Source organism: Rhodococcus sp. NCIMB 12038 (assembly GCF_002165735.1).
Taxonomy (GTDB): Bacteria; Actinomycetota; Actinomycetes; order Mycobacteriales; family Mycobacteriaceae; genus Rhodococcus_F.
In genome coordinates this window covers 115,031-172,701 of the sequence record NZ_NHML01000006.1, presented here as the reverse complement: position 1 = coordinate 172,701, position 57,671 = coordinate 115,031, and the positions used below count along the sequence as shown (strand labels likewise).

General features: G+C 69.4%; 50 protein-coding genes and 1 pseudogene (2 of these 51 running past the window's edge). 28 read left to right on the top strand and 23 right to left on the bottom strand.

What is annotated here, in order from left to right; translation table 11 throughout:
- Positions 1-1,897, bottom strand: the 5' portion of a protein-coding gene (locus CA951_RS11030) for a BTAD domain-containing putative transcriptional regulator (protein ID WP_087556882.1). Its footprint begins 1,388 nt before the window's first position; the window shows 1,897 of its 3,285 coding nt (coding positions 1-1,897); the start codon lies at positions 1,895-1,897; the stop codon falls past the left edge of the window.
- 66 nt (positions 1,898-1,963) lie between these two features.
- On the opposite strand from CA951_RS11030, the gene CA951_RS11025 reads away from it, so the two are divergent.
- Positions 1,964-2,638: a hemerythrin domain-containing protein gene (locus CA951_RS11025; protein WP_087556881.1), complete on the top strand. Its 675-nt coding sequence runs from the start codon at positions 1,964-1,966 to the stop codon at positions 2,636-2,638.
- Here CA951_RS11025 and CA951_RS11020 read toward each other — a convergent pair.
- Entirely contained in the window at positions 2,611-4,104 is a 1,494-nt protein-coding gene (locus CA951_RS11020) for a phospholipase D-like domain-containing protein (protein WP_087556880.1), read from the bottom strand. The two genes, CA951_RS11025 and CA951_RS11020, sit on opposite strands and share 28 nt — an antisense overlap.
- A 114-nt stretch (positions 4,105-4,218) precedes the next feature.
- On the opposite strand from CA951_RS11020, the gene CA951_RS11015 reads away from it, so the two are divergent.
- The gene (locus CA951_RS11015) at positions 4,219-5,319 is read left to right on the top strand and encodes a lipase family protein (protein WP_087556879.1); all 1,101 of its coding nucleotides are present in this window, start codon (positions 4,219-4,221) and stop codon (positions 5,317-5,319) included.
- Here the strand turns inward: CA951_RS11015 and CA951_RS11010 are convergent.
- Positions 5,312-6,409: an NAD(P)-binding domain-containing protein gene (locus CA951_RS11010; RefSeq protein ID WP_087557032.1), complete on the bottom strand. Its 1,098-nt coding sequence runs from the start codon at positions 6,407-6,409 to the stop codon at positions 5,312-5,314. The genes CA951_RS11015 and CA951_RS11010 overlap by 8 nt on opposite strands.
- 144 nt (positions 6,410-6,553) lie before the next feature.
- On the opposite strand from CA951_RS11010, the gene CA951_RS11005 reads away from it, so the two are divergent.
- The 13 genes from CA951_RS11005 to CA951_RS10945 all read left to right on the top strand — a co-directional run bounded on the left by CA951_RS11005 (position 6,554) and on the right by CA951_RS10945 (position 21,175).
- Positions 6,554-7,285, top strand: a complete 732-nt coding sequence (locus tag CA951_RS11005; protein ID WP_005244016.1) for an enoyl-CoA hydratase — start codon at positions 6,554-6,556, stop codon at positions 7,283-7,285.
- Positions 7,286-7,329: 44 nt separating this feature from the next.
- Entirely contained in the window at positions 7,330-8,445 is a 1,116-nt protein-coding gene (locus tag CA951_RS11000) for an MBL fold metallo-hydrolase (RefSeq protein ID WP_256973475.1), read from the top strand.
- A gap of 50 nt (positions 8,446-8,495) precedes the next feature.
- Positions 8,496-10,946 carry an HAD-IC family P-type ATPase gene (locus CA951_RS10995; protein WP_087556878.1) on the top strand — a complete coding sequence of 817 codons (2,451 nt, stop codon included), beginning with the start codon at positions 8,496-8,498 and terminating at the stop codon, positions 10,944-10,946.
- A 126-nt stretch (positions 10,947-11,072) separates the two neighbouring features.
- Positions 11,073-11,264 carry an antitoxin gene (locus CA951_RS10990; RefSeq protein WP_087556877.1) on the top strand — a complete coding sequence of 64 codons (192 nt, stop codon included), beginning with the start codon at positions 11,073-11,075 and terminating at the stop codon, positions 11,262-11,264.
- Between the two features lie 106 nt (positions 11,265-11,370).
- The gene (locus CA951_RS10985) at positions 11,371-12,987 is read left to right on the top strand and encodes a Na+/H+ antiporter (RefSeq protein WP_087557030.1); all 1,617 of its coding nucleotides are present in this window, start codon (positions 11,371-11,373) and stop codon (positions 12,985-12,987) included.
- Positions 12,984-14,249 (top strand): lipase family protein, encoded by a 1,266-nt coding sequence (locus CA951_RS10980; RefSeq protein WP_087556876.1) that lies wholly within the window; start codon positions 12,984-12,986, stop codon positions 14,247-14,249. Before CA951_RS10985 ends, CA951_RS10980 begins: the two co-directional genes overlap by 4 nt.
- Positions 14,250-14,334: 85 nt before the next feature.
- Positions 14,335-15,543 carry a histidine kinase gene (locus CA951_RS10975; protein ID WP_087556875.1) on the top strand — a complete coding sequence of 403 codons (1,209 nt, stop codon included), beginning with the start codon at positions 14,335-14,337 and terminating at the stop codon, positions 15,541-15,543.
- Positions 15,544-15,576: 33 nt separating this feature from the next.
- Positions 15,577-16,371: a LytTR family DNA-binding domain-containing protein gene (locus tag CA951_RS10970; RefSeq protein WP_087556874.1), complete on the top strand. Its 795-nt coding sequence runs from the start codon at positions 15,577-15,579 to the stop codon at positions 16,369-16,371.
- On the top strand, positions 16,368-16,727 hold the full coding sequence (locus CA951_RS10965; protein WP_087557029.1) for a hypothetical protein: 360 nt from the start codon (positions 16,368-16,370) through the stop codon (positions 16,725-16,727). Before CA951_RS10970 ends, CA951_RS10965 begins: the two co-directional genes overlap by 4 nt.
- A 7-nt stretch (positions 16,728-16,734) precedes the next feature.
- Positions 16,735-18,492 (top strand): cation acetate symporter, encoded by a 1,758-nt coding sequence (locus CA951_RS10960; RefSeq protein WP_087556873.1) that lies wholly within the window; start codon positions 16,735-16,737, stop codon positions 18,490-18,492.
- A gap of 184 nt (positions 18,493-18,676) precedes the next feature.
- Positions 18,677-19,039 (top strand): DUF485 domain-containing protein, encoded by a 363-nt coding sequence (locus tag CA951_RS10955; protein ID WP_087556872.1) that lies wholly within the window; start codon positions 18,677-18,679, stop codon positions 19,037-19,039.
- Entirely contained in the window at positions 19,036-20,670 is a 1,635-nt protein-coding gene (locus tag CA951_RS10950; RefSeq protein WP_087556871.1) for a cation acetate symporter, read from the top strand. The genes CA951_RS10955 and CA951_RS10950 overlap by 4 nt, the downstream gene beginning before the upstream one ends.
- 73 nt (positions 20,671-20,743) lie before the next feature.
- Positions 20,744-21,175, top strand: a complete 432-nt coding sequence (locus CA951_RS10945) for an SRPBCC family protein (RefSeq protein WP_087556870.1) — start codon at positions 20,744-20,746, stop codon at positions 21,173-21,175.
- Here the strand turns inward: CA951_RS10945 and CA951_RS10940 are convergent, their stop codons facing one another.
- A complete protein-coding gene (locus CA951_RS10940) occupies positions 21,176-22,090 on the bottom strand; it encodes a transporter substrate-binding domain-containing protein (protein WP_087556869.1) in 915 nt (304 codons plus the stop codon).
- 64 nt (positions 22,091-22,154) lie between these two features.
- Here CA951_RS10940 and CA951_RS10935 point away from each other — a divergent pair, with 64 nt between their 5' ends.
- Positions 22,155-24,452, top strand: a complete 2,298-nt coding sequence (locus CA951_RS10935; RefSeq protein WP_087556868.1) for an ATP-dependent DNA ligase — start codon at positions 22,155-22,157, stop codon at positions 24,450-24,452.
- Here CA951_RS10935 and CA951_RS10930 read toward each other — a convergent pair.
- Positions 24,449-24,718 (bottom strand): hypothetical protein, encoded by a 270-nt coding sequence (locus CA951_RS10930; RefSeq protein WP_087556867.1) that lies wholly within the window; start codon positions 24,716-24,718, stop codon positions 24,449-24,451. The genes CA951_RS10935 and CA951_RS10930 overlap by 4 nt on opposite strands.
- Positions 24,719-24,739: 21 nt before the next feature.
- Positions 24,740-25,423, bottom strand: coding sequence for a hypothetical protein (locus CA951_RS10925; RefSeq protein WP_256973474.1), 684 nt, complete (start codon positions 25,421-25,423; stop codon positions 24,740-24,742).
- Between the two features lie 138 nt (positions 25,424-25,561).
- Between CA951_RS10925 and CA951_RS10920 the strand changes: the two genes are divergently transcribed.
- From CA951_RS10920 to CA951_RS10910, 3 genes and pseudogenes are all read left to right on the top strand, one after another.
- Positions 25,562-26,248 carry a response regulator transcription factor gene (locus CA951_RS10920; RefSeq protein WP_087556866.1) on the top strand — a complete coding sequence of 229 codons (687 nt, stop codon included), beginning with the start codon at positions 25,562-25,564 and terminating at the stop codon, positions 26,246-26,248.
- 23 nt (positions 26,249-26,271) lie between these two features.
- Positions 26,272-27,245 (top strand): annotated as a pseudogene (locus CA951_RS10915) (ATP-binding protein).
- 78 nt (positions 27,246-27,323) lie between these two features.
- On the top strand, positions 27,324-28,664 hold the full coding sequence (locus CA951_RS10910; protein WP_087556865.1) for a DUF4153 domain-containing protein: 1,341 nt from the start codon (positions 27,324-27,326) through the stop codon (positions 28,662-28,664).
- A 107-nt stretch (positions 28,665-28,771) separates the two neighbouring features.
- Here CA951_RS10910 and CA951_RS10905 read toward each other — a convergent pair whose 3' ends face one another.
- On the bottom strand, positions 28,772-29,578 hold the full coding sequence (locus CA951_RS10905; RefSeq protein ID WP_087556864.1) for an ABC transporter ATP-binding protein: 807 nt from the start codon (positions 29,576-29,578) through the stop codon (positions 28,772-28,774).
- The gene (locus CA951_RS10900; RefSeq protein WP_087556863.1) at positions 29,575-30,267 is read right to left on the bottom strand and encodes a FadR/GntR family transcriptional regulator; all 693 of its coding nucleotides are present in this window, start codon (positions 30,265-30,267) and stop codon (positions 29,575-29,577) included. The genes CA951_RS10905 and CA951_RS10900 overlap by 4 nt, the downstream gene beginning before the upstream one ends.
- Positions 30,268-30,362: 95 nt before the next feature.
- Here CA951_RS10900 and CA951_RS10895 point away from each other — a divergent pair, with 95 nt between their 5' ends.
- Positions 30,363-30,824 carry a PPOX class F420-dependent oxidoreductase gene (locus CA951_RS10895; protein ID WP_087556862.1) on the top strand — a complete coding sequence of 154 codons (462 nt, stop codon included), beginning with the start codon at positions 30,363-30,365 and terminating at the stop codon, positions 30,822-30,824.
- Positions 30,825-30,836: 12 nt separating this feature from the next.
- Here CA951_RS10895 and CA951_RS10890 read toward each other — a convergent pair whose 3' ends face one another.
- Genes CA951_RS10890 through CA951_RS10865 form a run of 6 tightly spaced genes read right to left on the bottom strand, consistent with a single transcriptional unit; the run spans position 30,837 to position 37,627 of the window.
- Entirely contained in the window at positions 30,837-31,979 is a 1,143-nt protein-coding gene (locus CA951_RS10890; protein WP_087556861.1) for a CaiB/BaiF CoA-transferase family protein, read from the bottom strand.
- Positions 31,976-34,189, bottom strand: a complete 2,214-nt coding sequence (locus CA951_RS10885) for an acyl-CoA dehydrogenase (protein ID WP_087557027.1) — start codon at positions 34,187-34,189, stop codon at positions 31,976-31,978. Before CA951_RS10885 ends, CA951_RS10890 begins: the two co-directional genes overlap by 4 nt.
- Positions 34,190-34,200: 11 nt before the next feature.
- Complete coding sequence (locus CA951_RS10880; protein WP_087556860.1) at positions 34,201-35,070, bottom strand: SDR family oxidoreductase; 870 nt, start codon at positions 35,068-35,070, stop codon at positions 34,201-34,203.
- Between the two features lie 10 nt (positions 35,071-35,080).
- The gene (locus CA951_RS10875) at positions 35,081-35,956 is read right to left on the bottom strand and encodes a MaoC/PaaZ C-terminal domain-containing protein (RefSeq protein ID WP_087556859.1); all 876 of its coding nucleotides are present in this window, start codon (positions 35,954-35,956) and stop codon (positions 35,081-35,083) included.
- A gap of 7 nt (positions 35,957-35,963) precedes the next feature.
- Positions 35,964-36,395: an SRPBCC family protein gene (locus CA951_RS10870; protein ID WP_087556858.1), complete on the bottom strand. Its 432-nt coding sequence runs from the start codon at positions 36,393-36,395 to the stop codon at positions 35,964-35,966.
- A 47-nt stretch (positions 36,396-36,442) separates the two neighbouring features.
- A complete protein-coding gene (locus tag CA951_RS10865) occupies positions 36,443-37,627 on the bottom strand; it encodes a lipid-transfer protein (RefSeq protein WP_087556857.1) in 1,185 nt (394 codons plus the stop codon).
- 103 nt (positions 37,628-37,730) lie between these two features.
- On the opposite strand from CA951_RS10865, the gene CA951_RS10860 reads away from it, so the two are divergent.
- Positions 37,731-38,426 (top strand): TetR/AcrR family transcriptional regulator, encoded by a 696-nt coding sequence (locus CA951_RS10860; protein ID WP_087556856.1) that lies wholly within the window; start codon positions 37,731-37,733, stop codon positions 38,424-38,426.
- Between the two features lie 23 nt (positions 38,427-38,449).
- A complete protein-coding gene (locus CA951_RS10855) occupies positions 38,450-40,759 on the top strand; it encodes a serine/threonine-protein kinase (protein WP_256973472.1) in 2,310 nt (769 codons plus the stop codon).
- Here the strand turns inward: CA951_RS10855 and CA951_RS10850 are convergent.
- The gene (locus CA951_RS10850; RefSeq protein ID WP_087557026.1) at positions 40,749-42,005 is read right to left on the bottom strand and encodes an Nramp family divalent metal transporter; all 1,257 of its coding nucleotides are present in this window, start codon (positions 42,003-42,005) and stop codon (positions 40,749-40,751) included. The genes CA951_RS10855 and CA951_RS10850 overlap by 11 nt on opposite strands.
- A gap of 182 nt (positions 42,006-42,187) precedes the next feature.
- On the opposite strand from CA951_RS10850, the gene CA951_RS10845 reads away from it, so the two are divergent.
- Positions 42,188-43,366: a hydroxylase gene (locus CA951_RS10845; RefSeq protein ID WP_087556854.1), complete on the top strand. Its 1,179-nt coding sequence runs from the start codon at positions 42,188-42,190 to the stop codon at positions 43,364-43,366.
- Between the two features lie 37 nt (positions 43,367-43,403).
- Here CA951_RS10845 and CA951_RS10840 read toward each other — a convergent pair whose 3' ends face one another.
- The 3 genes from CA951_RS10840 to CA951_RS10830 form a co-directional block, all read right to left on the bottom strand.
- The gene (locus CA951_RS10840) at positions 43,404-44,705 is read right to left on the bottom strand and encodes a bifunctional o-acetylhomoserine/o-acetylserine sulfhydrylase (protein ID WP_087556853.1); all 1,302 of its coding nucleotides are present in this window, start codon (positions 44,703-44,705) and stop codon (positions 43,404-43,406) included.
- A gap of 40 nt (positions 44,706-44,745) precedes the next feature.
- Entirely contained in the window at positions 44,746-45,273 is a 528-nt protein-coding gene (locus tag CA951_RS10835) for an OsmC family protein (RefSeq protein WP_087556852.1), read from the bottom strand.
- 232 nt (positions 45,274-45,505) lie between these two features.
- Positions 45,506-46,915: a PLP-dependent aminotransferase family protein gene (locus CA951_RS10830; protein WP_087556851.1), complete on the bottom strand. Its 1,410-nt coding sequence runs from the start codon at positions 46,913-46,915 to the stop codon at positions 45,506-45,508.
- Positions 46,916-46,964: 49 nt separating this feature from the next.
- Between CA951_RS10830 and CA951_RS10825 the strand changes: the two genes are divergently transcribed.
- Complete coding sequence (locus CA951_RS10825; protein WP_087556850.1) at positions 46,965-47,438, top strand: carboxymuconolactone decarboxylase family protein; 474 nt, start codon at positions 46,965-46,967, stop codon at positions 47,436-47,438.
- Positions 47,439-47,459: 21 nt separating this feature from the next.
- Here CA951_RS10825 and CA951_RS10820 read toward each other — a convergent pair whose 3' ends face one another.
- Positions 47,460-48,002 carry a gamma carbonic anhydrase family protein gene (locus CA951_RS10820; RefSeq protein ID WP_087556849.1) on the bottom strand — a complete coding sequence of 181 codons (543 nt, stop codon included), beginning with the start codon at positions 48,000-48,002 and terminating at the stop codon, positions 47,460-47,462.
- Between the two features lie 397 nt (positions 48,003-48,399).
- Between CA951_RS10820 and CA951_RS10815 the strand changes: the two genes are divergently transcribed.
- On the top strand, positions 48,400-50,676 hold the full coding sequence (locus tag CA951_RS10815) for a bifunctional SulP family inorganic anion transporter/carbonic anhydrase (RefSeq protein WP_087556848.1): 2,277 nt from the start codon (positions 48,400-48,402) through the stop codon (positions 50,674-50,676).
- 1 nt (position 50,677) lies between these two features.
- Here the strand turns inward: CA951_RS10815 and CA951_RS10810 are convergent, their stop codons facing one another.
- Positions 50,678-51,574, bottom strand: coding sequence for a diiron oxygenase (locus tag CA951_RS10810; protein ID WP_087556847.1), 897 nt, complete (start codon positions 51,572-51,574; stop codon positions 50,678-50,680).
- Between the two features lie 115 nt (positions 51,575-51,689).
- The gene (locus CA951_RS10805; RefSeq protein WP_256973507.1) at positions 51,690-53,195 is read right to left on the bottom strand and encodes an MFS transporter; all 1,506 of its coding nucleotides are present in this window, start codon (positions 53,193-53,195) and stop codon (positions 51,690-51,692) included.
- Between the two features lie 164 nt (positions 53,196-53,359).
- Between CA951_RS10805 and CA951_RS10800 the strand changes: the two genes are divergently transcribed.
- Entirely contained in the window at positions 53,360-54,031 is a 672-nt protein-coding gene (locus tag CA951_RS10800) for a TetR/AcrR family transcriptional regulator (protein WP_087556845.1), read from the top strand.
- Between the two features lie 203 nt (positions 54,032-54,234).
- On the opposite strand, the gene CA951_RS10795 is transcribed toward CA951_RS10800, so the two are convergent.
- Positions 54,235-55,290, bottom strand: a complete 1,056-nt coding sequence (locus tag CA951_RS10795) for an adenylate/guanylate cyclase domain-containing protein (protein ID WP_087556844.1) — start codon at positions 55,288-55,290, stop codon at positions 54,235-54,237.
- Positions 55,291-55,391: 101 nt separating this feature from the next.
- Between CA951_RS10795 and CA951_RS10790 the strand changes: the two genes are divergently transcribed.
- Entirely contained in the window at positions 55,392-56,108 is a 717-nt protein-coding gene (locus CA951_RS10790; protein ID WP_087556843.1) for a DUF6319 family protein, read from the top strand.
- Between the two features lie 123 nt (positions 56,109-56,231).
- Positions 56,232-56,885, top strand: coding sequence for a S1 family peptidase (locus CA951_RS10785; protein ID WP_087556842.1), 654 nt, complete (start codon positions 56,232-56,234; stop codon positions 56,883-56,885).
- Between the two features lie 66 nt (positions 56,886-56,951).
- Here the strand turns inward: CA951_RS10785 and ilvD are convergent, their stop codons facing one another.
- Positions 56,952-57,671: the end of a dihydroxy-acid dehydratase gene (ilvD, locus tag CA951_RS10780; protein WP_087556841.1), read on the bottom strand. It continues 975 nt past the right edge of the window; only the last 720 of its 1,695 coding nucleotides appear in the window; the start codon falls outside the window, past its right edge; the stop codon is at positions 56,952-56,954.

Sequence of the window (57,671 nt, the reverse complement as noted above, 5' to 3'; positions counted from 1 at the left end):
CGGCGGACAGCGCCTCGGTGAAATGGTGCGCGAGCGCCGCGACGTCGTGCGGCCGCAACGCCTCGAGCGCCGACCCGACCCGGGCGTGCCAGCGGCTCCTGCGCAGCCGGGTGAGGTCGGAATAGAGGGTGTCGCGGACGAGGGCGTGCGTGAAGCGGACGGTCCCGGAGCGCGGCTCGCCGAGCAGTCCGGCGATCACCCCCGATTCGAGTGCGTCGAACACGGCGTCCTCGTCGACTTCGGCGGCCCGGCTGAGGACGTCGATGTCGGATTCGCGACCCACGACCGCGGCCAGTCGCAGGACGGACACGGTCAGTTCGGGGAGGCGGGCGATCCGCCTGCGGAGAACGTCCCGGACCCCCTCGGGCACTTCCGACGTGGCCACCAGTTCGCCCTCACTGTCCAGGAGCCGGGCACTCTCCTGCAGGTAGAACGGATTTCCACCGGTCCGGTCGGCAAGCGCGCGGAGGATGCCGGGGTCGGGGTCGCGGCCCGACACGTGCCGGATCAGCTCCGCCGAGTCCTCGGGTCCGAGTCCGCCGAGGCGGATGCGCGTCGGTTGCAGCGACGCGAGATCGGCGAAACAGTTCTCCAGGTTCGCGTCGACCTCGTCCGGGCGGAACGCGAGGATCAGCAGGATCGGCGACCGCTGCTGGGCGAGCCGCACGAGGATCGACAGGGTGTCCTCGTCGGCGCGGTGGACGTCGTCGAGGACGACGGCGAGCGGGCCGTGATCGCGGACGGTCCCGAGGTAGTCGGCGACCGCACGGTGCAGCAGGAACCGTCCGCTCGGGTCGTCCGGCCGCGCCGCGTGTGAACGGTCGTCGGCGAGCAGGGGTGCCAGCGCGTCCGCCTCGGCGCCGGGGTCGACGGTCTCGCGCAGTGTCCGCAGGATCTCCACCCACGCCCAGGCGGGAGGGGCGCCGTCCACCTCGGGGCAGCGGCCCACCGCCACCTGCCATCCCGCGGCGTGCAGGGTTCGACGGAACCGGCGCAGCAGGGACGACTTCCCCGATCCGGCGTCGCCGCCCAGGAGGACCACCGGGGTGCCGGGATCGCTCATCAGCTCGGTCAGGGTCGCCAATTCCGCGGTGCGGCCGAGGAACCAGGGGGCCGGGGCGGTGTCGACGGGCACCGGGGCGGGGGCGGCGACGGGTGCGGACGGGACGGTGCCCGTGAGGATCCCGTGTTCGAGTTCGGTCAGACCGGGACCGGGGTCGAGGCCGAGTTCGTCCGCCAGCCGGGCACGGGCCTCCCGCAATGCGGCGAGGGCGTCGGCCTGTCGCCCGCTGCGGTGCAACGCCAGGGCGAGCAACCGCCACCCCTCTTCCCGGAGCGGATGGTCCCGGGTGAGGGACTGCGCGTCGAGTACCGCGCCCGCGGCGTCGCCGGACGCGACGGCGGCGGCCACCGCCCGCTCGCGCGCTACCACCCGGAGTTCCTCGAGCCGGGCGATCTCGGCGAGTGCCCAGTGCTCACCGGCCACCTCGGCGAACGCAGGCCCCCGCCACAGGCCGAGCGCCCGCTCCAGGTCGGCCCGCCCGGTGCCCGCGGCAGAGCGGACCAGGTTTTCGAATTCCCACGCATCGACAGCGGACGGTGGGAGGGTGAGCGCGTAACCGGGGGCGCGGCTCACCAGGACGGTGGAGTCCGCCCGTGGCGCACGGCGCGGCTCGAGTGCCCGCCGCAGATTGGAAATGTATGCCTGAAGTGCACCGACGGCCCGCGCCGGGGGAGTGCCATGCCAGAGGTCGTCGACGAGCCGATCCACCGGAACCACCTCGCCGCGCGCGACGAGCAGCAAGGCGAGCACGGCCCGCTGGCGGGGGCCGCCGAGGTCCACCGCCCCCGATTCGTCCTCCGCCTCGAGCGTCCCGAGTACTCGAATCCGCACCATCGTGCCAAGCGTAGGCACTAGTGGCCTCCAAGTGCTCTCCAAGACGCCGAACCGACCCTTGATCGCATGACGACTCCGACTGCTCACCCGACCCGCCCCGACACCCGCGAGATGGTGGTGGTCCACAACTGCTTCCGCCGCCAGTTCGCCGCGCTGCCCGCACTCGTCCGCGGAGTTCCCGCCGGCGACACCGCCCGGGCCGGGGAGGTGGTCGCGTTCTTCGACGAACTCGCCACCGCCCTCCACCACCATCATTCGAGTGAGGACGACCTGCTGTGGCCGAAGCTACTCGACCGCGCGCCCACCGACGCGGCGCTGGTGCTGCGGATGGAGGAGCAGCACGAGCGCATCTCCGAGCTACTGTCGCTGGCGCAGTCGCAGGGCGCCGCGTTCGCGGCGGACGCGGCGGACGGCGAACCGCTGGCGAAGACGCTGACCGCGCTGTCCACGGCGCTGGGCGAGCACCTCGGTGAGGAGGAGCGGCACATCCTCCCGATGGCGGAGCAGTTCATGACACTCGCCGAGTGGCAGGAGATGGGTGACCGTGGCCGCGCGTCGATCCCCAAGGACCGGCTGCTGGTGTTCCTCGGCTACATCCTCCAGGGAGCGACCCCCGAGGAGCGCCGAATGTTCCTGTCGGAGATGCCGTTCGCGGCCAGGATGGCCTGGTCGATACTGGGGCGGCGGGCGTTCCGCAAGGACTACCGGCGCATCTACCGTACCGAACCGGCCGCCTTCTGACGTCGGATCACCCTGCGCCGCAACCGGCCCCGGCTGGTCCGCTCCCAGAAGTTCGGCGGTGTGCGTTCGGGATCCATCAGTTCGTTTTCGGCGAGCGGGCTGTCTTCGTCCTCGACCGTGTCCGGCTCGAACTTCTCCAATGTCCGGCCACCGCCGCGCAGCGCCTCGACGGTGCCCAGGAGCGACGACGTCTCGGACAGCGTGTCGTCGAACAACCGGGCCGGGACACCCAGGTGCTCGCAGACGAGCTGACGGCGAATGCCGAGGATGGTCTCCCGCAGTTCGTCACCGTTCGCCGTGTCCGCGGTGACCTCGACCGCCAGATCGCATTCGGAGTCGAACCCCATCGACCGGTTGTTCAGGTTCGACGAACCCACCCGCAGGAGACGGTCGTCCATCACCAGCACCTTGGCGTGGACGTAGATCGGCTCACCGTCCGCCGTGACGGGGTAGTAGACGCCCAGCCGGTTCCCGGTGTCGGCCCGCCAGAGCAGGTGCAGTAACCGGCGGCGGGCGCCGTCCATCGCCTTTTGCTCGAGCCAGCCGTCGGCGTTGCGCGGCAGCACCAGCACGATCTCCGGGCCGTCCGGTTCCTGTAGTCGCGCGGCGATCGCCTCGGCGAGGGTGCGCGACGCCAGGTACTGGCTCTCGATGTACAGCGACCGCTCGGCGCCGGCGATCGCGGCCAGGTACAGGGCCTCGATCTCCCGGACCTCGTCCCGGTCGTCCAGCTCCGGCAGCGTGCGTGCGACGCCCACGTTGACGCCGCGCATGGTCGGCTCGAGCCCCTCCGGCCACGGCGTCCGTCCCGCGATCTCGTCGACCGGCGCCAGATCCTGCCCGGTGGCCGCCTTCCACCGGGCGCGGGCCAGTTCGCCGATGGCCTTCGCTGCGTCCCTGTCGACGGCGGTCGTCGCGTCGTGCCACGGCCCGTACCGCTTGCCGTTCGGCTGCGTCCGGTAATGGTTGCGGTCCCGATGTTCGGGGGTGTCCCACCGGTCGACGGTCATGTCGATGCCGCCGCAGAACGCGAGCGCGTCGTCGATGACGACGATCTTCTGGTGGTGCGCCGAGCCGATCGGGTGGGCGGCGTCGAGTTCGAAGTGCAGTCGGCGGTCCGTCACCCAGTTGACCACGAAGATCGGGGTCATCCCGCGTCCGATCGCGGTGAACGCCCCGATGTTCCATTTGAGCAGGTAGATCTCGAGATCCGGACGTTCGCGGGTCAGCCAGGCCAGGAACCGGCCGAGCTGATTGGGCCCGTCGAGCGTCTTCTCGTCCGGTTCGAACTGGATCCTCGTGTCGAAGTCCCAGCCGATGAGGATGATGCGCCTGCGCGCCTGCAGCATCGCGGACTTGGCGTGGCGGAAGTAGTCCGCCGCGTCGACGATGCACGCGAGACGATCGGCGGGGGCAACCTGCCAGCAAGTGTCGCCCGGAGTCAGGATCGGGCTGTCGTCGCTCATGTCTCTTCTGCTCTCCCGGTCTCGTGTGTCCCACTTCCCCGCGAGTGGACGATTTACAGTACTGCGCCACCCCCGCGCAGCTACCGTTGAGAGGTGCGGAGGTGGTGGCGCATTGTGGCGTTGCTCGCACTGGTCAGCGTGCTGTGGGCACCAACTGTCGGTGCGGATCCGCTGCGGGCCGGATCGAGCCCCGGCGCCGTCGTCGCGTCGTCCGAGTTGCCTGCCGAACTCTGGCTCCGTGGGACCGGCAGTGCGTACCGGATGACGTACCTGACCACCGACCGGCACGGCATCGCCCCCTGCACCGGGATGGTGTTCGTGCCGCCCGGGACGCCGCCCGCCGGGGGATGGCCCGTCATCGCGTGGGCGCACGGAACGGTGGGGGACTCCGACGCCGACGCACCGTCCGTGACGGGCGTCGACCCGCAATCCTCGGACTACGTGAGCAGCTGGCTGCAACTCGGCTACGCCGTGGCCGCCACCGACTACGTGGGCCTGGGCACCCCCGGGGTGCCGCCCTACCTCGACGGGAAGGTCGCAGGCCGCAGCGTCGTCGACTCCGTGCGCGCCGCCAGGGAGATCGACGCCGACCTGTCCTCCACGTGGATGGCCGTCGGACTGTCCCAGGGCGGTCAGGCCGCGGTGTTCGCCGCACACGTCGCCACGTCGTACGCGCCGGAACTCGACTACCGCGGGGCCGTCGCCAACGGGGTGCCGTCGAACATCGAGATGGTGTCGAACTGGAGCGGCCCCTCGTTTCCGCCGCAGGGCCTCGCCGGTCTCACCGTGTACATGTCGTACCTGATCGCGGGAGTCCGCGACGCGTACCCGGAACTGGACGTCGACAGCTACCTGACCCCGGTCGGGAAGCAGTTCGTCGACGCGGCCCCCGAAGTGCCGTTCCGGCAGTTCGCGACCATGACCGGCACCGTGTCGGTGGCACAGATGCTGTCGCGGGCACTCGACGTGCCCGTGCTGCAGGACGCGCTGCGCGAATACCTCGAGGTCCCGGTCGCGGGCTACGACCGTCCGCTGCTGCTCGTGCAGGGCGTCACCGACGCGTCGGTGCCGCTGCCGCTCACGGAGAAGCTCGTCTCCGAAATGCGCGGGGCCGGAACGAATCTCGACTACCGGGTGTACTCGGGTGGCCACTTCGGGAGCATGTACCAGGCCGGCCCCGACCAGGCCTCGTTCATCGCCTCGCTGATCAGGTAGGGGCGGGCAGGCCGAGGTGGCGGGTGAGTTCGCGGGCCGCGGCCTGCCCGGCCCGGTTGGCGCCGATCGTCGACGACGACGGTCCGTACCCCACGAGATGGATCCGCGGATCCGACGCCACCTGGGTGGCCAGGCGTCCCGTCATCGTGATGCCGCCGCCCGGTCCGCGCAGCCGCAGCGGTGCGAGGTGATCGAGTGAACTGCGAAAACCCGTACACCACAGGATCACATCGACCTTCGCCTCGTGCCCGTCGGCCCAGCGGACACCGTCCGCGGTGATCTCGCTGAACATCGGTTGCCGCGCCAGCACGCCGCGTTCGCGGGCGGCGCGGATCGCGGGCGTCACGGGCAGCCCCGTCACCGACACCACCGAGCCCGGCGGCAGCCCGCGGCGAACCCGGTCCTCGACCAGTGCGACGGCGGCCCGGCCGATCTCGGGTGTGAACGGCTCGTCCCGGAATTCCGGCGGGCGTCGCGTCACCCACGTGGTGGTCGTGACCCGGGAGATCTCGTCGAGCAACTGCACCGCCGAGATGCCGCCGCCGACGACGAGGACGTGCTGTCCCGCGAAGTCCTGCGCCGAGGAGTAGTCCTTGGTGTGCACCTGGCGGCCGGTGAACGCCTCCGCGCCGGGATAGCGGGGAATGAAGGGGCGTTCCCACGTTCCCGTCGCGTTGATCAGACCGCGGGCCGACACCACGCCGCTGTCGGTCTCGATGCGCAGACGCTCGTCGCGGGCGCACACCACCCGGGTGTGCACGGGGCGGTGCACCGGCAACTCGAACTGTTTCTCGTACGTCGCGAAGTACTGGGGAACCGCGCTCGACGCGTGCACCAGCGCGGCCTCGGGGTCGTCCGGGTCCAATCCGACCGTCGCGGCGAAGCCCAGCCCGGGAAGGTCGTGGACACCGTTGACGGTGCTCAGCGTCAGGGACGGCCACCGGAACTGCCACGCACCACCGGGTCCCGGTGCGTGATCGAGCACCACGAAACCGGACTCCGGTTCCACCCCGAACCTGCGCAGATAGTAGGCAGCTGACAGTCCCGCCTGCCCCGCGCCGATCACGGCGACGTCCACTTCACTGTTCATGTCGGTCCTCACCTCCACACTCACAACTACCGCAGAGCCTCGTGTGTTCCGGCCGATCCCGCTGTGGTTGGGTGACAGACGTCCAGTCGGGTGGGCAGGGAAGAATTCGTCAGTGGACAGCAATTACGAAGAAAGCGAGTGGACATGATCGGGACGAGTCGTGACGGCGACGTCTTCACCCTCGAACTGCAACGACCCGACCGTCGCAATGCGTTGAACACCGAGATCTGCGAACTGCTGCGCGAGGAGACGGAGAAGTCCGTCACCGACGGCGCGCGGGTGATCGTCCTCACAGGGCAGGGCAGCGCGTTCTGCGCGGGCGCCGACCTGTCGGGCGACGTGTACGCCGACGGGTTCACCGACACCCTGCTCGAGATGCTGCACACCATCGACTCGGTCCCCGTCCCCGTCATCGCGGCGATCAACGGCCCCGCGATCGGCGCGGGCAGCCAGCTGGCGCTCGCCGCGGACCTGCGCGTGGTCGCGCCCGAGGCCCGCTTCGCCATCCCCGCCGCCAAGCTCGGGATCTCCGTGGACCGGTGGACCGTGCACCGGCTGGCCGCCCTGATCGGCGGCGGACCGGCACGAACGATCCTGCTCGGCGCGGAAGAGGTCGGGGCCGACGAGGCGCTGGCGCACGGCCTCGCCAACAAGCGCGGCGACCTCGCCGTCGCGCAGCAGTGGGCGCACTCGATCGCGCGCCTCGCGCCGCTGTCGCTGCAACACCTCAAGATGGTGCTCAACGACGACGGCACCCAGAGCCCGCCGCCGCCCGAGCAGCTCGCGGCGTTGCACGCGGCGTGGAAGAGCTACGACGCGCAGGAGGCGCGGGCCGCCCGCGCCGAGAAGCGTCCCCCGGTGTTCCGCGGTCAGTAGCCGTCGGGCGCACCTTTCCCGCACGCGTGGTTACAGTTGTCGGGGTGAAAGCGAAGAACGCCGTGACGACTGTTCTGGCCACCGCCGCCCTCGGGTGGCTGACGCGCGCCGCGTGGGGGCTTCCGTCCCAGATGGGTGCGTCGCGGGCCAAGGTGCGCCCGTACGCCGCGACGTCGCCGCGGTACCGCAACCGTCAGTTCCACAACACCGATCCGAGCAGCATGATGCTGTCCAGTTCGGAGACCGGGATCCTCAAGGCGCTGATCACGCGGGGCAAGGCGGGACGCCCACGTAGGCCGATCCCGCTGGCGACGCCGCTCGCGCCCGTCGAGGCGGCCGACGTCGCGGTCACCTGGTACGGCCATTCGAGTGTGCTCGTCGAGGTCGACGGCTACCGGGTGCTGGCCGACCCGGTGTGGAGCCGCCGGGTGTCGCCGTCCGCCTTCATCGGTCCGTCCCGCATGCACCCGACCCCGGTGCCGCTTTCCGACCTGCCCGTCCTCGACGCCATCGTCATCTCGCACGACCACTACGACCATCTCGACATGGCCACCGTGCAGCAACTCGCCGCCACCCAGAAGGCGCCGTTCGTCGTGCCGGTCGGGCTCGGTGCGCACCTGCGTCACTGGCGGGTGCCGGAGGAGCGGATCGTGGAACTCGACTGGGACGAGTCGACGACGCTCGGCGAACTCACCCTCACGTGCACCGAGGCCCGGCACTTCTCCGGCCGGGGCCTGGTGCGCAACACCACCCAGTGGGCGTCGTGGGTGCTCGCAGGCCCGAGCCGGAAGGTGTTCTTCGGCGGCGACAGCGGATACACGACGCGGTTCGCCGACCTGGGCCGCCGCTACGGACCGTTCGACCTCACGCTGCTGCCCGTCGGCGCCTACGACACTCGGTGGGCGGACATCCACATGAATCCCGAGGAGGCGGTGCAGACCCACGCCGACCTCAACGCCGGCGACGCGACCCGCGGACTGCTGGTGCCCGTGCATTGGGCCACGTTCAACCTCGCGTTCCACAGTTGGTCCGAGCCGATCGTCCGGCTGCTCGCGGCCGCGCAGGAGGCGGGCACCCCGGTGGCCGTGCCGATGCCCGGGCAGCGCGTCGACGCACTGAAACCGGCCGCCCAGACCCCGTGGTGGACCGCACTCGGCTGAACCCGGCGCGCATCCCCTCCGAGCCGAGCCCGGTTGCGTAGCCTTTGACCATGGCATACGACGAAACGGGCACCGACAGCGTTGCAGTCGTCGCAGTGGCGGGGCTGACGGCCGCCCAGGTCGCGGAGCGGGTGGCGGCGGGCAAGACCAACGACGTCCCGGACCGGGCCAGCCGGTCGGTGCGCGACATCGTGCGCGCCAACGTGTTCACCCGGATCAACGCGATCCTCGGGGTGCTGCTGATCATCGTGCTGGCCACAGGTTCGATCGTCGACGGCATGTTCGGCCTGCTGATCATCGCCAACAGTGGGATCGGCATCATCCAGGAAGTGCGGGCCAAGCGGACCCTCGACAAACTGGCGATCGTCAGTCAGACCAAACCGGTGGTCCGCCGCGACGGTGTCGCCGTCGCGATGGCACCCCGGGAGGTCGTGCTCGACGACATCATCGAACTCGGGGCAGGCGACCAGATCGTCGTCGACGGGGTCGTGGTGGAGGCGGCGACCCTCGACATCGACGAGTCCCTCCTCACCGGCGAGGCCGATCCCGTGGACAAGGACGTGGGTCAGCAGGTGCTGTCGGGAAGTTTCGTCGCGTCGGGCAGCGGCTGTTACCGGGCCACGAAGGTCGGAGGCGACGCCTACGCCGCGAAACTCGCGGACGAGGCCAGCAAGTTCACGCTCGTGCACTCGGAGTTGCGCAGCGGCATCGACAAGATCCTGAAATTCATCACGTACCTGATGATTCCGGCGGGTCTGCTGATCATCTACAACCAGTTGTTCTCGAGCGGCGAATCGATCCGGCCCGCGCTCAACGGGATGGTGGCCGCGCTGGTGCCGATGGTGCCCGAGGGCCTGGTGCTGATGACGTCGATCGCGTTCGCGGTCGGGGTGATCCGGCTCGGTCAGCGGCAGTGCCTCGTGCAGGAGTTGCCTGCCATCGAAGGCCTCGCCCGCGTCGACGTGGTGTGCGCCGACAAGACCGGCACCCTCACCGAGAACGGCATGCGGCTGTCCGAACTGCGCTGCGCCGACCCGTCCGACGCCGAACCCTCCCGCGCGGCACTCGCCGCGATGGCGGCATCCGACCCCCGTCCGAACGCCAGCGTCCTTGCGATCGCGGAAGCCTTTCCCGACGCCCCCGGCTGGGGTGACTCCACCGCGGAGGCCCCGTTCTCCTCTGCCAAGAAATGGAGCGGTCAGTCCTACGGTGCCCACGGCAACTGGGTCCTCGGCGCTCCCGACGTGCTGCTCGACCCCGCCAGCGACATGGCCCGGCAGGCCGAGGAAGTCGGCTCCTCGGGACTGCGGGTGCTCCTGCTCGGCAGTTGCGACGTCCCGGTCGACCACCCCACCGCGCCGGGTGCGATCACACCGCGCGCGCTGGTGATCCTGGAACAGCGGGTGCGTCCCGACGCCCGCGGCACCCTCGAGTACTTCGCGAGCCAGAGCGTCACCGTGAAGGTCATCTCCGGTGACAACGCCGTGTCGGTCGGCGCGGTGGCCGGATCGCTGGGGCTGCCCGGCGGCGACCGTCCCGTCGACGCCCGCGAGCTGCCCGCCGACCGCGACGCCCTCGCCGAGACCCTGGAAAAGGCCACGACGTTCGGACGGGTGCGCCCCGACCAGAAGCGGGAGATGGTGGGGGCGCTGCAGTCTCGCGGTCACACCGTCGCGATGACGGGCGACGGCGTCAACGACGTGCTGGCCCTCAAGGACGCCGACATCGGCGTGTCGATGGGATCGGGCAGCCCCGCCACCCGCGCGGTCGCGCAGATCGTGTTGCTGGACAACAAATTCGCCACCCTGCCGTACGTGGTGGGCGAGGGCCGCCGGGTGATCGGCAACATCGAACGCGTCTCGAATCTGTTCCTCACCAAGACCGTGTACTCGGTGCTGCTGGCGTTCCTCATCGGAATTACCGGTGTACTGTCACAGATCTTCCACTTCGAGCCGGTGCCGTATCCGTTCCTGCCGCGGCACGTGACGATCGCCGCCTGGTTCACCATCGGCATTCCCGCGTTCATCCTGTCGCTGGCCCCGAACAACGAGCGGGCGCGCTCCGGGTTCGTGCCGCGCGTGATGCGTCTCGCTGTGCCGTCCGGGGTGATCATCGGTGTCACGACGTTCATTTCGTATCTCCTCGTATACGCGGGCCCGGATCAGACGGAGACGCAGAAGATTCAGGCGGGCACGTCGGCGCTCATCACCCTCATCATGATCGCCCTGTGGGTGCTGGCCGTCGTCGCCCGGCCGTACGTGTGGTGGAAGCTGGTGCTGATCTTCGGATCCGTAGCGGGATACCTCATCCTGTTCGCGGTGCCGTTCACGCGGGAGTTCTTCAAACTCGATCCGACCAACGTCGGCGCCACCACCTCCGCCCTCGTGTGCGGGCTCGTGGGAGTGGTTCTCGTCGAAATCGGATGGTGGGTCACGGGCCGCCTGCACGGCGAGCATCGCCGCCTCTTCGCGGCGCCGGAAGATCTTCCGGGCGTGCACTGACCGGAGTACTGCTCGCGACGATCCGAACGGTTGGCGTCGCCGAGTCAATGCTGTGAGACTGGGGGCACGGCGAGTGATCGGACTCGCGCGGACACTGCGTGCGCATGCACCGGAGGAGGAAGAACGATGAGTTTCGTCGACACACTGAAGGGCCTGCTGGGCAAGGGGAAGGAAGCCGCTTCAGAGAACGCGGACAAGGTTCACGGCGCCATCGACAAGGCCGCCGACGTGGCGGACAGCAAGACCGGGGGCAAGTACAGCGACAAGATCGACAAGGCCGCCGACGCGGCGAAGAAGGCTGTTCCCCCGAAGGAGTGAACCCTTCCCAGACACACCCGTGCGGGCCCCGGTTCTCGGACCGGGGCCCGCACGTGTCTTCGGCGATGACCCGCGCATCGCGGGCGGGCGCGGCAGAATCGGTGTCGTGAACGGCGTCCTCGTGCTTCTCGTCATCATCGTGGCCATCGCCGTGACGAGTTTCGCGAAGCGCCGCGATCTGCAGGCGCCGCTCGTCCTCGTCACCATCGGGTCGGTGGCGTCGTTCATCCCCGGGATGCCGCGGCTCGAACTGGACCCGGAGGCCATCCTCGGGGTGGTGCTGCCACCGCTGCTGTACTCCGCGGCGCTCAAGTTCTCGGTGGCCACGTTCCGGCGCCACCTCGCACCGATTCTGCGGCTGGGGATCTTCACCGTCCTGGCGACCGCGGTGGGCGTGGGCTTCTTCGCCAACTGGCTGGTTCCCGAATTCACGCTCGGCGCGGCGCTGGTCCTCGGCGCCGTGGTCGCGCCCACGGACGCGGTCAGCGCCGTCGCGGTCGGCCGAAGACTGGGTTTACCGAACCGGGTGATCGCGATCCTCACCGGTGAGGGACTCGTCAACGACGCGACCGCGCTGACCCTGTTCGCCGTCGCCGTGTCCGCCGTCGTCGGGGCGGAGATTCCCGTGCCCCCCGTGGTGTTCTTCGCCTACGAGGTGGTCGGCGGGGTGCTGATCGGACTGGTGCTCGCAAAGATCGTCGAGTGGGTGCGCCGCCGCATGTACGACTCGCCGCTGGAAACGGTGCTGGGGCTGATGCTCCCGTTCGCCGCGTACCTCGCGGCCGAGGAGATGCACGCGTCCGGGGTGCTGTCCGTCGTCGCCGCAGGGTTCCTGATGGGGCACAAGGCCACCGACGCGTCCGTCGCCACCCGAATCCAGGAGCGGTCGCTGTGGGAGAGCGTCGACCTCCTGCTCGAGATGTTCGTGTTCGCCTACATGGGGCTGCAACTGAGGTTCGTCATCGACGACGTCCGGGACCAGGGCCTGCCGGTGCACCACATCTTCTTCTACGGCTTCGCGGTTCTCGCCGTGGTCATGGCGATCCGCCCGGCGTGGATCCTGCTGCACTGGCTCCGCCGCCGCCTCGGGCTGGCGATCAGGACGCCGGGCGGATCGGTGGAACTGGGGTGGCGGGAGAGCGTCGTCGTGTCCTGGGCGGGAATGCGCGGGGTGGTCACGCTCGCCGCCGCGTCCGGTGTGCCCGTGGTGGTCGCGAGCGGGCAGCCGTTCCCGGGGCGCGAGGTGATCCAGGCGATCGCGTTCGTCGTGGCCGTCGGCACCCTGCTGATCCAGGGCGCCACCATGCCGCTGCTGATCCGGATGCTCGATCTGGCGGATCCCGACGAACGCAGGCGCGAGGAGGAACAGGTGACGCTGGCCCGCGCGATCTCCCGCGACGCGGGTGAACGGGCGCTCGTCGAATTCGCCGCGAATCCGCCCACGGGAGTCGACCGCGCGGCGGTCACCGACATCCTCGACCGGGTGCGGCGGTCGATGCGGGCCCGGCTGCAGGCCGAGGAGGCGGAGGACGCCGCCGAGAAGCAGCGGGCAGGCGCACTGTTCGACCACTACCGCCGCGCCGCCCTGCGCGCGCAACGGGAGGCGCTCATCGCCGCCCGCGATGCGGGCACACTCGACGACGAAGTGATGCGTAGCGTGTTGGAAGGACTCGATGTGGAGGAGGCCGCAGCCGAGGAGCGGGTGCGGAGACGTCGCGAATGAGGTGCGAGGTGGGTGTGCGTCCGGTGCGAACCGCCGTGGTCGCGCTGGCCGGTGCCCTGGCGCTGACCGTTCCCCTCACGCTGACCGCCTGCGCCACGGACGCGGCCTCCCCGGCCCCGCCCCCCACGACCTCGGTGGCCGCACCCGCTTCTCCACCCGTTGCCCCGGCGCCGACGGGTGACCAGCGGGGCGCGCTGATCAGTCAGCAGCCGGTGCCCGACATCGACCCGGCGATCACCGCCCTCGGCGCCACGGCCACCCGCGTCGTCTACCGGTCGACGTCCGGCGTCGACGGCGGCGGCGCGGAGGTGGTGGGCACGGTCTTCACTCCAGGCGGTCCCGCACCGGACGGCGGCAGGCCCGTCGTGACGGTCGGGCACGGCACCACGGGCGTCACCGACGAATGCGCCCCCTCGTCGTCGCCGACCCTGCTGGGCACCACGAACCTCGTCCGGCCGCTGCTGCAGCGGGGGTACGTCGTGACCGTCACCGATTACCAGGGCCTCGGCACCGACGGCCCGCACCCCTACCTCGAACCGGACACCGCCGCCTACGACCTGATCGACGCGGTCCGGGCGGCGCGCACCGTGGTGCCGGATGCGTCGACGCGCTGGGCGGCGATCGGCGTGTCGCAGGGAGGGCAGGCGTCGTGGTCCGCGGCCGAGCACGCCGGCAACTACGGCGACGGCCTCGAGTTCGTCGGCGCGGCGAACCTGTCACCCGCGGCCGACTTGTCGGGGATCGTCGCGGACGGGACCGTCGAACCACTGTCGTTGCCGCAGAAGATGTTCCTGCCGTACCTTCTCGAGGGACTGCAGGTGATCCACCCCGAACTGAACCCGGACGACTACATGCGCGGCGCCCTCGCCGCCAGCCCCGACGTCACGCTGTCCTGCGTCGCCGCGAAACTCCAGGAGAAGTGGACGGTGGCAACCCGGCTCACCCCGGCCGACACGGGACCGCGGACGCCCGCCGACGCCGAGCGCATGCGGGGGTGGCTGCGGGACATCGCGCTGCCGAAGACCGGTGCGGGCGGACCGATGCTCGTCGTGGTGGGGGATCGGGACAACCTCATTCTGCCGCAATGGACTTCGCAGGCCGTCGACAACGCGTGCGCGCTCGGCGACGTGATCGAGTTCGACACCCGGCCCGGGGAGGGGCACGCGGACGGGCGGTCCGTCCCGGGGGCGGTGCAGTGGATCGCCGACCGCTTCGCCGGCGTGCCCGCGCCGGACACGTGCGCCGAGGGGGGAACACCGTGAAGAAGGCGGATCTCGAACGGCTGCGGGCGCTGTGCCTCGCCCTACCGGAGGCGACGGAGCTGATCGCCCGACCGGACACCGGCGAATGACGGGATCCGTCGTCGCCGTGGTGGCGTTGCTCGTCCTTGTTCCTCTCGTCACGTTCACCGCCGTGTGGCTGCGCGCCCGGCGCGAGTTGACGACGCCCACCGAGCGGGCCGTCCACACGACCCTCCACACCGCGTCGCTGGCGGCGCGCCCGTTGCGGCGGGGGCTCGACGAGACGTCGGCGGACGAGGCCGCACCGCATCTGCGTCAGCTGACCGGCGCGCAGGCGCTGGGCGTCTTCGACGCCGCCGGTGACCTGCTCGCGTGGAGCGGACCGCACGAGGCGATGACCGAACAACTACGCGACGCGGCGGCCCGCGCGGTCGACGGGGAACGCCGGGTGCTCGTGGCCTACGGCGGCCTCGTCCGGGGTGCGGGTGACAACGCGGTCCGCGCGCTGATCGCCCAGCCGCTGCTCATCGAGGCCACCGGGGTGGTCGGTGTGCTCGGCATCGTCACCACCGAAGACCCCGGGCCGGGCATGCTCGGCGCCGTCACCGAGGTCGCCCGGTACGCGTGCAGCCAGATCGAACTCGCCGACCTCGACGCGTCCCGCGCCCGCCTCGACCGCGCCGAGGTCCGGGCGCTGCGCGCGCAGATCAGCCCCCATTTCATCTACAACGCGCTGAACACGGTGGCGTCGTTCGTCCGCACCGACCCCGACCGCGCCCGGGAACTGATCCTCGAATTCGCCGACTTCACCCGGTACTCGTTCCGGTCGGCGGGGGAGTTCACCCAGCTGGCCGACGAACTGCGCAACATCGACCGGTACCTCACCCTCGAACGCGCCCGGTTCGGCGACGCCCTCGCCGTGAAATTGCAGGTGGCGCCCGAGGTGCTGAACGTGGTGCTGCCGTTCCTCGCGCTGCAACCGCTGGTCGAGAACGCGGTCCGGCACGGCATCGCCGCCAAACCGGACGGCGGCACCGTCAGCATCGTCGCCGCCGACGAGGGCACCGACTGCGTGATCAGCGTCGAGGACGACGGCGTCGGCATGGACCCGGAACTGCTGCGGTCGGGATCGCTGGACTCGGTGGCCGAGTCCTCCGGGGTCAAGGAGGCGGCACACGTCGGGCTCGCCAACGTCGACGACCGCCTGCGCGCCGCGTTCGGAAACGACTACGGACTGGTGGTGGAGACCGCGCCCGGCGCGGGCACCAAGGTGAGCATGCGCGTCCCGAAGTTCCGGCGGGGGATCTCGACGTGACCGGGAAGCGTCCGTGCGACGATTGCTCTCGTTGTGAACCACACTGACGACAGGTCTCCGGACGCACCCCTCACCGTGCTGGCCGTCGACGACGAGAAACCCGCCCTCGACGAGTTGGCGTTCCTGCTGCGCGCCCAGGACGCAGTCGGCGACATCCGGACCGCGGGCGACGCCACCACGGCGCTGCGTATCCTCCGGGACGGCGAGATCGACGCCGTCTTCCTCGACATCAACATGCCCGGACTCGACGGTCTCGAGCTGGCCGGGATCCTCGCGAACTTCGCGTCCCCGCCGCAGGTGGTATTCGTGACCGCCCACGACGACCGGGCCGTCGCAGCCTTCGACCTCGGTGCCGTGGACTACCTCCTCAAACCGCTGCGCGAGGAGCGGCTGGCGGAATCCGTGCGCCGCATCGTCGAGGGGCGTCGCAGGCGCCTCGAAGCCGGGCCTCCCGCCCCCACCGACGAGGTGATCCCCGTCGAACTCGGCGGCATCACCACCCTCGTGCACCGGTCCTCCGTGGAATGGGTCGAAGCGGACGGCGACTACGCGCGCCTGCACACCGCGGACGGCTCCCACCTCGTCCGCATCCCCATCTCGGCGCTGGAGACGCGCTGGGCGGACGCCGGGTTCCTGCGGGTGCACCGCTCGTACCTCGTCGCGCTGCCGCGGGTCACCGGGATCCGGACCGTCGGCACCGGACTGGTCGTGTGCCTCCGCGCCCACGGCGACCACCCGCCCGTCGAACTGCCGGTCAGCCGCAGGCACACCCGGATGCTCAAGGACCGGCTGGTCCGGGCGCCGAAACAGACGTGGACGGCGCGATGAGTTCGCCCGAGCGGGTGCGGGTCGTCCTCGCCCAGCGTCGCGGGGCGCGCATCGTCCGCACCCGCGTCGAAGTGCAGGAACAGACCGCGGTCGGGGACGCGATGATCCGCGGCCTCGTCCGCACCCAACTCGTGCTCGCGATCCGGCTGGCGCTGCTCGCGGCGTGCCTGCTGTGCGCGGTACCGCTCGTGATGTTCCTGTTCCCGGCGTTGTCGCACGTGGCGGTGCTGGGAATCCGGCTGCCGTGGGTGGTCCTCGGCGCGCTCGTGTATCCGGTGCTCCTGACCACCGGCTGGATCTACGTGCGGCAGGCCGAGCGCAACGAGCAGGAATTCACCGACCTGGTGGACGACTGAGCGTCCCGTGCCCACCGACCAACCCATTCCCTGGCTGACCCTGGCAGGTCTCGCGGCCGCCGCGGTCGCGACGGTGGCCATCGGCATCTACGGAGTGCGGTTGGCGCGCACCACCTCCGACTTCCTCGTCGCGTCCCGCAGCGTCGGACCGCGGTGGAACGCCGCCGCCATCTCCGGCGAGTACCTGTCCGCCGCATCCTTTCTCGGCGTCGCGGGCCTGATCGCGAAATACGGCGCGGACGCCCTCTGGTACCCGATCGGGTTCACCGCCGGCTACCTCGGTCTGCTGCTGTTCGTCGCCGCACCGCTGCGACGGTCCGGCGCCTACACGGTGCCCGACTTCGCCGAGTTCCGGCTCGGCTCCCGCCGGCTCCGCACCCTGTCGATGCTCGTCGTCGCCGCCGTCTGCGCCCTGTACCTCGTCCCGCAATTCCAGGGCGCAGGACTGACCCTGAACATCCTGCTCGGTGTGCCCAGCTGGGTCGGGGCCGTCGTCGTCGGGGTCATCGTCATCGCCAACGTCGTCGGCGGCGGCATGCGGTCCATCACGTTCGTCCAGGCGTTCCAGTACTGGCTGAAACTCACCGCGGTCGCGATCCCGGCGCTGGTGCTGTCGGTGTACTTCTTCAACGATCACCACGAACTGGGCGCCGCCGCACCGCCCACGGTCGGCGAGCAGACCACCGTCGACATCACCACCGACGTCGTCGTGCAGGTGTCCGAACCGGTGACGGTCGGCGGGTCGGGGACCATCGACGGCGTCGAGGCGACCGGTGACGTCCGGCTCGAACCGGGCGAACACCACCTCGGTGAGGGCACGACGATGACCCTCGAAGCCGGGGCGCCCGTCCCCGTGGTCGCGGGCGCACCCGCCGACAACTCCGACTGGATCGCCCCCGGCTGGGGATTCGGCGGCGAACACCCCATGTACCAGGTGTACTCGCTGATCCTCGCCACCTTCCTCGGCACCCTCGGACTGCCGCACGTGCTGGTCCGGTTCTACACCAACCCCGACGGGCGGGCCGCCCGGCTGACGTCGCTGGCCGTGGTCGGGTTACTCGGCGTCTTCTACCTGTTCCCGACGCTGCTCGGGGTGTTCGCGCGGCTGTACGTGCCGCAACTGCTCATCACCGGCACGTCCGACGCCGCGGTCCTGCTGTTGCCCGGCTCCGTCTTCTCCGGGTGGGCCGGGCAACTCCTCGCCGCGCTGGTGGCGTCCGGGGCGATCGCCGCGTTCCTGTCCACATCGTCCGGCCTGCTCGTCAGCATCGCGGGGGTACTCAGCACCGACGTGCTGCGCGGCCGGATCCGGGACTTCCGGATCGCCGCCGTCCTCGCCGGGGCGGTGCCGCTCGCGCTGTCGCTGGCGGTGACGTCGCTGGACCTGTCGCGCACGGTGGGGCTGGTGTTCGCGGTCGCGGCGTCGACCCTCTGCCCGCTGCTCGTCCTCGGCATCTGGTGGCGTGGACTCACCGCCGTCGGGGCCGGTGCCGGGATGGTGACGGGCGGGCTCGTCGCCGGGTGCGCGGCCGGGGTGTCGGTGTTCGGCGGCCTCACCGTCGACGTCTGGAACGGCTGGCCCGCGGCGATGGTCGCCTACCCGGCGGCCGTCAGCGTCCCACTGGCCTTCGTCACGATGGTGCTGGTCAGCAAGGCGACGAAGCGCCACATACCCGTCGACCTCAGCCGGATCTTCACCCGCATGCATGCCCCCGAGCGGCTCGATGTGGGCTCCGACCGCGAGGGGGAGCTCCGCTCCCCGTGAGCCTTTTTGGTAGCTCGAACAACCAGAAAGGCGCACGGGTGGCGGAGCCGCTCGTCGCGGTCGGGTGACCGTTCGCCGCACAGTCCGGCAGCTCGCCGTGTGACAGCCGCCACAGCCTGTTTCTGTGACTCACCTCTCACTAACGTCGGCACTCAGTTCACTTCACACGACCAAGGAGTCTGCAGTGACCACAGCCGACCTCAGTGAGGGCGCACCGCAGAAGCGGCGCACCCCTGATGCGCAAGCCTTCGTAGACATGCAGGCGAGCCCGGAGTTCCAGGAGTTGCGACACCGCCTGCGCAGTTTCGTCTTCCCGATGACGGCATTCTTCCTCGCCTGGTACGCGGCCTACGTCCTGCTCGCCACGTACGCCCCCGAATTCATGGCCACCAAGGTGATCGGCAACGTCAACCTGGGCATCATCCTCGGACTCGGCCAGTTCGTGACCACGTTCGTGATCACCGCGCTGTACGTCAAGTTCGCCAACCGGGAACTCGATCCCCGCTCCGCCGCGATCCGCGAAGAGCTGGAAGGACCGCTCCAGTGATCACCACACTCGCCGCAGCCACCGACGTCGGCAACCCGCTCCTCAACATCGCCATCTTCGTGGCGTTCGTCGTGATCACGATGACCATCGTGATCCGCGCGAGCCGCACCACCAAGAAGGCCTCGGACTTCTACACCGGCGGCGGCCAGTTCTCCGGACCGCAGAACGGTTTCGCCATCGCAGGCGACTACCTGTCGGCGGCGTCGTTCCTCGGCATCGCCGGCGCCATCGCGGTGTACGGCTACGACGGCTTCCTGTACTCCGTCGGCTTCCTCGTCGCCTGGCTGGTGGCGCTGCTGCTGGTCGCGGAACTGCTGCGCAACACCGGCCGGTTCACGATGGCGGACGTGCTGAGCTTCCGGCTCAAGCAGCGTCCGGTGCGGATGGCGGCGGCGCTGTCCACGCTGGTGGTCTCGCTGTTCTATCTGCTCGCGCAGATGGCGGGCGCAGGCGGGCTCGTCGCGCTGCTGCTGAACATCGACGGCAAGGTCGGTCAGGCAATCGTCGTCGCGGTCGTCGGTGTGCTGATGATCGTCTACGTGCTGGTCGGCGGCATGAAGGGCACCACCTACGTGCAGATGGTCAAGGCCGTGCTGCTGGTCGCGGGCGCAGGCATCATGTTCTTCCTCGTCCTGTTCGCGGTGCGCGGCAACTTCTCCCAGCTGCTCGCGGACGCGCAGGCGACGGTCGCCGGCTCCACGAACGAGGCGATCGCGGGTCGCGACATCCTCGCCCCCGGCGCCAAGTACGGCATCAGCGCGATGAGCAAGCTCGACTTCATCTCGCTCGGCATCGCACTGGTCCTCGGCACCGCAGGCCTGCCGCACGTGCTCATGCGGTTCTACACCGTCCCCACCGCCAAGGAGGCCCGCCGCTCGGTGACCTGGGCGATCGGACTGATCGGCGCGTTCTACCTGTTCACGCTCGTCCTCGGCTACGGCGCCGCCAAGATGGTCGGCCCCGACGTCATCCTCGCCGCACCCGGCAAGGAGAACGCGGCGGCACCGCTGCTCGCATTCGAACTGGGCGGCACCATCTTCCTCGCCATCATCTCCGCGGTGGCATTCGCGACCATCCTCGCCGTGGTGGCGGGGCTGGCCATCACGGCGTCGGCGTCGTTCGCTCACGACATCTACGCCAGCGTCATCAAGCGCGGGAATGCGTCGGAGGAGTCCCAGGTGCGGGTCTCCCGGATCACGGTCGTCGTGATCGGTCTCGTGTCGATCGTCCTCGGCATCCTCGCCATGGGCCAGAACATCGCGTTCCTGGTGGCGCTGGCCTTCGCGGTGGCCGCCTCGGCCAACCTGCCGACGTTGCTGTACTCGCTGTTCTGGAAGAAGTTCAACACCACCGGCGCCCTGTTCAGCATCTACGGTGGCCTCATCAGCTGCCTCCTGCTGATCGTGTTCTCCCCGGCCGTGTCCGGTAAGCCGTCGTCGATGTTCCCGACCGCCGACTTCGACTTCTTCCCGCTCGCCAACCCGGGCATCGTCTCCATCCCGCTGGCGTTCGTGCTTGGCATCGTCGGCACCTACCTCGGTCGCGGCAAGGCGGAGGATCCCGCCAAGCAGGCCGAGATGGAGGTCCGCTCGCTCACCGGTGTCGGTGTGGAGAAGGCCGTCTCGCACTAATGGCCTCCGGCCCCGTGAGTACTTGTCAACCGCCCGCGGTTAACAAGTACTCACGGGCCGTTAGGCTGCCCCAATGGCGAAACTCACGGTCAAGACCGATGTTCCCCTCAGCCCCCAGGACACCTGGGACAAGGCCTCGAATCTGCGGGACTTCGACAAATGGTTCGTGGTTCACGACGGCTGGCGGGGCGAACTGCCCGAGACTCTCACTGCCGGAACCGAGCTCAGTTCCGTCGTCACGGTGAAGGGCCTCCGGAACCGCGTGAAGTGGACGATCAAGGAGTACGACGCCCCGAACCGCATCGTCCTCAAGGGCGACGGCAAGGGTGGAGTGAAGCTCGGACTGGTGCTCGACGTCAAGGCGAAGGGCGACGCCTCCGAGGTGGTGTTCACCATCGAACTGGGTGGCGCACCCCTGTTCGGGCCCATCGGGTCGGGTGTCGCGAAGGCGCTGAAGGGCGACATCGAGAAGTCCCTGCAGACGTTCGTCGAGCTGTATTCGTAATCAATCGAGGACGTGCGCGCCGCCGGTGTCGGTGATCCACTCGGCGGCAAGGGCGTCCAGCGTTCCGTCGGCGTAGAGGGAATCGACGGCCGCGGACACGCACGCGGTGAGCGGGCTGTTCTTCTCCAGCACGAGACCGAAGAATTCGGTGACGGCGTTCGGGCGCGGGAACTGCCCGACGAGGACGCTGTCCTTGACCTCGTTGGCGGTGATCTGAAACCCGGTCGGGATGTCCACCACCAGCGCGTCGATATCGCCCGCGGCCAGGGCGGCCTTGGCGTCGTCGGTGGTGGCGAAACTGACCGGTGCCTGACGGGGTTGCACGGTCTGCGCGATGGCGTCGAAACTCGTGGACCCCACCTGCGCCCCGAGGCGGAACGGCGCGAGGTCGGCCAGCGACTTGGCTCTCGCGGCGGGTGAGTTCTTCAGCGCCAGCACCGACTGCGTGACGGCGTAATACGGCGAACTGAAATCGACCGTCTCACGGCGGGTGTCGACGATCGTGAACTGGTCGATGGCGAAGTCGAAATCCTTCTCGCCGGCCGCCAGCGCGGCGTTGAAGTCGACGGTCTCGAAGTGCACCTGGTCCGGGCTGTATCCCAGCTTCTCGACCACTTCCCGCGCCACGGCGCCCTCGTAGCCCTTGCCGTTGGACGGGTCGCCGTCGACGAACCACGGCCGGTACGACGGGCTGTCGGTGGCGATGGTGATCACGCCGTCCTGCGCGGTGACGCCGCTGCCGGGGGCGCAGTCGCCGACCGCCCGGGTGGATGGAAGTTTGGTGAACGCTTCGGGAATCGTCGACGCCTCGGCCTGCGTGTCGACCTGGGGCGTGGTGTCGGTGGAGCAGGATCCGGCGAGCAATGTCAGTGCAGCGGATATCGCGGCGACGGCTGTCTTGGGTCCTCGGTGCACCCCGTCATCTTGCCTGGCGGGTAGCGATCCGGCCAGCGAAGCGGCCGCGCGGCGCACAATATGTATGTATTGGCGGAGGGAGGTGCGCGTGGCCACAGCGGGAACTCGGCAGCTGACGATCGACGGGCATCGCCTGTCCCTGACCAACCTCGGCAAGGTCCTCTACCCGGAGTCGGGTACAACGAAGGGCGAGGTGATCGACTACTACGCGCGGATCGCGCCGGCGATGCTTCCGCACGTCGTGGACCGTCCCGCCACCCGCAAACGCTGGCCCAACGGGGTGGACAGCGAGCCGTTCTTCGAGAAGAACCTCGCGGCCTCCGCACCGGGATGGCTGGAGCGCCGCTCACTGGAGCACTCGGATCGGTCCGTGCACTACCCGCTGCTGAACTCGGTCGCGGCCCTCGTGTGGGCGGGACAGCAGGCCGCACTCGAACTGCACGTGCCGCAGTGGCGGTTCGACGGCTCACATCGGGGTCCGGCGACCCGCATCGTCTTCGACCTCGACCCCGGACCCGGTGTGGGTCTCGCCGAATGCGCGGAGGTGGCACGGGCCGTGCGCGACCTGGTCGCGAACCTCGGCTGGACCGCGTACCCGGTTACCAGCGGCAGCAAGGGTATTCACCTGTACGTGCCGCTCGACCGGAAGCTGGACGGTTCGGGGGCGTCGACCGTCGCGAAGCAGGTGGCGACGGGACTGGAGAAACTGCGCCCCGACCTCGTCACCGCGACCATGGCCAAGGCGGTGCGCGCGGGGAAGGTGTTCGTCGACTGGAGCCAGAACAATCCGTCCAAGACCACCATCGCCCCATACTCGTTGCGCGGGCGCTCCCAGCCGTACGTCGCGGCGCCGCGCAGCTGGGACGAACTCGACGACCCCGACCTACGACAGTTGCGGTTCGAGGAAGTGCTCGAACGGTGGGAGTCGGACGGCGATCTGCTCGCCGGACTCGATCCGCCGCTCGAGGACGACGCCGCCCTCGCCGAGTACCGCCGCAAGCGTGATCCCGGACGGACACCGGAGCCGATGCCGCACACGGTGCAGCCGGGGGACGGCAACAGCTTCGTCATCCAGGAACATCACGCCCGGCGCCTCCACTACGACCTGCGGCTCGAACGGGACGGCGTCCTCGTGTCGTGGGCGGTGCCGAAGAACGTGCCGACGACGACGGGAGAGAATCGCCTGGCCGTGCACACGGAGGATCATCCGCTCGAATACCTCACGTTCTCCGGGAGCATCCCGAAGGGCGAGTACGGGGGCGGCCAGATGACCATCTGGGATACGGGCACGTACGACACCGAGAAGTGGCGGGACGACGAGGTGATCGTCCAGTTGCACGGTGAGCAGGTGGAGGGCCGGTTCGCGCTGATCCGCACGAAGGGCGACCAGTGGCTGATGCACCTGATGAAGGACCAGTCCCCGGGCGGGTCGCGGTCGTCGGAACTGCCGCGCGGGTTGTCGCCGATGCTCGCGAGCCCCGGCACCCTCGACGGCCTCGACGCCGACGAGTGGGCGTTCGAAGGGAAGTGGGACGGCATCAGGGTGATCGCGGAGATCAGTGGCGGCGAGCTGAAGATGACGAGCCGCGCGGGCAACGACAAGACCCAGGATTACGCGCAATTGGGTTGGCTGGCAGATTCTCTCGAAGACCACGAAGTGGTACTCGACGGCGAAGTGGTCGCGTTCGACGAGCGGGGTGTCGCGAACTTCGGCCTGCTGCAGCAGGGCAACGAGCCGCATTTCCTCGCGTTCGACGTGCTGTACCTCGACGGAGTGTCGTTGCTGCGCAAGAAGTACACCGACCGGCGCCGCGTCCTCGAGGCGCTTGCGGCCAAGGTGGACGGCCTGGACGTGCCGCCGCAACTGCACGGGTCCGCGCAGGAGGCCCTGGACGAGAGCCGCGGCAAGGGGTGGGAAGGTGTGGTGGCCAAACGCCGCGAATCCGTGTACCTGCCGGGCAAGCGGGGGTCGAGCTGGATCAAGGTGAAGAACTGGCGCACACAGGAAGCCGTGATCGGCGGGTGGCGCCGCGGTCAGGGCGGGCGGTCCAGCGGAATCGGTTCGGTGCTGCTCGGCGTCCCCGAGGACGACGGGCTGCGCTACATCGGACGCGTCGGAACCGGGTTCACCGAACGGGATCTGCAGGAACTCGCCTCCACTCTGGGCCCGCTCGAGACCGACACCAGCCCGTTCGTCGAAGACCTGCCCACCGCCGACCGCAAGGGTGCCGTGTGGGTGACCCCCACCCTGGTCGCGGAGGTGCGGTTCATGGATTGGACGGGCTCGCGAAGACTGCGGCACCCCAGCTGGCGTGGGCTCAGGGACGACAAGTCACCCGAAGACGTCGAGGTGGAGTCCTAGTACCGCCAGGGGGCCGGGTCGAAGGGGTTCACCGCCGCGGTGTCGAATGATCCGGGCGATTCCTGCGTCGGGGTGTTCAGTGCCGGGGGAGTGAAGACCGGGAGGGGTGTGGACTCCGTGTCCACATCACGCTGCTGTTCGGTGACACTCACGTCGGCGACCGGAGGCGCAGTTCCGCCGGCCACGGCGATCCCGGCCGCGCCGGCGACGGAGAGGACGAACGCCGCGCCGGCGCCGATCACGATGCGGGTCTTGATGGGGGACATGGTGTGAACAACCTCCGGTGATCAGGGACTGACGACGGTTCCGCCGCCGACCGGGCCGACTCCGCCGGGTGCCTGCGGGACCACGGGCGGGGCGGGCTTCGGGCCGCCGCCGACGGGGAACGGATTGGTTTCGGGATCGAGCACGCCCGGTTCGACCTGGCCCGGGCCGTCGAACGGACCCTTCGGCGGGAGAACGGGGTCCACCACGGGCGGATCGGCGACGACCGGCGAATCTTCTACGACGGGAGGATCGGCGACGACGGGCGGCTGGGCGACCGGCTCCTGATAGATGGGCGGTGCCGGCGGCACGACCTCCGGTCCCGGTGCGGCCGCTTCGGTCTCGGCCGAGTAGCCGGGGTACACGGGGTTCCCGGGTTCGACAGGATTGACGGGTTCGACAGGATTGACCGGTTCGACGGGGTTCCAGGGTTCCACCGGGTTCACGGATTCCACCGAATGGCCGGGGTCGGCGACGACGATCCGGCCCGGAGGCGTCGCGAGCGCCGGCGCCGGTTGCTGCGAGATGCTCCTTTCCTGGCTCGGGGTGGGAGCCCCCTCGGTGTGTACACCGGCAAGAACGATCGCTGCGGCTCCGGCGAGGGAGAACGTGAGGGCGGCGGTTGCGCCGATCGCGATGCGGGTTGCGGTGTGGACGATGGGGTGCCTCCGGTGCGTTTGTCTTTCCCAGCTGGGCTGATAGACCAACCTTGCGCCGCGGCCGAGGCTTTCGACAGGGACCCCAGGGTGTGTATCCACCACCCCGCGGGGATTCGCCGGCAAACCTGCACAGAATCTTCACAGGCTCTGCCCGGGATCCGCACGTGTGCGCAATACAGTCGGGGAATGAGCCGGCGAAGAGTGCTCGTCGTCGACGACGAGGCGACGATCTGCGAGGCGGTCGCGGCGCGGTTGCGTGCGGAGGGCTTCGACGTCGTGACGGCGTCGGACGGTCCTGCGGCGGTCGCGGTGTGCGAGGCCTCGTCGCCCGACGTGCTGGTGCTGGACGTGATGCTCCCAGGCTTCGACGGTCTCGAGGTCTGCAGGCGCGTCCAGGCGTCGCGGCCGGTTCCGGTGCTGATGCTCACCGCGCGTGCCGACGAAACGGACATGCTGATCGGTCTCGGCGTCGGCGCCGACGACTATCTGAGCAAACCGTTCAGCATGCGGGTGCTGGTGGCGCGGGTGCACGCGCTGCTGAGACGGACCGATCGCGCCCACGAGGCCGCGCCTGCCGAGCCGGGCGGACTGGCGGTCGGCGACCTCGAGGTGGACCTCGTCGAGCGTCGCGTCCGGCGCGGAGCCGACGAAATTCATCTGACACGAACCGAATTCGACCTGCTCGCGTACTTCGCTTCCCGGCCGCGGGCGGCGATTGCCCGGGAATCGCTTCTCGCGGAGGTGTGGGGGTGGGGCGACGGGGCGGGTAGCCGGACCGTCGACAGTCACGTGAAGGCGCTGCGCCGAAAACTCGGCGGCAACCTGATCCGCACCGTGCACGGAGTCGGCTACGCATTGGACGTGCAGCGGTGACCGCGGGCCGGATCCTGGACAGGATGCCCCGACCTTTCGATCCGCTGCGATCGTTCAAGGTGAAGACCGGTCTTCTCGTCGTGGCCGCGCTGTTCTTCGCGTCGCTGATGTTCTGGGTGACCGCCCGGTGGCCGTTCCGGTACGCGCTCGTCCTGGCGTTGCTGGTGTCGCTGGCCGTGACGCAGATCCTCGCGCACGGCATGACGTCCCCGCTGCGGTCGATGACGGCCGCCGCCCGTGCGATGGCGACCGGCGACTATTCGCGCCGCGTGCGGTCGACGTCGCGCGACGAGATCGGGGAACTGGCCCGCGCGTTCAACCAGATGGCGGAGGATCTCGAGGCCGCGGACCGGTATCGCCGCGAACTGATCGGCAACGTCTCGCACGAACTGCGCACCCCGATCTCCGCCCTGCAGGCACTGCTCGAGAATGTCGTCGACGGGGTGGAGGCACCCGACCCGACCCGGCCCGGATGCGGGTGGCGCTCGATCAGACCGAGCGACTCGGCCGCCTCGTCGCCGAATTGCTGGACCTGTCGAGGGTGGAAGGCGGTGCGGTGCAACTCGAGCGGGAGATTTTTCCGGTCCGCGAGTTCCTCGACGACGTGGTCCGGCAGTCGGAGGACCCCCGGCGGGTGACTGTCGACGTTCAGCCGCTGCACCTGCGCGCAGACGCCGACACCGCGCGACTGCACCAGGTGGTGGCGAACCTGGTGGACAACGCGTTCCGGCACGGCCCCGCCTGCACCGAGGTGGTGGTCCGTGCCCGGCCGGACGCCGGCGGCGTGGTCCTCGAGGTGGAGGACGACGGCCCTGGTATCGCACCCGGTGAGCGGTCCCGGGTGTTCGAGCGGTTCACCCGCGGCGGCTCGACCGACGGCGGGACGGGTCTCGGCCTCGCCATCGCCCGCTGGGCGGTGGATCTCCACGACGGCCACATCGAGGTTCTCGACACGGCCGAGGGCTGCTGCATCCGGGTGAGTCTGCCCGCCGCCTGACCACAGCTTCACAGCCGGGACACGACGTCCCGCGATGACGCCTGCCCTCATCCGGCAGCGACAATCAGGGAGGGAACCATGACCATCGCACCCCCACAACCCGCAGCGCCCACCCGACGCGACTTCTGGCCGAGACAGGCCTGGCGCCGCGATCGGACGTCGATGGCGCCGCGCCCGATCGTTCTCGCGGCAGTGGCGGCGGGCGTCGTCGCGGCCCTGACCCTGCAGGTCACGGTGGTCGGTCTCGGCTACGTCCTGACCTGCGCCGCGGTGGCCGCCGCCGTGTTCGCGACCCGCAGAACACTGCCGACGGCCACGCAGGCCGCTGCGATCTTCGGCGCCCTCGCCCTGCTGGCCGTGCTCAGTGTGCGCGGTGCCGGGTGGCTCGCGGCGTTCTGTGTGGCGCTGAGTTGGGTGGTGGGATCGTTCGCCCTCGTCGGCGGACGCACGTGGACGGGGCTGGCCGTCGGGTCGTTCGCGTTGTGGTTCACCCCGTTGCGGGTGGTGCGGTGGACGCGCCGGGGCGCGCGACGGTGGCACGCGACCGGGACGGTGCCGGTGGGCCGGGTGTTCGGTGTCGCCGCCGTGACCGTCGTGCTGCTGCTGGTGTTCGGTTCGCTGTTCGCCGGCGCGGACGCGGGGTTCGCCGCACTGCTCGGCCGTGCCGCACCGACTGTCCACGTGCCGAATCCGTTCGGGCGGTTCGTGATCGGCGTCCTGGTGTGCGGCGGGACTTTGGGAGCCGCGTACTTGCTGCGGCGAACACCCCGCGTCGATGCGCTCGCCCCGCGGCCGGGACGCCCGGTTGCCCGGTGGGAGTGGGCGATTCCGCTGGCCCTGCTGGATCTGCTGTTCCTCGGATTCGTCGCGGTGCAGCTGACGGTGCTGTTCGGCGGGAACACGCACGTGCTGACCACGGCCGACCTGACGTACGCCGAGTACGCGCGACAGGGTTTCTGGCAGTTGCTGGCGGTGACCGCGCTGACACTGCTGGTGATCGCGGTCGCGGTGTGGAAGGCGTCGCGGGTGGAGGTCGCGGACCGGGTACTCGTGCGGGTACTGCTCGGACTGCTCTGCGGGTTGTCGCTCGTCGTCGTGGCGTCGGCGATCCACCGGATGTCGTTGTACGAGAGCCAGTACGGGTACACGCGGCTGCGGGTGACGGTTCTGGTCACCGAGCTGTGGCTGGGCCTGGTGTTCGTGCTGCTGATCGCGGCGGGCGTGCGGTTGTCAGGGCGGTGGCTGCCGCGCGCCGTCCTGGCCTCCGCGGTGGGCGGGGTGCTGCTGGTCGCCGCGATCGACCCGGACGCGTACGTGGCCAGGAAGAACGTGGAGCGGTTCGGCGACACTGGGCGAATCGACGTGAGCTACCGCGCGAAGGAACTGCTGGCGGCGCATCCCGTCGGCTCGTGCGAGTAGCCGGAACCGCGCGCTGTTTGCAGACCGATTCGCTGGAATCACGCGCAATTGCGCGGGAATCTGACCAAAACCCGCGCGGCTGTGGCGAATGACGGCCCGCAGCCGGGCTATCCGACCGGCTCGGGGACCCGCGTCTGCGCGACCCACCGGCCGCGTTGACGGTGGATCTCGATGGGGTGGTCGAAGCATTCGCTGATGGTGGCGGTGGTGAGGACGTCCGCGACGTCACCCTGTGCGATCACCTGGCCTTCCCGGATGAGGACGGCGTGGGTCGTGGTGGTGGGGATTTCCTCGAGGTGGTGGGTGACGAGGATGCTGGCGAGGCTGGGGTAGCTTTCGCGCAGTTCGTCGAGTGCGGTGAGGAGTTGTTCGCGCGCCGCGAGATCGAGTCCGGTGGCGGGCTCGTCGAGCAGGAGGAGTTGCGGTTCCGCCATCAGGGCCCGCGCGATGAGGGCGCGGCCACGCTCACCCTGGGACAGGTTGGGCCACAGGGCGTCCGCGTGCTTCTGCATGCCGAGGGAGGCGACCAGTTCGTCGGCGCGGGCGATTTGCTCCGCGGACGGCGACCATCGCGGCGGGAAATCGGGTGTGTTGGTGAGGCCGGTGAGCACGACGTCGCGCACTGTCAGCGGCGCGTCGATCCGGTACCGCGGGTTCACGTGCCCGATGTGGGCGCGCAATTCGCGCATGTCGACCCGGCCCAGCTGATGGCCGAGGACGCGGACGGTGCCGCGCGTCGGGTGCGCGACTGCGCCGAGCATGCTAAGCATCGTGCTCTTGCCTGCGCCGTTCGCGCCGAGCAGCACCCAGTGCTGTCCGCGTTCGATGCGGAGGCTGATGTCGCTGAGCAGATACCGTCCGCTCCGCACGAGGTCGACGTGTTCGATGCTGACGACCGAATCGGGGGTGGTCACTGATTTCCGCCTTTCCGCAGAATCGACATGGTCGGGTCGAGGTTGGCGGCGGTGGCGGCGACGGCCGCCTTGGCGTCGCCGGATTCCAGTGCGCACACCAGATCGTCGTGGGCGCAGCTGGTGTCGGGCCTGCCGGGTTCGTGGTCGACGAGTTCGGCCAGAGCGTCGACGAGGAGCGGCCGGATCGAATCGAACAGGGCGGACAGGATCGAGTTGCCTGCGATCTCCAGGATCGCGGCGTGGAAGTCGAGGTCGGCCGCGACGAAGACGGCGGTCGACGCGGTGGTGCTGTCGTGCCGGGTGGTCAGCTGTTCGCGCAGTCGCCGGAGGTCCTCGGGGCGCGCGCGTTCCGCGGCGAGCCGGGCGGCCTCGATCTCGAGGGCGCGTCGCACCTCGTACACCTCGAGCAGGCGGGCGCGGCGCAGCAGCTTCCCGAGTCCCGCACCGCTCGTGGGGGGTTGCGCGACGAACGTGCCGACGCCGTGCCGCACGTCGAGCAGGCCGTCGCGGGCGAGCAGCCGAACGGCCTCGCGGACGGAGGACCGGCCGACGCCGAGTTCGCTGGCCAGTTCGGCCTCGCTGGGGATGCGGGTGCCGAGCGTCCACTCGCCGTCCCGGATCCGGGCGGTGAGGAGTTCCTCGAGCTGGGGGACCAGCGGTCCGCTGCGGAGGGTGGGACGTCCGGCCATGGGGCGACGCTAGCACAGTCCTCAGACGTCTGAGGACTGACCCGGGGCCTAAGGTGAGTCCGGGAAGAACCACCGCAGCAGAGGAGAGGTGCACCATGGCCGTCGCCACCGCAGACCGTGTCACGAGGGAAGAGTTGCTCGACTTCGTCCGCCCGCGCCATCGCAGCGTGCTGATCACCCGGAAACGTTCCGGCGGCCTGCAGATCTCCCCGGTCACGTCGGGACTCGACTCGGAGGGCCGGATCGTCGTCGCCACCTACCCGCAGCGCGCCAAGGCCGCGAACGTGCGGCACGACCCCGCCGTGAGCGTGTGCGTGTTGTCCGACGAGTTCAACGGCGCCTACGTGCAGATCGACGGCACGGCCGAGGTGCTGGACCTGCCCGACGCGCTCGAGCCGCTGGTGGAGTACTTCCGCGGCATCTCCGGCGAGCATCCGGACTGGGACGAGTACCGGGACGCCATGCGGAAGCAGAACAAGAGCCTGATCCGGATCACCATCGACGAGTGGGGACCCATCGCGACCGGTGGCTTCCCGCCGGGCACCGATCGCGGATAGGTCCCCCGTCACCTACTCGACGGCGCCCGCCGAGCGCAGTTGCTCGATGGCCGCCGCGTCGTAGCCGGCCCGCGCGAGGATCGCGTCCGTGTCCTGCCCCGGCCTCGGGGCAGGACGGGGTACGGGCGCCGGGGTGCGGCTGAAGCGCGGCGCCGGTGCGGGCTGGCGGATGCCACCCACCTCGACGAACGTCTCCCGCTCCTTGTTGTGGGGATGCTCGTGCGCCTCCCACGGCGAGAGGACGGGCGACACGCACGCGTCGGAATCGGCGAACAATGCCGCCCATTCGTCCCGCGGGCGGGTCGCGAACACGTCCGCGAGCCGCGCCTTCAGTTCCGGCGCCGAATCGAGGTCGTACTGCAACGGCAGATCCTCACCCGACAGCCCGAGCACGTCGAGGAGTTCGCCATAGAAGTGCGGTTCGACGCACCCGACCGCCACGTGCAGGCCGTCGGCGCACTCGTAGGTGTCGTAGAACGCGGCGGCCCCGTCGAGGACGTTCTGCCCGCGCCCCTCCTGCCACAGTCCGGCGGCGTTCATGCCGTGGACGAACGCCGTCAGCAGCGCCGCGCCGTCGACCATGGACGCGTCCACCACCTGACCGCGGCCCGACCGCGTGCGCTCGTGCAGCGCGGCCAGGATTCCCATCGTCAACATCAGACCGCCACCGCCGAAGTCGCCCAACAGGTTCAGCGGTGGTACCGGCCGCTCGCCGGCGCGCCCGATGGGGTCGAGCGCGCCTGCGAGCGCGATGTAGTTGATGTCGTGCCCGGCCCGCGGTGCGAGGGGTCCGTCCTGACCCCAGCCCGTCATCCGCCCGTAGACCAGGGCAGGGTTGCGGGCCAGGCAGTCGTCGGGACCGATGCCCAGGCGTTCCGCGACGCCGGGCCGGAAACCCTCGACCAGGATGTCGGCCTCTTCGACGAGTCGCAGAACCGCCTCCAGTCCCTCCGGGGTGCGCAGGTTCACCGCGATCGACCGTCGCCCGCGGTCGAGCACGCCCGACGGCGCCATCAACCCGGTGCCGCCGTCGCCGGCCCGCTCCACCCGGATCACGTCCGCACCGAGATCGGCGAGGATCATGCACCCGAACGGCGCGGGCGCGAGACTCGCGATCTCGACGACGGTCAGCCCGCTCAGCGGCCCGCCGGTCACGACACCCCCTGCGCGTCGCGGGGCAGTCCGAGCATGCGTTCGCCGATCACGTTGAGCTGCACCTCGGTGGTGCCGCCGTAGATGGTGGTGGCGCGGCCGGCGATCAACTGCTCCATCGCCTTGTCGCTCGGCTCGCCCGGAATGCTCACGGCGCCCGCCGCCCCCAGTTCGGCGACGACGAATTCCGCGATCGACTGTCCGAGCCCCATGCCGAGCAGCTTGCCGACGCTCGACGTGGTGCTCACGTCGGTCCCCGACAGTTGTTTGAGCACGATGCGGGAGCCGATCAGGTCGACGGCCTGGCTCTCGGCGACCAGTTCGCCGACGCGGAACCGGCCCAGCGGGCCGAGGTCCCGGCCGCGGGCGAACTGCAGCAGATCCTTGTCGGTGGCGTAGGCCTCCATCTTCTGGCTCAGCGCCACGCGCTCGCCCGCGAGGGTCGTGCGCGCAACGTTCCAGCCGTCGTTCACGGTCCCGACCACGTTCTCGTCGGGGATGAACACGTCGTCGAGGAAGACCTCGTTGAACAGGGCCGACCCGGTCATCTCGCGCAGCGGCCGGACGGTCACGCCCGGCGTCGACATGTCCAGCACGAAGTACGTGATGCCCTCGTGTTTCGGCTTGGCCGGGTCGGTGCGGGCGATCAGCATGGCCCAGTCGGAGAACTGCGCGACCGTGGTCCAGATCTTCTGCCCGGTCACCTTCCAGCCGCCGTCGACCTTCTCGGCCTTCGTCGTCAGCGACGCGAGGTCGGAACCGGCCCCCGGCTCGCTGAACAGCTGGCACCACACCAGGTCTCCGCGCAGCGTGGGGACGGCGAGATCCCGTTTCTGCGCGTCGGTGCCGTGGGCGACGACGGCCTGCACCGCCCAACCGCCCATCAGCAGCTGCGGCATCGGGATGCCCGCCGTCTTGATCTCCTGGGCGATGACGATCTGCTCGAGCGGGGATGCGCTGCGCCCGTAGGGCTTCGGCAGGTGCGGCTGCACCCAGCCGCCGTCGCCGAGCGCGATCAACTGGTCGTCCTCGTCGAGGCCGACCAGCGGGGCGAGTGCCGCCTGCACCTCGGCGCGGATCGACTCGGCCTCGTCCGGCAGTTCCAGTTCGGACGTGCGGGCGGTGCCTGCGAGCGACTGGTCGGCGACGCGTCCCGCCCGCTCCTCGCGGGTGCCGAGGAGCCCCCGGATCGCCAGTGCGCGGCGGTAGTACAGGTGCGCGTCGTGCTCCCAGGTGAATCCGATGCCGCCGTGGACCTGGATGCAGTCCTGCGCGCACTGCACCGCGGCATCCGGGACGACGACGGCCGCGATGTCCGCGGCGAAATCGGCGGTGTCGTCGCTGTTGTCGAGGGCGGACGCGGCGTCCCACAGCACCGCGCGCGCCTTCTCCAGGGCGATGCCCATGTGCGCGCACTTGTGCTTGACGCCCTGGAACTGGCCGATCGGACGTCCGAACTGCACCCGGGTCTTCGCGTACTCGGACGCGGTGGACACGCACCAGGACATCACGCCGATCGCCTCCGCGCCGAGAATGACGGTGGCCACGGACCGGACGCGCTGCTCGGTGAGCCCGTCGAGGATCCGGTCGGCGCCCACCCGGACGTTCTCGACGGTGATCCGTGCCGAACCACGGAGCACGTCGATGCTGTCCTGCACCGTGACGGTGACGTCCGCGGAATCGACGACGGCCCAGCGGACGTCGGCGCCGACGGTGATGGGGAGCAGTACGGTGTCGGCGTGTTCGCCGCCGAGGACGGCGTCCGCGACACCGGTGACGCGGTACCCGCCGTCGTGCGCCGACGCGTCGAGCGGGCGGCCCAGCGCAACTGCGGCGGTGCGTGATCCGTCGAGGAGACCGGGGAGCAGTTCGATGCCGACCTTGGAATCCGCGGCCGCCACGAGGGCGGCGGACAACGCGGTCGGGACGAAGGGGCCCGGGGCGGCGGTGCGTCCGAGCGCCTCGAGCGCCACCGCCAGCGTGAGGAGCCCGGCGCCGTGACCGCCCTTGTCCTCGGGGACGTGCAGCCCCAGCAGGTCCTGGCCGACGAGCGCCTCCCAGAACGGCGGGAACTTGTCCTCGCTCTTGGACTCGACCGCGGACCGGACGTGCTCCGGGGTGATGGTGCGTTCGGCGAAGGAGCGGACCGAGTCGGCGAGGGCCCGGTGCTCCTCGGTCAGGCCGAGCCCGAGCTCGTACGTGTTCTTGGCCATGTCGGAGCCCTTCAGCCGAGCCGGTCGGCGAGGTCGGCGACGGTCCACGGGCCGTCGCTCTCGATGGTCGTGACGTCGTGCCAGCCGGCGAGTTCGGAGATGGCCCCGCCCTGCACGGCGAACACCTTGCCGGTGATCTTGCAGTTCGCGTCGGCGAGACGGGCGACGAGCGGGGAGATGTTGGCGGGGCTGAACGCGTCGAACTCGCCCTCCGGCACCTCCTCGGCGAACAGCGCGCCCATTCCGGGGGTGGCCAGCGTGAGCCGGGTGCGAGCGATCGGGGCGATCGCGTTGACCCGGACGCCGTAGCGTTCGAGTTCGTCCGCGGCGACCAGGGTGAGTGCGGCGATCCCGGCCTTCGCGGCGCCGTAGTTGCCCTGACCGGCGTTGGGCATGAACGTGCCCGACGCCGACGCGGTGTTGATCACGGACGCGTTCACGGTCTCGCCGGCCTTGGTCCGCGCCTTCCAGTACGCGGCCGCGTGGTGCAGGGTGGCCGCGTGACCCTTGAGGTGCACGGCGATGACGGCGTCCCACTGGCTTTCGGACATGCCCGCGATGAACGAGTCCCGCAGGATGCCCGCGTTGTTGACGAGGACGTCGAGCCGGCCGAATTCGCTCACCGCCTGACCCACGAGTGCTTCGGCGCCGTCCCAGGACGCGACGTTGTCGGTGTTCGCGACCGCTCTGCCGCCCGCGGCGACGATCTCGTCGACCACCTGCTGCGCCGGGCCGGCGTCCGCACCGGTGCCGTCGTTGGCGCCGCCCAGGTCGTTGACGACCACCGCAGCACCCTCACGTGCGAAGAGCAGTGCGTGCTCCCGGCCGATTCCGCGTCCGGCGCCGGTGACGACGGCTACCCGTCCCTCGAGTGTTCCCATGTGCGTGCTCCTAGGTTTCTGTGTCCGCGATGACGGCGAGGCCGTCCTTGATGACGAGTTCGTCGCCGACGGCGGTCTCGTAGGCGTAGGACGTCGCCCCGCCGGTGGGTTCGGCGACCTGCCGGAACTGCGTGACGATGTCCTGGCCGGGCAGGACGGGTTTCGCGAACCGCACCGCGAGACGGCGGAGGCGTTCGACCCTGCCGTCGGCGAGTTCGGTGAGCGCCGCCCACGACGTGAACGCCATGGTGCACAGGCCGTGGTTGATGATTCCGGGAAGGCCGGACATCCGGGCGATCTCGTCGTCCAGGTGGATCGGCATCGGATCACCGGAGGCGGGCGAGTACCGGAACGTCTGGTCCTCGTCGATGTGCTGGGTGATCGACGCGGCGGGGGCCTGCCCGCGCAGGGTCTCGTCGAACCGGTGTCCGGGCGCCTGTTCGCCGAGGCCTGTGCCCGCGTCGACCTTCCGGAAGAACGCGGTCATCCACTGCTCGTTGACCAGTTCACCGTCTTCCGCGACGGTTTCGACGTAGACGACGACGGTGGATCCGTTCGCGCGACCCTCGAAACCGATCGGCTTCGCGCGGACCACGAGGTTGTCGCCGGGCCGGATCGGGCGGTGGAAGTGGAAATCCTGTTCGCCGTGCACGAGTTTCATGAGCAGTTCGACCGGGGCGACGGACAGTGCGGCCGGCGCCATCGACGTGAACGCGGGGACCACGGCGAACACCGGGGGCGCGACCTCGCCCGCGAGGTGGCGTTCGATGGGATCGTTGGTGGCCGCGGCGTATTCGGCGATGCGCTCGGCTGTGACCTCGAACCGTTGCGGGTCGGTCCACTCGCCGAGGCCGCTCGTGTCGAATTCGACTGTGGGGGTGGTCATGCGCGGATCAGCCCACCATGTCGGCGAAGCCCGCGAGGGACGCCTCCAGATCCGCCTTGGCGTTCTTGGCGACGGCCTTGCCGATGGGGCCGACGATCATCGTGCCGGTGAAACTCGCGTCGATGATCGCCTTGGACCCGGCGCCGTCCGGTTCCACCTTCAGGGTGAATTCGACGGTCACCCCGGCCATGCCGGTGCCGGAGATCTTCACCATCTCGGGCACCTGCACCTCGGTGACGGTCCACTCGATCTTGTTGGCCATGCCCATCACGGAGACGACTTCGGTGAACTTCGATCCGAGTGCCACCTGCGTGGGGATCTCGCTCTTCCAGGACTGGTGGATGGTGAGCCACTCTTCCCAGCGGGACAGGTTGGACAGTGCGTCCCACGCCTTGTCGGGGGAGGCGGGCAGGGACGCTGCGACGGAAACGGAAGCCATGGTGTACTCCTGGTGCTCGAGGTGAAAGAAATTGGGGGAGAGAAGTTTCAGAGTGCGCGGTAGGCGGTGACGACGACGGCGCCGCCGAGGCCGATGTTGTGTTGCAAGGCCACCGTGGCGCCGTCGACCTGCCGCTTGTCGGCGGTGCCCCGGAGTTGCCAGGTGAGTTCGCTGCACTGGGCGAGTCCGGTGGCGCCGAGCGGGTGGCCCTTGGAGATGAGGCCGCCGGACGGGTTGACCACCCAGCGCCCGCCGTACGTGGTGTCGTCGTTGTCGACGAGTTTGCCGCCCTCGCCCTCGCCGCACAGGCCGAGTGCCTCGTACGTCAGCAGTTCGTTGGTGGAGAAGCAGTCGTGGAGTTCGATGACGTCGATGTCGTCCGGTCCGATACCTGCCTGTTCGTACACCCGGGTCGCGGCCGTGCGGGTCATGTCGGCGCCGACCAGGCTGATCGCGCTGCGGTCCTCGAACGTGCTCGGGAGGTCGGTGACCATGGACTGGCCGACGATCTCCACGGCCTGCCCGGCGAGGTCGTGCTCGTCGACGAACTTCTCGCTCACCACGACGACGGCGCCGGAGCCGTCCGAGGTGGGGGAGCACTGCAGTTTGGTGAGCGGCCCGTAGATCGGCTTCGAGCCGAGGATCTCGTCGAGGGTGTACTCGTCCTGGAACTGGGCGTACGGGTTGTTCTGTGAGTGGCGGTGGTTCTTCACGCCGATCCGGGCGAATTGCTCCACCGTGGTCCCGAACCGTTCCATGTGTTCCTTGCCCGCGGCGCCGAACATGTACGGGGCGGGCGGCATCGCGAACTCCTGCAGTTCGGCGAGCGCGAGGAGATGGCGCATCATCGGCTGTTCCCGGTCGTCGTACGTGGACCCGAGCGAACCGGCCTGCATCTTCTCGAAGCCCAGCGCCAGCGCGCAGTCGACCTGACCGCTGCGGACCGCCTGGGTGGCGAGGAAGAGTGCGGTCGACCCCGTCGAACAGTTGTTGTTGACGTTGACGATGGGAATTCCGGTGAGGCCGAGTTCGTAGACGGCCCGCTGCCCGGACGTCGACTCGCCGTACACGTATCCGACGTACGCCTGCTCCACGAGGCCGTACTCGACGCCCGCGTCCTCGAGCGCCCGGCCACCCGCCTCCCGCGCCATGTCGGGGTAGTCCCACTCGCGTGCACCCGGTTTCTCGAATTTCGTCATCCCGACGCCGACGACGAACACCCTGTTACCCATTGCGGCTCCCTGAGTCCGGAAAAATGTGTGTGTGACACCCTGTCTCACCAAAGTATGTGAGACATCCTGTCCAGTCAACAGTCGGATGGGTAACGTATGGGCGATGCCGGACAAAGTGGAAACCGCCGCGTCGCCCCAGGGTGACGGCCGCGCCACGCGCTGGGAGGACCACAAGGCGGAACGCCGCAGCCGGATTCTCGAAGCCGCGATGGAGGCCATCAACGAGGACGGCCCCGACGTGGGCGTCCAGCAGATCGCGAACCGCGCCGACGTGCCGCGGTCGGTGGTCTACCGGATCTTCACCGATCGCGGCGACCTCGACGAGCAGTTGCGCGGCCGCATCATCGAACGGCTGATGGCGGACCTCGCTCCCACGTTGACCCCCGAGGGGACCGTCGGCGAGGCGATCGCGCGCGCGGTCGAGACGTACCTGCGGTGGATCGTGGAATACCCGCGGCTCCACCAGTTCCTCGGCACCGGATCGCCGAGCAGGCGCACCACCGGTTCGCGTGTGGTGACGGGCACGAAGACCGCGATCGCGCTCCAGCTGTCGGGTCTGCTCGCGACTGTCCTCGACGCGGTCGCCGGCAACTCCGACCTCGCCGAGTCGCTGGCGTTCGGGTTGGTGGGACTCGTCGACGCCAGCGTCAACCGGTGGCTGAGCAACCCGCAGTCGCCGCTCGGCAGCGACGACCTCGCCGAGTTCCTCGAGGTGTCGATCTGGCAAGTGCTGCACGGCAATCTGACGCGAATCGGCGTCACCATCGACCCGTCGACCCCGGTGTCGGAACTGCAGTAGCCGGACGGGCATGGCCAGCTACCATGGCTTTCATGCCCTCCCGGCGAGGTTCACCGGCCGCTTCCGAGCAGGCCTGGGTGTCGGACACGGCGGTCGGCGACGCCGTCGCGCGCTTCGCCAGTGCCTGGGAGGCCTCGCCGTCCGCACCCGATCTGGTTGCCTATCTGCCCGCCTCTCCAGCACTCCGCCGGGTCACGCTCGTCGAACTGATCAAGGTCGACCTGGAGAAGCGCTGGCTGCGCGGCGACCACCCGAAACGGCTTGCGCAATACTGCGAGGAGCTGCCCGAACTGCGGCGGTGGCCGCTGCCGCCGGACCTGCTGTACGAGGAGTTCCACATCCGGCAGCGCAGCGGCGAGCCGGTCGAGGCCGGCGAATACACGCTGAGCTTCCCGGCGCAGGCGGACGAACTCGAAGAACTGCTCGGCACCGGCGAATACCAGAGCACCCTGCTCCACCGCGGGGAACCGGCGTCGACGGTGTCCGCAGGGGATGCCGGCGCGCTCGACGACCTCGAGGTCGGCCGTCGGATCGACGACTTCGACCTCGTGACCCTCCTCGGCCGGGGCGCGTTCGCGCGGGTGTTCCTCGCCCGGCAGCGGTCGCTGCAGCGGTTGGTCGCGGTGAAGATCTCCGAGGATCACGGCACCGAACCGCAGACCCTGGCCCAGTTCGACCACGACTACATCGTCCGGGTCTTCGATCAGCGACTCCTCGCGGGACGCGACCTGCGGCTGCTGTACATGCAGTACGTGCCGGGGGGAACGCTGCTCGACGTGGTCGGGCGGGTGCGGGAGACGCCGCCGGAGGCGCGCAGCGGCGCGGTGCTGCTGGACGCGATCGACCGGGCGCTGGTCGGCCGGGGCGAGATCCGGCCCAGCGAATCCGGCGTCCGTCAGGAGATCGCGACGCTGACGTGGCCCGAGACGGTGGCCTGGCTCGGCCGCAGGCTCGCGCAGGCCCTCGACTACGCGGGCGCGCACGGCGTCCTGCACCGCGACGTCAAACCCGCCAACGTGCTGCTGACAGCGGAGGGCGTCCCGAAGCTGGCCGACTTCAACATCAGTTTCAGCGGCAACATCGCCGGTGCGAGCCCGGTCGCCTACTTCGGCGGCTCGCTGGCCTACATGTCGCCGGAACAACTCGAGGCGATCCACCCGGACCGGCCCGGCACCCCCGCCGACCTCGACACCCGCAGCGACCTGTACTCGCTCGCCGTCGTCCTGTGGGAGTTGCTGACCGGCGCAAGACCTTTCGACGACAGCGATGCCGAGCTGCACTCCCATCCGCCCGGCGACCGCACCACCCTCGACGCGATGCTCGCGCGGCGCCGGGGACACGACGAACCGGCGGCCGGCGAACTGCCCGCCGACTGCCCGAATGCGCTGCGGCGCGTGCTGCTCAAATCGCTGGCACCGGAACCGAGGGACCGGTACTCCTCCGGCGCCGAACTCGCCCAGCAACTCGACGTCTGCCTCGACGCGCACGCCCGCGATCTGGTCGACCCGCCGCCGGGGAGCTGGCGCCTGCGGATGCGCCGGTGGACGCACCCGATCATGTTCCTGGCCATCGCCGTTCCCAATTTCCTGGCCATCCTCTACAGCTACCACCACAACAGCACCCTGATCATCAGCAAGCTGCCGCCCGGCGCGCAGGAGAACTTCGTGCGGATCACCCGGATCGACTACACGATCGCGTTCCTGATCGGGACCGTGGGCACCGTGTCGATGGTGATCTACCTGACGGTGGTGGCTGCCGGTCTGCGCCGGGGGCGGGTGTACTCCGGCGCGCAACTCGCCCGCGCCCGCAAGGACACCCTGCTACTCGGCCAGCGGTGCGCCCTGCTGTGCCTCGGGCTGTGGGTGGTCACGGGCATCATCGTGCCGATCACCCTGGAGGTGAGCGGCAGTGAGGTTCCGTGGAACACCGTCGTCCACTTCACCGCGTCCCAGCTGGTCTGCGGGGCGATCGCCGTGGTCTACCCGTTCTTCTTCGTGAACTTCTACGCCGTGCGCTGCCTCTACCCGGTCTTCCTGCGACACGGCGAGATCAGTGCCTCGGACGCCCGGATGCTGCGGCGGCTGGGGCGGCGCAGCACGTTCTTCCTCGCCGCGGCCGCGGCCGTGCCGCTGCTCGGGGTCGCGGGGGCCACGTTCATTCCGCCGGAGGACATGCCCCGGGTCATCGTCGCGCTGCGCGTCCTGTGCGTCGGCAGCGTTGTCGCGTTCCTCGGGGCCTACTGGATGTTCCGGATGCTGTCGGAGGACCTGCAGGCGCTGCAGCGCGTCGTGTCCGGGGCGCCGCGGCACGAACGATCCGGTCTCAACCCGTGAACGTCAGCCACAGCAGCGACACGTTGAGCACGACGATCAGCGACGCCGCCACCCAGGCGGCGACCGTGGTGGCCGTCGCGTTGCGGTGGACGCCCATCAGGTCGCGGTCCGACGTCATCCGCACGAGAGGGATGACCGCGAACGGAATGCACAGGCTGAGGACCACCTGACTGAGGACGAGCGCGAACGTGGGGTCGACGCCGGCCGCCAGCACGACCAGTGCGGGGATCAGCGTGACCACCCGGCGCAGCAACAGCGGGATGCGCATCGACAGCAGTCCGTACATGATCTCGGATCCGGCCGCGCAGCCGATCGACGTGGAGGCCAGACCGGACGCCAGCAGGCCCACGGCGAAGACGACCGCGACGCCGGGGCCGAGCGAGTACTGGATGGCGGCGTGCGCGCCGTCGATCGAATCGGTGCCGGGAATGCCGCGCAGGGCCGAGGCGGCGAGCAGCAGCATGCCGATGTTCACCGCACCCGCCACGATCAGCGCACCGACCACGTCCCACTTCGTGACCCGCAGCAGTCGCGCGAGGCGGGGGCCTTCGAGGTCGTTCCCGTGCCGGTCGCGGGCGAGGGCGCTGTGGAGGTAGATCGCGTGCGGCATCACAGTGGCGCCGAGCATGCTCGCGGCGAGCAGCACCGTCTCGGTGCCCTCGAACCGCGGCACCAGACCGGCGAGTGCGTCCGGTCCCGACACGTCGGTGAATGCGAGTCCGGTGAGGAACCCGACGGTGATGATCGTGAGGAGTCCGATCACGACGAACTCGAACGTCCGCTGACCGCGGCGGCTCTGGATCGACAGGATGCCCATCGACACGACGCCCGTGATGAGGCCGCCGACGAAGAGGGGAACGCCGAACAGGAGGTTCAGCGCGATCGCGCCGCCGATCACCTCGGCGAGGTCGGTGGCGATCGCCATCGCCTCCGCCTGCAGCCAGAACGCGCGACGGTTGCCGGTCCGCAGGCGTGTACCCAGCATCTCCGGCAGCGATTTGCCGGTGACCAGCCCGAGCTTGGCGGACAGGTACTGCACCAGCACGGCCATGGCATTGGCGAGCACGAGGACCCAGACGAGCAGGTACCCGTACTTCGCGCCCGCGGTGAGGTTGGCGGCCACGTTGCCGGGGTCGACGTACGCGATGGCCGCCACGAAGGCCGGTCCGAGGAGCGCGACCGTTCGGAGGCTGCCCTTGCGGGGCTTGCGGCGCGGGCGGAGTGGGCTAAGGGCCTCGATGCTCACGGAGCTCCTGATCATGGTCGCCGGATCTACCTGCTGATTAGTATCTCCGCACTATAGATTTAGGTACAACGAACTTTCAAGTGCGGAGTGTGGATCGGCTCGCAATCGGAACGTCGGGGCTATATTGACTAGAACGTGTTCTACTCGCGACATGTTCTACTGACTGCGGAAGGGGAGTCCCGATGGGTCAGGTTCTCGACAGAATCGAAGCCGTCGCCGAGGAGATTCGCGGGCAGGCCGTCCGGTCGGAGGCGGACTGCCGGCTCACCGACACCGCCGCCCGTCTCCTGCGCGACTCCGGGGCGATCCGGTTGCTGCAGCCCAAGCTGTACGGCGGCCTCGAAGTGCACCCCCGCGAGTTCGCCGAGACCGTGATGGGGATCGCCGCACTCGACGGCGCGAGCGGCTGGGTCGCCGGGATCGTCGGCGTGCACCCGTGGGAACTGGCGTTCGCCGCCCCGCGGGTGCAGGAGGAGATCTGGGGCGAGGACAACGACACGTGGATGGCGTCGCCGTACGCGCCCATGGGTGTCGCGACACCGGTCGACGGCGGATACGTCCTGAACGGTCGGTGGTCGTTCTCGTCGGGAACCGACCACTGTCAGTGGGCGTTCCTCGGGGCGATGGTCGGCGACGGTGAGGGCGGCATCGCGCTGCCGCCGTCGTCGCTGCACGTGATCCTGCCGCGCACCGACTACCAGATCGTCGAGGACACGTGGGACGTCATCGGACTGCGCGGAACGGGCAGCAAGGACCTGATCGTCGAAGGGGCGTTCGTCCCCGGTTACCGGACGCTGAACGCGTCGAAGGTGATGGACGGGCGGGCGCAGAAGGAAGCGGGCAGACCGGAACCGCTGTTCAACATGCCATACTCCTGCATGTTCCCGCTCGGCATCACCGCCGCCGTCATCGGCATCACCGAGGGCGCGCTGGCCTGCCACATCGCCGTGCAGAAGGACCGTGTCGCCATCACGGGCCAGAAGATCAAGGAGGACCCGTACGTCCTCAGTGCGATCGGAGAATCCGCCGCCGAGATCAATGCGTCCCGGGTCTCCCTCATCGAGACTGCCGACCGGTTCTACGACAAGGTCGACGCCGGCAAGGAGGTCACGTTCGAGGAGCGTGCGATCGGACGCCGCACCCAGATCGCCGCGGCGTGGCGTGCGGTGCGTGCCGTGGACGAGATCTTCGCGCGGGCCGGCGGTGGCGCGCTGCACTACAAGACGCCGATGCAACGGTTCTGGCGGGACGCGCACGCCGGCCTCGCTCACGCGGTCCACGTGCCAGGGCCTACCAACCACGCGAGCGCGCTCACCCAGCTCGGCGGCGAACCGCAGGGAATGATGCGCGCGATGATCTGAACGCCGGGAGGCCGAGTCTCGGCCTCCCGGCGCCGGATCAGACTGCGGCCGCGGCGAATCCGGTCTCGAGGTCGGCGAGGATGTCGTCGATACCCTCGATGCCGACGGCGAGGCGAACCAGGCCGGGCGTCACACCGGCAGCGAGCTGCTCCTCCGGGGTGAGCTGCGAGTGCGTCGTCGACGCCGGGTGGATCACCAGCGAGCGCACGTCACCGATGTTCGCGACGTGGCTGTGCAGGGTGAGCGCGTTGACGAACTTCTTGCCGGCATCGACGCCGCCCGCCAGTTCGAACGTCACGATCGCACCCGGACCCTTCGGGGTGAGCTGCCGTGCGCGCTCGTGCCACTGCGAGGACGGCAGACCCGCGTACGACACAGAGGTCACGTCCGCGCGCGCCTCGAGGAACTCGGCGACCTTCTGCGCGTTGGCGACGTGCCGCTCCACGCGCAGGCTGAGGGTCTCGATGCCCTGGGCGATGAGGAACGCGTTGAACGGGGCGACCGCCGAGCCGAGGTCGCGCAGCAACTGCACGCGCGCCTTCAGCGCGTAGGCCGGGGCGCCGAGGTCCGCGAACACGACGCCGTGGTAGCTCGGGTCCGGGGTGGTGAAGTTGCCGTGTCGCCCCTGGGTCCAGTCGAACGTGCCGCCGTCGACGATGACGCCGGCGATCGCCGTGCCGTGGCCGCCGAGGTACTTGGTGGCCGAGTGCACCACGATGTCCGCCCCGTGCTTCAGCGGCTGCAGCAGATACGGTGTGGCCACCGTGTTGTCGACGATCAGCGGGATCCCGTTGTCGTGGCCCACCTTCGAGATTCCCGCGATGTCCAGGATGTGGTTCTTCGGGTTGGCGATCGTCTCACCGTAGAACGCCTTCGTGTTCGGGCGGACGGCGCTGCGCCACTGCTCGAGGTCGTCAGGGTCTTCGACGAACGAGACCTCGATGCCGAGCTTGGGCAGCGTGTAGTGGAAGAGGTTGTACGTGCCGCCGTACAGGTACGGGCTGGAGACGATGTGGTCGCCTGCCTCCGCGAGGTTCAGTACCGCGAAGGTTTCCGCGGCCTGCCCCGACGACAGCAGCAGGGCGGCGACGCCGCCTTCGAGAGCGGCGATGCGCTGCTCGACCGCGTCCTGGGTGGGGTTCATGATGCGGGTGTAGATGTTGCCCGGTTCGGCCAGACCGAACAGCGCGGCAGCNTGNTCGGTGCTGTCGAACGTGTACGAGGTGGTCTGGTAGATCGGCAGCGCCCGCGCCTTGGTGGTCGCGTCGGACGTCTGCCCGGCGTGGATCTGCTTGGTCTCGAACGACCAGTCGGCGGTGGGATCGATGCTCTCGGTCACGAGTGGAGTCCTCCGGATTCGGTGCAGTGGATGTGGTGAATCAGTTGTCGCCGGTGAGTGTTTCGACCACGGTGTGGACCGGGGTCGGATTGCGGGTCAGGTCGAGGACGGGGCAGTGCGCGTCGACCGCTTCCTGCAGTTCGAGGTAGCGCTCCCGCGGTTCCGGGCCGGTCAGCGTCACGACGACGCGCACCTCGCCGAACCCGGGGCGGACGGCGTCGTCGAAGCCGAAGAACCCGCGCACGTCGAGGTCTCCCTCCGCGCGCGCCGAGATGTCGTCGACGCGCACGCCGAGTTTCTCGGCCCAGAAGCGGTACGTCACCACCTGGCAGGAGAGCAGTGAAGCCAGGTAGTACTCCACGGGATTGGCGGCGGAGTGCTCGCCGCCGAGCGCGGGCGGCTCGTCCACCTCGACGCTGTACTTGCCGAGCGAGACGGTGCTCGCGACGGCGTCGTGGGCCTGCGCGGAGGCGGTGAAGACGACGTGGGCGTTCGCGGAATCCTGCGACACCGCGTCGCGGGTGGCACTGATGACGGACGTGAGATGTGAAACGGATGCAGTGGTCACGAGTTACGAATCCTTCGAAAACGTGGGTGTGCAGAGACAACCCGGCGTGGGAGAACATCACGCCGGGACGGGTCCGATCAGGAGATCGGACACCCCGAGGTACACACCAGTGCGAAATCGACGTGGCGGCGCCGCGTCAGCAGCTCGCCTGAGTCGATCACTCCGGATTCGGTCACGGATCAGACTGTAACCGCACGACACGCATTCCGACCAGTCCCATAGGAAATTCTGCTCACGGAGTGGGCAGCACGCGGCACAGGGCGTCGAGCGTGGCGGCGAAACGGGCGGACGACGGCGTGCTGTAGCCGACGACGAGTCCGTCCGGCCGGTCCGCGGGACCGTCCGGGTGACGGAACGTGCGCAGGCCCTCCACCGCGAGACCGAGGGCCGCGGCCCGGCCGAGAGTGGCCGCCTCGGTCCCGGCCGGAAGTTCGAGGACGGCGTGCAGACCGGCCGCGATGCCGGTGACATGCACGTGCGGTGCGCGCGCGGCGAGGGTCTCGACGAGGGTGTCGCGCCGACGGCGGTAGAGAGTGCGCATCCTGCGGACGTGCCGGTCGAATGCGCCCCGCTCGATGAAGTCCGCCAGGGTCAGCTGGTCCGTCGCGCTGACCCACCTCTCGTATACGCCCTTGACCGCCAGGACGTCGTCGATCAGGCGTTCCGGCAACACCATCCACCCCACCCGGATCGCGGGAGACAGGGTCTTGCTCACGGTGCCCAGGTACGCCACCTGTTCCGGGGCCAGACCCTGCAGGGCGCCGACGGGCTGGCGGTCGTAGCGGAACTCCCCGTCGTAGTCGTCCTCGATCACGATCCCCCCGGTCGTGCGCGCCCATTCCACGAAAGCCGTTCTCCTGCTGGGGTGGAGCGGACCCCCGGTGGGGAACTGGTGGGCCGGGGTGAGCAGTGCCGCGGACAGTCGCATACCCGCCGCGTCCGGGGGCTGCGCGCCGTGGGCGTCGAGGCGCAGGGGAACGGTTGTGGCGCCGGCGCCGCCGAGCAGTTCGCGATGAAAGTGCAGCCCGTACCCTTCGACGGCGACCGGTCCCCGCACGGCGCGGGCGAGCAGCCACAGTCCGTGCCCCGAACTCGCACTGACCACGATGCGATCGGGATCGGTGCGGACCCCTCGTGCGCGGGAGAGATATTCGGCGACAGCCCGGCGCAGTTCGGGGCGGCCCCGCGGATCGCCCGGACCGAACGCGTCGTGGGGTGCCGCGGTGAGCGCCCGGCGGGCCGACGCCATCCAGGCGGCACGCGGAAACTCCGCGACGTCGGGCGAACCGGGCAGCAGGCTCCACGCGGGCCGGGGTGCGGCGGCCGAGCGGGGCTGCGAGCGGTGCGCGGACTCGCGTGCCCGATCGGCGACCCGGGTCCCCGATCCCTGCCGTGCCGTCAGCCAGCCCTCCGCGACGAGTTCGGAGTACGCCTCGGCGACGGTGTTGCGGGCGACGCCGAGGTCGAGGGCCAGCGCGCGGGACGGCGGGAGGGTGGTGCCCGCGACGAGTCGTCCCGAGCGAATCGACTCGCGCAGCGCGGACACCAGCGTGGCGCGCACCCCGGACGAGCGTCCACCGGCGGGCGCGGTGAGGTCGAGGTGGAGGTCGCGGCCCAGACCCGAATTGGCCCAAGATTCCATGCCCGAATTGAACCATGGAGATGGGCTATTTCGCGCCTACTGTTCTCCCATGACCACAACAGAGCCGACCACAACAGAGCGCAAGACCCGAGTCGACCTCGCCCGCAAGGCCCCCGCCGTCTACAAGGCGATGATCGCCCTCGACGCCGCCGCCCGGCAGGGCCTCGACCCGGAACTCGTCGAACTGGTGCTCACCCGGTGCTCCCAGATCAACCACTGCGCGTGGTGCATCGACATGCACACCGCCGATGCCCGCAAGATCGGCATCAGCGAACAGAAGCTGTTCCTGCTCGGCGCGTGGGAGGAAATGCACGGCCTGTACACCGACAAGGAGCGCGCCGCGCTCGCCCTCGCCGAGTCGATCACCGTGCTGACCGACGGCTTCGTCCCGGACTCGGTGTACGAGGAGGCGGAGGAGCATTTCGACGAGACGGAACTGGCCCAGCTCATCTCGCTGGTGCTCACGATCAATGCGTGGAATCGCATCGCCGTCAGCACCCGCAAGATCCCGCGAGTGCGATGACCGTTCGCCGATCCCGCTCGCTCAGACGATATCGAGCGAGGTGACGTCTGCCGATCGATGTTGTTGTGCCAGTTGGCGGTATACGGCCGCATTGGCCGCATTGTGGGCCACCTCGTCGTCGGTCAGTTCCCGTCGGACCTTCGCGGGCACACCCGCGACGAGTGAGCGTGGCGGAATCCGGGTTCCTTCGAGCACCAGCGCGCCGGCCGCGATCAGCGACTGCTCGCCGATCACCGCGCCGTTGAGGACGGTGGCGCCCATGCCCACGAGGGCGCCGTCCTCCACGGTGCAGCCGTGCAGGACGGCATTGTGCCCCACGCTCACGTCCCGGCCGACGACCACGGGGAAACCCGGGTCGACGTGAACGGCCACGCCGTCCTGGATGTTGCTGCCCTCGCCGAGGGTGATGGAATCGCAATCGGCGCGCAGCACCGCGCCGTACCAGACGCTGGTCTCCGCGCCGAGGGTCGCCGCGCCGATCACCGCCGCGGTGGGCGCGACCCAGGCGGTCTTGTCCGCGCGGGGCGAACTTCCGTTGATCGTGACGACGTGTGGTTCTCTCACCGTGTTCTCCTCGTGTCGAGCAGCGGACTCGTGCTGCTTTTCGCAGTGCTCCGTCGTTCATTGTCGTATGGCGCGGACCCCGGTTGCAGCCCCGGCTCGGTCATCGTCCGTCGGGCTGCTCCCGATCGACGGCCTCGACCTGACCGGGCGCCGCACGCTATGCCCCGCCGGGGAGGTCCTCCGGGCAGTGCCGGTCGCCGTCTTCGTGGCGGTGACCGGCACGTCTCACAGTGCGAGGCCGCCGGCTGTGAACTTTACGTACTTTAATCTTCATGTAATGGACTGTTGTCCAATAGTTTTCGATTCAACTGGGCGAAAAGCGCTGCCACAGTGACACATGCCACAGGATGGCGTCCGTTTCGGGCGTTTCGTCGGTCTCCGCCCGTAAGGTGTCGACATGTCGTCGATCCTCGAGAACGAGAAAGCACCCCCATCCGGTGCCCCCGCCCCCGGGCCGACCCGCGGCGAAAGGTGGCGAGATAACGCGCGATACGACCTACCCGCATCGCTCGTCGTCTTCCTTGTCGCCCTGCCGCTGTCGCTCGGCATCGCCATCGCGTCCGACGCCCCGATCATGGCGGGCCTCATCGCCGCGATCGTCGGCGGGGTGGTCGCGGGTTCCGTCGGTGGCTCACCACTCCAGGTCAGCGGCCCGGCCGCCGGATTGACCGTGGTGGTAGCGGAATTGGTCGCCACCTTCGGCTGGAAGGCCACGTGCGCGATCACCGTCGCCGCCGGATTCCTTCAAATCATATTCGGGCTCAGTAGAATTGCCCGTGCCGCTCTGGCCATCGCGCCGGTCGTCGTCCACGCCATGCTGGCCGGCATCGGAATCACGATCGCGCTCCAGCAGATTCACGTCCTCCTCGGCGGCAGCTCGCACAGCTCGACCGTCGAGAACATCACCCAGCTGCCCGGACAGCTGACGTCCGCCCGGTACGGCGACGTCCTCGTGGGGGCGGTCGTCATCGTCGTCCTGCTGTTCTGGAAGAAGATTCCCGGCAAGCTGAAGGTGCTCCCGGGGCCGCTGGTCGCCGTCGTCGCCGCCACCGTCCTCTCCCTCGTCCTCCCGTTCGACCTCGATCGGATCACGTTGGACGGCTCCCTGTTCGACGCCGTGGCGTTGCCCTCGATGCCGGACGGCCCGTGGCTCGCCGTGGCCACCGGCGTGCTGACGGTCGCGCTGATCGCCAGCGTCGAGAGCCTGCTGTCCGCGGTCGCCGTCGACAAGATGCACGGCGGGACCCGGTCGGAGTTCAATCGGGAACTCGTCGGTCAGGGCTCGGCCAACATGATCTCGGGTCTCATCGGTGGCCTGCCGGTCACGGGTGTCATCGTGCGCAGCTCCACCAACGTCGCCGCCGGCGCGAAGACCCGGGCGTCCGCAGTGCTGCACGGCGTGTGGATTCTCGTCTTCGCCGCACTGCTCACCGCGCTGGTCGAGCAGATCCCGATGGCCGCGCTCGCCGGACTGCTCATCGTGATCGGCATCCAGCTCGTCAAGATGGCGCACCTGCGCACGGCCCGCCGCACCGGCGACCTGTGGGTGTACGGCGTGACCGTCGCCGGTGTGGTGTTCCTGAACCTGCTCGAGGGCGTGATCATCGGTCTCGCACTCGCGGTGGTCCTGCTGCTGTGGCGGGTCATCCACCCGAGGATGCGCGCCGAACCCATCGGCTCCGAGGACTCCGGGCGGTGGCGCGTGACCGTCGAGGGGTCGTGCAGCTTCCTGTCCATGCCCGCACTGACCGGACTGCTCGCGAAGGTGCCCCAGGGCGCGCACGTCACCGTGGAACTGGCGGTCGACTTCCTCGACCACGCCATGTTCGAAGCGATCGACGACTGGAAGCGGCACTACGAGAACAACGGCGGAACCGTCGTGATCGACGCGCTCGGTCCCGTCGACATGGACGCCGTGGGTGCGTCGCCGCCGCGGCGCGGCGTCGGGTTGGCGAGCCCCCGCGGGTTCGCCCCGTGGAAGAGCTGGCAGCCGCGGCACCACGACACGGGGGAGAACGCCACACCGGCGGCGCTGCGACCCGTCCTCGCGGGAGTGTCGGAGTACCACCGGCGCAACGCGGCGCAACTACAGCCGCACCTCGACGACCTCCGGGACGGTCAGCGCCCCGACTCGCTGTTCCTCACCTGCTCCGATTCACGCATCGTGCCGAACGTGATCACCAGCAGCGGTCCCGGCGACCTGTTCACGGTGCGCAACGTGGGCAACCTGGTGCCGACCGGGAAGCGGGACGTGTCCGTCGAAGCGGGCCTGGCCTTCGCGCTCGACGAACTCGGGGTCAGCTCGGTGATCGTGTGCGGCCACTCCGGCTGCGGCGCGATGAAGGCCGTCCTGGCAGAGGCGCCGGCAGGCACCGACGGATCCGAGGGCGCCGTGGAGCAGTGGCTGACGTTCGCGCAGCCGAGTCGCAAGGCGTTCCTCAGCGGTCACCCGGTGGCGCGTGCAGCGGCAGAACTGGGATTCGACGAGGTCGACCAGCTGGGCATGGTCAACGTGGCGGTCCAGGTGCAAACCCTCGGGCGCCATCCCCTCGTCGGCGCGGCGGCGGCCGAGGGTCGAGTACGCGTCGCGGGAATGTTCTTCGACATTCCGTCCGCGCGCGTACTCGAGATCACCTCGACCGGTGTGTCCTACCTGGACCACGTCCCGACATGATTCAGAGGAGATGGACCCGCTTGTAGAGGCGCTTCGACGGGCCGCCGACGAGGCCGACGCCATCGAGGAACTGCATCAACTTGGAACCGGACGTCCGGACGGTGTCCTTGTAGTGCTGGTTGCTCTTGGCCTCGGCGGCGGCCCGCTTCGGGTCGAGGCCGGCGTTCTCGTAGACGTCCTTGCGGATCATGCTCTTCATCACGAAGTACACGACCGCGGCGGTGTTGAGGCGCTCGATCTGAAGGCGGGCCCAGCTGGCGCCCTGGATGCGGCGTCCGACCTCTTCGCGGGCGAAGCGGATGTGGCGGGCCTCTTCGAGGACGTGGATCTTGCTCACCGTGCGGGTGACGGGCTGCACGCGCTCGTCCTTCATGAAGTCGCGCTGCATCATGTCGAGGATCTCCTCGGCGGCCATCACGCTGGCATACGCGTTGGCTCCCCGGAAGAAGCCACCCCAGATGCGCCCGAGCTTGTGGATCACCGGGTGGGGGCCGTAGCTCGGCATGTTCAGGCGTTCGCCCGCGCGGGCGAACATCACCGAGTGGCGGCACTCGTCCGCGACCTCGGTGAGGGCGAACTGCACGTGGCGTGAGTGCTTGTCGCGGCCGTACACGTCGCGCAGGAGCATTTGCATGAGGAGGATCTCGAACCACAGTCCGACGCTGGAGACGCTGGCGGCCTCGTGCTTGGTGAGTTCGACCTTCTGCTCGTCGGTCATCTCGTCCCAGAGGGCCGTGCCGTAGAGCGTGCTCCACTCGGGGGTGAGACCGAACTTGTCGTCGGGGATCGGTGCTTCCCAGTCGACCTCGACCATCGGGTCGTAGGACTTGCGTGCCGACGACGCCAGCAAGCGCTGGGCGGTCTCTTCGCGGTCGGAGACGACGATCGATGCGGTCATCACTACCCCTTGATCTGTGACTAGTTGATCTGTGACTTGGGCGGTCAACTAACTGTGACATTCAGTTACTGATACTGAACGATACAATGACGACGGTCACAAGGGCAACGTCCGCTCAGTCGATCTCGGCCAGTTCCTGCGGCGATTCGGCCTTCGGCACGGACCCCTTCCGTCCCGGCGCCCACACCGCGAGCAGCAGCGATGCGCCGAACAGCACGCAGGCCAGAACGATGGACGCCTCGTCGAAACCCTTCAGGAACGAATCCCGGGCGAACGTCGCAAGTTGCTCACCCTGCGGGCCCGCGACGTCCGCAACCTGCAGTGCCGCCGCCAGCGAACTCGACACCGGCTCCTTCGCGGCCTCGGGAACGGCGTCGACGGCCGGCTGCACATGTCTGCCGTAACCCGCGGCCAGGACGCTGCCCGCGAGTGCGACTCCGATGGCCGAGCCGATCTCGCGCGCCGTGTCGTTGACGGCGGATGCGACACCCTGCTTCTCGTCGGGAGTGTTCTGCACGATGGCCGATGTCGCGGGCGCCGTGCACAGTCCGATACCGAACGCGGCCACGATGAGCGGGGCGCACACCTCCGCGTAACTCGAATGCGCGTCGAGCCGCACCAGCAGGAGAATGCCCAGGCCGAGCAGCGCGGAGCCGGACGCGAGCAGCGGCCGCAGCCCGACGTGTGGGACGAGCATCGGCATGACCGCGGACATTGCCACCACCGGCACGGCGAGGGGGGCGAGCGCGAGCGCCGACTGCAGCGGCGAGTAGTCCAGCACCAGTTGCAAGTACTGGACGAGCAGGAAGAACAGCCCGAGTGAGGCGAGGAACTGCAGGAGGAGCGACATCGACCCCGAGCCGAATGCGCGATTGGCGAACAGCCGGACGTCGAGCAGGGGGTGCTTTCTGCGGAGTTCCACGAGGGCGAACGCGGCCGCGGCGGCGAGTCCGCCGACGAGCAGTCCGAGCACGGCGGGGTCCAGCCATCCGCGTTGCGGCGCCTCGATGGTTCCCAGGACGAACAGGCCGACCGCGGCGGCGATCAGTCCGGTGCCGGGCAGGTCCAGCGGTGGGCGCTCCGTCTCCCGGGACGACGAGATGGTGAAGCCCGTGACGAAGATCAGCGCGGACACCACGGTGAGGCCGATGAAGATGGCGTGCCACGACCACTTCTCGAGCAGGAATCCGGAGACCAGCAGGCCGGCGATGGCACCGGAACCGGCGACACCCGACCAGATGCCCACGGCCCGGCCCCGGTGTGCGGGCGGGAAACCCGCGGTGAGCAGCGACAGCGTGGCGGGCATGACGAGGGCGGCGCCGACGCCCGCCATCGCCCGCGAGCCGATGATCCACTCGGGTGCGTCGTTGACGAGGGGGATCGCGGTGGAGGCGCCGAAGATCAGCAGTCCGATCATGAGCAGCCCGCGCCTGCCGTACCGGTCGCCGAGTGCGCCCGCCGGAAGCAGCAGGGCGGCCAGGGTGAGGGTGTAACCGTCGACGATCCACGTCAGCTGGCTCTGCGTCGCGCCCGTGTCGCGGGCGAGGTCGGGGAGCGCGGTGTTGAGGGCCGCCATCGCCGCGACGACGAGGGCGACGGCGCAGCACGAGACCGTGAGCATCCATATCTGCCGCAGGCTCCAGCCCGCGTTCTCCGGTCGTCCCTGCTGTGCCCGTGGTGTCTCGTTCCGAGCGTGCACGACACTCCTCCCGATGGAAATGAGACTGTCAGTATCGTTGGTAGACTAATAGTTCACAAGAGGTCGGGCAGTGGCAGGAACGGGCGGTGCAGATGACCGAGCAGGATCCCCGCAGGCAGCGCTCGCGTGCGCGACTTCTCGACGCCGCGACAACTCTTCTCGCGAAGGGCGGCACGGACGCCGTCACCATCGACGCCGTCACCACACTGGCGAAGGTGGCTCGCGCCACGCTCTACCGGCATTTCGACAACGGCACCGAACTGGTGGCCGCGGCGTTCGGGCGGCTGATTCCGCCCGCCCCCACGGTGCTCGCCGAAGGTGACCTCCGGGACCGGCTGGTCGAACTGATGGTCAGTCAGGCGAAACTCATCGAGAGTGCCCCCATGAACGTGACGGCGATGTGCTGGCTGGGCATGGGCCCCGCGCTGGACGACTACTCGAGCGCGGACGCCGCCCAGTCGGACAAACCGGAACTGCGGACGCTCCGGCAGACGATCGTCGCGCAGTACCGGGCAGCGTTCGACCAGGTCTTCGGCACACCCGAGGCGGCGGAACGCCTCGGACAATTCGACTACGACCTCGCCCTCGCCCAGCTTCTCGGACCGCTCGTCTTCACCCGGCTCGCCACCCTCACCCCGCTGGGACGCGCCGCGTGTGAGCAGATCGTCGACGACTTCCTCGCGGCACGCGCCGCCCAGGTCGAAGCCGGTGCCCGCCCGCCCGCGCTGCGCGAGATACCCCCTGCTCAGGCATTATGACGTCGACAGCTCAGGCTGTCGTCATTACCGTGGCAGTGCGCGCGGCACCTGACGCCGTGCCTGTCTGATGAATGGTGTGGGAAGGTTTTTCGATGATCACTGATGCACTCAACTGGCTCCTCGGTGCGTGGGGCGGCGTCGCCGCCGGCAGCAGCGGATACTCCATCCCGCCCGGAACCCTTCCCTTCGGAAGCTGACGCTCGTCAGGCGTCCCGATTCCGGCGCAGCACGAATTGCTCGAGCCTGCGTATCCCTCGAACGCGTCGTGGGCGTAGCTGTTTGAGGTAGTAATCGGGAGCGCCGTCGAGTTCGTGGGCGAGTTCCTCGTCGATCAGCACCGTGCCGGGACGCGCCGAACCGGTGAGTCTCGCCGCGGTGTTGACGACGGAACCGTAGAGGTCGCCGAACCGGACGAGAACCGGACCCATCGCGAGACCGACCCGAAGTTCGGGGTCCGACTCGTCCGGCAGGACCCGCTCCTGGAGTTGCAGGGCGATCTCCGCCGCATCGGCCGGCGATTCGACGGCGAACATCACCTCGTCGCCGACCGTTTTCACCACCCACCCCTGATGCCCGCCGATCACCGTCGTCGAGGCCGATTCGAAGCGTTCCAGCAGGTCCGCGAGGTCTCGGGCACCGAGTTGACGCGTCAGCGACGTGTACCCGACGATGTCCGCGAACCCGACCACCAGGGTCCGGCTCGCGACCTCCTCACCGGGATTGCCCACGTTGCGGCCCGTGGTCGAGGCGACGTGCCTGCGCCACACGTACGCCTGCAGCGACTCGACCGCCGGCAGGATCTCGGCGGTGAGCCCCCGCACCTGCTCCCGGATCGCCTGCTCGTCGCTGCCCGCCGAATCCGCGAGTTGATCGACGATGTGCGTGCTGATCAGCGACACCTGCCATTCGGCGAGCCGCGACAACGACTGACCCAGCGCGCGGGCCGCCGCCACTTCGCGTTCCGGCGAGATGATCCCCCGGTCGACGAGCGACGCGATGGTCCGCAACGCGGCGGCGTCCCCCTCGGTGAACATGACGCTGTCGGGGTCGATGTCGACCGCGAACCCCATCGACACCCACAGACGGTCCGCCCGCTCGAGGGAGACACCCGCGATATCGGCGATCTCCGCCCGCGTGTACCGGCGGGGCCCGCCGAGCAGCGACTCCTCGAGATCGGCCTGGACGTCGCGGAGCAGGGTCGGTGAGATCTCCGTCGGCGTTGCCGTCTCGTCTTCGTTCTCCGGTGCTTCCGAGGTCACGTCGTTCCTCTCGTTACGTTCGATGCGGAACCGTCGGTGGGGTGTGCAAGAGTTGCGGTGCCCACGAGCGTAACCAGGAGACAGACCAGAAAGGACAGCGCATGCCGCCCCGTAGACGTTCCGGCGCCGCCGCACCGGATCACCTGACCGCGGAGAATCTCGAGACCCTCGCTGCCGCGATCGCGGAAGGCAAGCGAGCCACCGTGTATCTGCGCGACGCGATGCCCAGCCTCGGGCTCGAGGCCGGAGCCTCGGCGAAAGTCATCTCCGTGCAAGGCAATACGGTCCTGATCCGCCCCAAGGGCGTCGACGACGAGCTCCCCTTCGAAGCCGAGGAGCTTCTGATGAGACGAATTCCGGCGCCCAAGTCGGTGCCCGTCGCCGCGCCCGCCGTCGCCGCGCCGGTCGTGCACCAGGAGATCGAACCAGGTCCGCCGCCCGCCCCCAAGGCGCCCGCGACGAAGGCCGTCGCGGTGCCGCAACCGGCCGCCGCCGCGGTCCCGAAACCCGCCGCGGCACCGGCCAAGCGCACCGCCAAGAAGGTGCCTGCCGGAGTCAGCGTCACCATCCACGCCGGCGCCGACAACGACTGGAGCGTCACCGTCGCGCACGGAGCCAAGCGTCCCGGCAAGGCCGTCCCGGTGTCTCCGGACGCCGTCGAGCGTGCGGTCCGGGAACTCGGCGAGGAGACGGCGATCGAGGCCGTCGAGTCGATCATCGTGGCGGCGCGCAACCTCGCCGCGGCCCGGGTGGACGAGCTGAGCCGGCAACTCGAGGACGCCCGGAAAGCGCTGGAGGCCCTCGGCGCGGGCGAGTAGTACCGGAGTGGGCAACGGCCGCGGTCTCTACATCGGCATTCCCCCACGCAGGTCTTGCGCGGGATGGGATTCTTATGGAGAGACACGCGGCCGTCGGGGCTCATTTCCGGGAAGGTTCGAAAAATGTTGAAACGATTCGCGGCGGTTGTTGCGGCGACAGCGGGAATTCTGGGATTCGTTGCGGCAGGGACCGCGACAGCAGCTCCGGCCGCCGTCATGGGGGGCGGTTCGGGGATCGTGGTGAACGACGAACTCGTCTGTTCACTCACCACCATCGGACACGACAATGCGGGCCGGCTCGTCGGCCTGACGGCGGGCCACTGCGGTGAGGTCGGCTCGTACGTGGTGCCCGAGGCCAGTCAGGACAGCGGCATCATCGGCAAGTTCGTCATCTCCAACCCCGCCCTCGACTACGCGGTGATCCAGTTCGATCCGGCGAAGGTCGTCCCCGTCAACCGGGTCGGCGGCGTCACCATCACCCAGATCGGCGCACCGGCGGGCTTCCCCCAGGTGGCGTGCAAGGAAGGCCGCACCACGGGAAACACCTGCGGCATCGTCTACGGCGACCTCATGCAGACGGGGGAGACGTGGACCCAGGCCTGTGTGATCGAAGGTGACTCGGGCGCACCGATGGTCGTCGGCACCACCCTTGTCGCCATGGTCAATGCCTACCTCGCGGCGCCGTGCATCGGCCCGGAGATCGGCACCAACCTCAATTCGATCGTCAACGACATGAACGCCAACGCCGGTCCCGGCGCGGGGTTCCGGCCCATCTAGGCCCTCCGGGCTCGTGCGCCTTTCTGGTAGCCAGGACAACCAGAAAGGCGCACGGGCGCGGAGTGCCTACCCGCAGACGGCGCCGCCCGAGGCGGAACCGACGAGCTTCGTGTACTTGGCCAGCACTCCGCGGGTGTAGCGCGGGGGCAGCGGTTCCCACCCGTTCTTGCGGTCGGCGAGTTCCTTCTCGTCGACGAGCAGTTCCAGCGTGCCCGTTCCGACGTCCAGGCGGATCTGGTCGCCGTCGCGGACGAACGCGATGGGACCGCCGTCGACGGCCTCCGGTGCCACGTGCCCGACGCAGAGGCCGGTGGTGCCGCCGGAGAATCGGCCGTCGGTGAGCAGCAGGACGTCCTTGCCCAGGCCTGCGCCCTTGATGGCGCCGGTGATCGCGAGCATCTCGCGCATGCCGGGACCGCCCTTGGGGCCCTCGTAGCGGATGACGACGACGTCGCCGCCCGTGATGGTGCCGTCCTCGAGGGCGTCCATCGCGGCCCGCTCCCGTTCGAAGACGCGTGCCGTGCCGGTGAAGACGTCGGAGTCGAACCCGGCGGACTTCACCACCGCGCCGCCCGGGGCGAGGGAACCCTTCAGGATCGTGATGCCGCCGGTCGGGTGGATGGGCGTACTCATCGCGCGCAGCACCTTGCCGTCCGGGTCGGGCGGCGCGATGTCGGCCAGGTTCTCGGCCATGGTCCGGCCGGTGACGGTCAGGCAGTCGCCGTGCAGCATGCCGGCGTCGAGGAGGGCCTTCATGATGACGGGGACGCCGCCGATGTGGTCGAC

Excerpts from the sequence above, each read along its gene's own strand:
- CA951_RS11025 (WP_087556881.1), top strand. The coding sequence starts at position 1,964 with ATGACGACTCCGACTGCTCACCCGACCCGCCCCGACACCCGCGAGATG.
- CA951_RS11020 (WP_087556880.1), bottom strand. The coding sequence starts at position 4,104 with ATGAGCGACGACAGCCCGATCCTGACTCCGGGCGACACTTGCTGGCAG.
- CA951_RS11010 (WP_087557032.1), bottom strand. The coding sequence starts at position 6,409 with ATGAACAGTGAAGTGGACGTCGCCGTGATCGGCGCGGGGCAGGCGGGA.
- CA951_RS11005 (WP_005244016.1), top strand. The coding sequence starts at position 6,554 with ATGATCGGGACGAGTCGTGACGGCGACGTCTTCACCCTCGAACTGCAA.
- CA951_RS10995 (WP_087556878.1), top strand. The coding sequence starts at position 8,496 with ATGGCATACGACGAAACGGGCACCGACAGCGTTGCAGTCGTCGCAGTG.
- CA951_RS10990 (WP_087556877.1), top strand. The coding sequence starts at position 11,073 with ATGAGTTTCGTCGACACACTGAAGGGCCTGCTGGGCAAGGGGAAGGAA.
- CA951_RS10980 (WP_087556876.1), top strand. The coding sequence starts at position 12,984 with ATGAGGTGCGAGGTGGGTGTGCGTCCGGTGCGAACCGCCGTGGTCGCG.
- CA951_RS10975 (WP_087556875.1), top strand. The coding sequence starts at position 14,335 with ATGACGGGATCCGTCGTCGCCGTGGTGGCGTTGCTCGTCCTTGTTCCT.
- CA951_RS10965 (WP_087557029.1), top strand. The coding sequence starts at position 16,368 with ATGAGTTCGCCCGAGCGGGTGCGGGTCGTCCTCGCCCAGCGTCGCGGG.
- CA951_RS10945 (WP_087556870.1), top strand. The coding sequence starts at position 20,744 with ATGGCGAAACTCACGGTCAAGACCGATGTTCCCCTCAGCCCCCAGGAC.
- CA951_RS10935 (WP_087556868.1), top strand. The coding sequence starts at position 22,155 with ATGTATTGGCGGAGGGAGGTGCGCGTGGCCACAGCGGGAACTCGGCAG.
- CA951_RS10930 (WP_087556867.1), bottom strand. The coding sequence starts at position 24,718 with ATGTCCCCCATCAAGACCCGCATCGTGATCGGCGCCGGCGCGGCGTTC.
- CA951_RS10920 (WP_087556866.1), top strand. The coding sequence starts at position 25,562 with ATGAGCCGGCGAAGAGTGCTCGTCGTCGACGACGAGGCGACGATCTGC.
- CA951_RS10910 (WP_087556865.1), top strand. The coding sequence starts at position 27,324 with ATGACCATCGCACCCCCACAACCCGCAGCGCCCACCCGACGCGACTTC.
- CA951_RS10900 (WP_087556863.1), bottom strand. The coding sequence starts at position 30,267 with ATGGCCGGACGTCCCACCCTCCGCAGCGGACCGCTGGTCCCCCAGCTC.
- CA951_RS10895 (WP_087556862.1), top strand. The coding sequence starts at position 30,363 with ATGGCCGTCGCCACCGCAGACCGTGTCACGAGGGAAGAGTTGCTCGAC.
- CA951_RS10885 (WP_087557027.1), bottom strand. The coding sequence starts at position 34,189 with ATGGCCAAGAACACGTACGAGCTCGGGCTCGGCCTGACCGAGGAGCAC.
- CA951_RS10880 (WP_087556860.1), bottom strand. The coding sequence starts at position 35,070 with ATGGGAACACTCGAGGGACGGGTAGCCGTCGTCACCGGCGCCGGACGC.
- CA951_RS10875 (WP_087556859.1), bottom strand. The coding sequence starts at position 35,956 with ATGACCACCCCCACAGTCGAATTCGACACGAGCGGCCTCGGCGAGTGG.
- CA951_RS10870 (WP_087556858.1), bottom strand. The coding sequence starts at position 36,395 with ATGGCTTCCGTTTCCGTCGCAGCGTCCCTGCCCGCCTCCCCCGACAAG.
- CA951_RS10865 (WP_087556857.1), bottom strand. The coding sequence starts at position 37,627 with ATGGGTAACAGGGTGTTCGTCGTCGGCGTCGGGATGACGAAATTCGAG.
- CA951_RS10860 (WP_087556856.1), top strand. The coding sequence starts at position 37,731 with ATGCCGGACAAAGTGGAAACCGCCGCGTCGCCCCAGGGTGACGGCCGC.
- CA951_RS10855 (WP_256973472.1), top strand. The coding sequence starts at position 38,450 with ATGGCTTTCATGCCCTCCCGGCGAGGTTCACCGGCCGCTTCCGAGCAG.
- CA951_RS10845 (WP_087556854.1), top strand. The coding sequence starts at position 42,188 with ATGGGTCAGGTTCTCGACAGAATCGAAGCCGTCGCCGAGGAGATTCGC.
- CA951_RS10830 (WP_087556851.1), bottom strand. The coding sequence starts at position 46,915 with ATGGAATCTTGGGCCAATTCGGGTCTGGGCCGCGACCTCCACCTCGAC.
- CA951_RS10825 (WP_087556850.1), top strand. The coding sequence starts at position 46,965 with ATGACCACAACAGAGCCGACCACAACAGAGCGCAAGACCCGAGTCGAC.
- CA951_RS10815 (WP_087556848.1), top strand. The coding sequence starts at position 48,400 with ATGTCGTCGATCCTCGAGAACGAGAAAGCACCCCCATCCGGTGCCCCC.
- CA951_RS10810 (WP_087556847.1), bottom strand. The coding sequence starts at position 51,574 with ATGACCGCATCGATCGTCGTCTCCGACCGCGAAGAGACCGCCCAGCGC.
- CA951_RS10805 (WP_256973507.1), bottom strand. The coding sequence starts at position 53,195 with ATGCTCACGGTCTCGTGCTGCGCCGTCGCCCTCGTCGTCGCGGCGATG.
- CA951_RS10790 (WP_087556843.1), top strand. The coding sequence starts at position 55,392 with ATGCCGCCCCGTAGACGTTCCGGCGCCGCCGCACCGGATCACCTGACC.
- CA951_RS10785 (WP_087556842.1), top strand. The coding sequence starts at position 56,232 with ATGTTGAAACGATTCGCGGCGGTTGTTGCGGCGACAGCGGGAATTCTG.